At 74.3% G+C, this 55,821-nt stretch carries 59 protein-coding genes, 1 tRNA gene, 2 pseudogenes and 1 riboswitch (2 of these 63 cut by a window edge); of the genes and pseudogenes, 23 read left to right on the plus strand and 39 right to left on the minus strand.

All coding sequences use genetic code 11. From position 1 onward, the window contains the following. Window positions 1-923, plus strand: the 3' portion of a protein-coding gene (locus SM577_RS23780; protein WP_474588007.1) for a beta-N-acetylhexosaminidase. The gene continues 673 nt to the left of window position 1, outside the view; 923 of the gene's 1,596 nt are visible here — the last part of the coding sequence; its start codon lies off the left edge, out of view; it ends in the stop codon at window positions 921-923. A 52-nt stretch (window positions 924-975) separates the two neighbouring features. On the opposite strand, the gene SM577_RS23785 is transcribed toward SM577_RS23780, so the two are convergent. Continuing rightward, window positions 976-1,431 carry an Lrp/AsnC family transcriptional regulator gene (locus tag SM577_RS23785; RefSeq protein ID WP_302922630.1) on the minus strand — a complete coding sequence of 152 codons (456 nt, stop codon included), beginning with the start codon at window positions 1,429-1,431 and terminating at the stop codon, window positions 976-978. Window positions 1,432-1,524: 93 nt separating this feature from the next. Here SM577_RS23785 and SM577_RS23790 point away from each other — a divergent pair, with 93 nt between their 5' ends. From SM577_RS23790 to SM577_RS23805, 4 genes are all read left to right on the plus strand, one after another. After that, on the plus strand, window positions 1,525-2,376 hold the full coding sequence (locus SM577_RS23790; RefSeq protein ID WP_474588008.1) for an LLM class flavin-dependent oxidoreductase: 852 nt from the start codon (window positions 1,525-1,527) through the stop codon (window positions 2,374-2,376). Then, a complete protein-coding gene (locus SM577_RS23795) occupies window positions 2,373-2,822 on the plus strand; it encodes a nucleoside deaminase (protein WP_302922628.1) in 450 nt (149 codons plus the stop codon). The genes SM577_RS23790 and SM577_RS23795 overlap by 4 nt, the downstream gene beginning before the upstream one ends. Window positions 2,823-2,930: 108 nt before the next feature. Further along, window positions 2,931-4,070, plus strand: a complete 1,140-nt coding sequence (locus SM577_RS23800) for a sensor histidine kinase (protein ID WP_302922627.1) — start codon at window positions 2,931-2,933, stop codon at window positions 4,068-4,070. Then, on the plus strand, window positions 4,067-4,729 hold the full coding sequence (locus tag SM577_RS23805; RefSeq protein WP_302922626.1) for a response regulator transcription factor: 663 nt from the start codon (window positions 4,067-4,069) through the stop codon (window positions 4,727-4,729). The genes SM577_RS23800 and SM577_RS23805 overlap by 4 nt, the downstream gene beginning before the upstream one ends. 87 nt (window positions 4,730-4,816) lie before the next feature. Here the strand turns inward: SM577_RS23805 and SM577_RS23810 are convergent, their stop codons facing one another. Beyond that, on the minus strand, window positions 4,817-5,233 hold the full coding sequence (locus SM577_RS23810) for a DUF6223 family protein (RefSeq protein ID WP_474588009.1): 417 nt from the start codon (window positions 5,231-5,233) through the stop codon (window positions 4,817-4,819). A 429-nt stretch (window positions 5,234-5,662) separates the two neighbouring features. After that, the gene (locus tag SM577_RS23815; RefSeq protein WP_474588010.1) at window positions 5,663-6,202 is read right to left on the minus strand and encodes a DUF1062 domain-containing protein; all 540 of its coding nucleotides are present in this window, start codon (window positions 6,200-6,202) and stop codon (window positions 5,663-5,665) included. Window positions 6,203-6,660: 458 nt separating this feature from the next. Here SM577_RS23815 and SM577_RS23820 point away from each other — a divergent pair, with 458 nt between their 5' ends. Then, a complete protein-coding gene (locus SM577_RS23820; protein ID WP_302922623.1) occupies window positions 6,661-7,434 on the plus strand; it encodes a maleylpyruvate isomerase family mycothiol-dependent enzyme in 774 nt (257 codons plus the stop codon). A gap of 583 nt (window positions 7,435-8,017) precedes the next feature. Here SM577_RS23820 and SM577_RS23825 read toward each other — a convergent pair. Further along, window positions 8,018-8,554 (minus strand): AAA family ATPase, encoded by a 537-nt coding sequence (locus SM577_RS23825; protein ID WP_474588011.1) that lies wholly within the window; start codon window positions 8,552-8,554, stop codon window positions 8,018-8,020. A gap of 54 nt (window positions 8,555-8,608) precedes the next feature. Between SM577_RS23825 and SM577_RS23830 the strand changes: the two genes are divergently transcribed. Beyond that, window positions 8,609-9,613, plus strand: coding sequence for a tyrosine-type recombinase/integrase (locus SM577_RS23830; RefSeq protein WP_474588012.1), 1,005 nt, complete (start codon window positions 8,609-8,611; stop codon window positions 9,611-9,613). Then, window positions 9,610-10,626, plus strand: a complete 1,017-nt coding sequence (locus SM577_RS23835; RefSeq protein ID WP_302922620.1) for a hypothetical protein — start codon at window positions 9,610-9,612, stop codon at window positions 10,624-10,626. Before SM577_RS23830 ends, SM577_RS23835 begins: the two co-directional genes overlap by 4 nt. A gap of 1 nt (window position 10,627) precedes the next feature. Here the strand turns inward: SM577_RS23835 and SM577_RS23840 are convergent, their stop codons facing one another. The 3 genes and pseudogenes from SM577_RS23840 to SM577_RS23850 all read right to left on the minus strand — a co-directional run bounded on the left by SM577_RS23840 (window position 10,628) and on the right by SM577_RS23850 (window position 14,190). Next, on the minus strand, window positions 10,628-11,047 hold the full coding sequence (locus tag SM577_RS23840) for a fasciclin domain-containing protein (protein WP_474588030.1): 420 nt from the start codon (window positions 11,045-11,047) through the stop codon (window positions 10,628-10,630). 1,438 nt (window positions 11,048-12,485) lie between these two features. Next, window positions 12,486-13,340 (minus strand): annotated as a pseudogene (locus SM577_RS23845) (M14 family zinc carboxypeptidase); the annotation flags it as partial. A gap of 70 nt (window positions 13,341-13,410) precedes the next feature. Continuing rightward, window positions 13,411-14,190 (minus strand): endonuclease/exonuclease/phosphatase family protein, encoded by a 780-nt coding sequence (locus tag SM577_RS23850; protein ID WP_302922617.1) that lies wholly within the window; start codon window positions 14,188-14,190, stop codon window positions 13,411-13,413. Between the two features lie 246 nt (window positions 14,191-14,436). On the opposite strand from SM577_RS23850, the gene SM577_RS23855 reads away from it, so the two are divergent. The 3 genes from SM577_RS23855 to SM577_RS23865 all read left to right on the plus strand — a co-directional run bounded on the left by SM577_RS23855 (window position 14,437) and on the right by SM577_RS23865 (window position 17,852). Next, window positions 14,437-15,210, plus strand: coding sequence for a sulfite exporter TauE/SafE family protein (locus SM577_RS23855; RefSeq protein WP_302922616.1), 774 nt, complete (start codon window positions 14,437-14,439; stop codon window positions 15,208-15,210). Window positions 15,211-15,252: 42 nt separating this feature from the next. Beyond that, entirely contained in the window at window positions 15,253-16,029 is a 777-nt protein-coding gene (locus SM577_RS23860) for a GNAT family N-acetyltransferase (protein ID WP_474588013.1), read from the plus strand. Between the two features lie 245 nt (window positions 16,030-16,274). Beyond that, window positions 16,275-17,852, plus strand: coding sequence for a VWA domain-containing protein (locus SM577_RS23865; RefSeq protein WP_474588014.1), 1,578 nt, complete (start codon window positions 16,275-16,277; stop codon window positions 17,850-17,852). A gap of 53 nt (window positions 17,853-17,905) precedes the next feature. On the opposite strand, the gene def is transcribed toward SM577_RS23865, so the two are convergent. Continuing rightward, window positions 17,906-18,415 (minus strand): peptide deformylase, encoded by a 510-nt coding sequence (gene def / locus SM577_RS23870; RefSeq protein WP_302922613.1) that lies wholly within the window; start codon window positions 18,413-18,415, stop codon window positions 17,906-17,908. Window positions 18,416-18,425: 10 nt separating this feature from the next. Then, the gene (locus SM577_RS23875) at window positions 18,426-19,214 is read right to left on the minus strand and encodes a TetR/AcrR family transcriptional regulator (protein ID WP_302922612.1); all 789 of its coding nucleotides are present in this window, start codon (window positions 19,212-19,214) and stop codon (window positions 18,426-18,428) included. Between the two features lie 80 nt (window positions 19,215-19,294). Here SM577_RS23875 and SM577_RS23880 point away from each other — a divergent pair, with 80 nt between their 5' ends. Then, complete coding sequence (locus SM577_RS23880) at window positions 19,295-20,254, plus strand: ATP-binding cassette domain-containing protein (protein WP_302922611.1); 960 nt, start codon at window positions 19,295-19,297, stop codon at window positions 20,252-20,254. Next, window positions 20,251-21,063, plus strand: coding sequence for an ABC transporter permease (locus SM577_RS23885; RefSeq protein WP_302922610.1), 813 nt, complete (start codon window positions 20,251-20,253; stop codon window positions 21,061-21,063). The genes SM577_RS23880 and SM577_RS23885 overlap by 4 nt, the downstream gene beginning before the upstream one ends. A 119-nt stretch (window positions 21,064-21,182) precedes the next feature. On the opposite strand, the gene SM577_RS23890 is transcribed toward SM577_RS23885, so the two are convergent. Continuing rightward, on the minus strand, window positions 21,183-21,665 hold the full coding sequence (locus SM577_RS23890) for a MarR family winged helix-turn-helix transcriptional regulator (protein ID WP_302922609.1): 483 nt from the start codon (window positions 21,663-21,665) through the stop codon (window positions 21,183-21,185). Between the two features lie 42 nt (window positions 21,666-21,707). Here SM577_RS23890 and pip point away from each other — a divergent pair, with 42 nt between their 5' ends. Further along, window positions 21,708-22,658: a prolyl aminopeptidase gene (gene pip / locus SM577_RS23895; protein ID WP_474588015.1), complete on the plus strand. Its 951-nt coding sequence runs from the start codon at window positions 21,708-21,710 to the stop codon at window positions 22,656-22,658. Between the two features lie 98 nt (window positions 22,659-22,756). On the opposite strand, the gene SM577_RS23900 is transcribed toward pip, so the two are convergent. Next, on the minus strand, window positions 22,757-23,344 hold the full coding sequence (locus SM577_RS23900; protein WP_474588016.1) for a YdeI/OmpD-associated family protein: 588 nt from the start codon (window positions 23,342-23,344) through the stop codon (window positions 22,757-22,759). 172 nt (window positions 23,345-23,516) lie between these two features. Then, window positions 23,517-24,737, minus strand: a complete 1,221-nt coding sequence (locus tag SM577_RS23905) for a chorismate-binding protein (RefSeq protein WP_474588017.1) — start codon at window positions 24,735-24,737, stop codon at window positions 23,517-23,519. Between the two features lie 96 nt (window positions 24,738-24,833). Here SM577_RS23905 and SM577_RS23910 point away from each other — a divergent pair, with 96 nt between their 5' ends. Next, window positions 24,834-25,034: a DUF5999 family protein gene (locus tag SM577_RS23910; RefSeq protein ID WP_088993863.1), complete on the plus strand. Its 201-nt coding sequence runs from the start codon at window positions 24,834-24,836 to the stop codon at window positions 25,032-25,034. 124 nt (window positions 25,035-25,158) lie between these two features. Here the strand turns inward: SM577_RS23910 and gcvP are convergent, their stop codons facing one another. Beyond that, window positions 25,159-27,978 carry an aminomethyl-transferring glycine dehydrogenase gene (gene gcvP / locus SM577_RS23915; protein ID WP_474588018.1) on the minus strand — a complete coding sequence of 940 codons (2,820 nt, stop codon included), beginning with the start codon at window positions 27,976-27,978 and terminating at the stop codon, window positions 25,159-25,161. Window positions 27,979-28,052: 74 nt separating this feature from the next. Further along, window positions 28,053-28,150, minus strand: a riboswitch (glycine riboswitch). 99 nt (window positions 28,151-28,249) lie between these two features. On the opposite strand from gcvP, the gene SM577_RS23920 reads away from it, so the two are divergent. Beyond that, window positions 28,250-28,606 (plus strand): YybH family protein, encoded by a 357-nt coding sequence (locus SM577_RS23920; RefSeq protein ID WP_302922604.1) that lies wholly within the window; start codon window positions 28,250-28,252, stop codon window positions 28,604-28,606. Window positions 28,607-28,706: 100 nt separating this feature from the next. On the opposite strand, the gene SM577_RS23925 is transcribed toward SM577_RS23920, so the two are convergent. Next, window positions 28,707-29,636: an NAD-dependent protein deacetylase gene (locus tag SM577_RS23925; RefSeq protein ID WP_474588019.1), complete on the minus strand. Its 930-nt coding sequence runs from the start codon at window positions 29,634-29,636 to the stop codon at window positions 28,707-28,709. Window positions 29,637-29,739: 103 nt separating this feature from the next. On the opposite strand from SM577_RS23925, the gene SM577_RS23930 reads away from it, so the two are divergent. Further along, the gene (locus SM577_RS23930; RefSeq protein ID WP_474588020.1) at window positions 29,740-30,399 is read left to right on the plus strand and encodes an NAD(P)H-binding protein; all 660 of its coding nucleotides are present in this window, start codon (window positions 29,740-29,742) and stop codon (window positions 30,397-30,399) included. A 91-nt stretch (window positions 30,400-30,490) separates the two neighbouring features. On the opposite strand, the gene SM577_RS23935 is transcribed toward SM577_RS23930, so the two are convergent. After that, window positions 30,491-31,270 carry a TetR/AcrR family transcriptional regulator gene (locus SM577_RS23935; RefSeq protein WP_474579741.1) on the minus strand — a complete coding sequence of 260 codons (780 nt, stop codon included), beginning with the start codon at window positions 31,268-31,270 and terminating at the stop codon, window positions 30,491-30,493. Between the two features lie 52 nt (window positions 31,271-31,322). On the opposite strand from SM577_RS23935, the gene SM577_RS23940 reads away from it, so the two are divergent. Both SM577_RS23940 and SM577_RS23945 read left to right on the plus strand, forming a co-directional pair. Further along, window positions 31,323-32,300 carry an ATP-binding cassette domain-containing protein gene (locus SM577_RS23940; RefSeq protein ID WP_474588031.1) on the plus strand — a complete coding sequence of 326 codons (978 nt, stop codon included), beginning with the start codon at window positions 31,323-31,325 and terminating at the stop codon, window positions 32,298-32,300. Then, a complete protein-coding gene (locus tag SM577_RS23945; protein ID WP_474588021.1) occupies window positions 32,297-33,118 on the plus strand; it encodes an ABC transporter permease in 822 nt (273 codons plus the stop codon). Before SM577_RS23940 ends, SM577_RS23945 begins: the two co-directional genes overlap by 4 nt. Before the next feature lie 76 nt (window positions 33,119-33,194). Here SM577_RS23945 and SM577_RS23950 read toward each other — a convergent pair whose 3' ends face one another. The 15 genes from SM577_RS23950 to SM577_RS24020 all read right to left on the minus strand — a co-directional run bounded on the left by SM577_RS23950 (window position 33,195) and on the right by SM577_RS24020 (window position 45,325). After that, window positions 33,195-33,881, minus strand: coding sequence for a DivIVA domain-containing protein (locus tag SM577_RS23950; protein WP_474579739.1), 687 nt, complete (start codon window positions 33,879-33,881; stop codon window positions 33,195-33,197). Window positions 33,882-34,041: 160 nt separating this feature from the next. Next, window positions 34,042-35,220 (minus strand): globin domain-containing protein, encoded by a 1,179-nt coding sequence (locus SM577_RS23955; RefSeq protein WP_302922598.1) that lies wholly within the window; start codon window positions 35,218-35,220, stop codon window positions 34,042-34,044. Window positions 35,221-35,222: 2 nt separating this feature from the next. Then, window positions 35,223-35,621 carry a group I truncated hemoglobin gene (locus SM577_RS23960; RefSeq protein ID WP_302922597.1) on the minus strand — a complete coding sequence of 133 codons (399 nt, stop codon included), beginning with the start codon at window positions 35,619-35,621 and terminating at the stop codon, window positions 35,223-35,225. 623 nt (window positions 35,622-36,244) lie between these two features. Further along, window positions 36,245-36,841, minus strand: coding sequence for a MerR family transcriptional regulator (locus SM577_RS23965; protein ID WP_474579738.1), 597 nt, complete (start codon window positions 36,839-36,841; stop codon window positions 36,245-36,247). 206 nt (window positions 36,842-37,047) lie between these two features. Next, the gene (locus SM577_RS23970) at window positions 37,048-37,512 is read right to left on the minus strand and encodes a bifunctional nuclease family protein (protein ID WP_088962140.1); all 465 of its coding nucleotides are present in this window, start codon (window positions 37,510-37,512) and stop codon (window positions 37,048-37,050) included. A gap of 173 nt (window positions 37,513-37,685) precedes the next feature. Continuing rightward, window positions 37,686-38,387, minus strand: coding sequence for a transcriptional regulator FtsR (ftsR, locus tag SM577_RS23975; RefSeq protein ID WP_474588032.1), 702 nt, complete (start codon window positions 38,385-38,387; stop codon window positions 37,686-37,688). A gap of 50 nt (window positions 38,388-38,437) precedes the next feature. Further along, window positions 38,438-38,890: an oxoglutarate dehydrogenase inhibitor Odhl gene (gene odhI / locus SM577_RS23980; RefSeq protein WP_030503922.1), complete on the minus strand. Its 453-nt coding sequence runs from the start codon at window positions 38,888-38,890 to the stop codon at window positions 38,438-38,440. 214 nt (window positions 38,891-39,104) lie between these two features. Beyond that, window positions 39,105-39,485, minus strand: a complete 381-nt coding sequence (gcvH, locus tag SM577_RS23985; RefSeq protein WP_302922595.1) for a glycine cleavage system protein GcvH — start codon at window positions 39,483-39,485, stop codon at window positions 39,105-39,107. 56 nt (window positions 39,486-39,541) lie between these two features. Then, entirely contained in the window at window positions 39,542-40,549 is a 1,008-nt protein-coding gene (locus SM577_RS23990; RefSeq protein WP_474588022.1) for a DUF881 domain-containing protein, read from the minus strand. An 11-nt stretch (window positions 40,550-40,560) separates the two neighbouring features. Beyond that, entirely contained in the window at window positions 40,561-40,893 is a 333-nt protein-coding gene (locus SM577_RS23995) for a small basic family protein (protein WP_007460356.1), read from the minus strand. Next, the gene (locus tag SM577_RS24000) at window positions 40,890-41,819 is read right to left on the minus strand and encodes a DUF881 domain-containing protein (RefSeq protein WP_474588023.1); all 930 of its coding nucleotides are present in this window, start codon (window positions 41,817-41,819) and stop codon (window positions 40,890-40,892) included. The genes SM577_RS23995 and SM577_RS24000 overlap by 4 nt, the downstream gene beginning before the upstream one ends. Then, a complete protein-coding gene (gene clsA, locus SM577_RS24005) occupies window positions 41,816-42,454 on the minus strand; it encodes a cardiolipin synthase ClsA (protein ID WP_302922592.1) in 639 nt (212 codons plus the stop codon). Before clsA ends, SM577_RS24000 begins: the two co-directional genes overlap by 4 nt. A gap of 292 nt (window positions 42,455-42,746) precedes the next feature. Continuing rightward, window positions 42,747-43,214 (minus strand): MarR family transcriptional regulator, encoded by a 468-nt coding sequence (locus tag SM577_RS24010; RefSeq protein ID WP_302922591.1) that lies wholly within the window; start codon window positions 43,212-43,214, stop codon window positions 42,747-42,749. Between the two features lie 55 nt (window positions 43,215-43,269). Continuing rightward, on the minus strand, window positions 43,270-44,448 hold the full coding sequence (locus SM577_RS24015) for a PP2C family protein-serine/threonine phosphatase (protein WP_302922590.1): 1,179 nt from the start codon (window positions 44,446-44,448) through the stop codon (window positions 43,270-43,272). A 130-nt stretch (window positions 44,449-44,578) separates the two neighbouring features. Beyond that, window positions 44,579-45,325 carry an SAM-dependent methyltransferase gene (locus tag SM577_RS24020; protein WP_474579736.1) on the minus strand — a complete coding sequence of 249 codons (747 nt, stop codon included), beginning with the start codon at window positions 45,323-45,325 and terminating at the stop codon, window positions 44,579-44,581. Window positions 45,326-45,444: 119 nt separating this feature from the next. Here SM577_RS24020 and SM577_RS24025 point away from each other — a divergent pair, with 119 nt between their 5' ends. From SM577_RS24025 to SM577_RS24035, 3 genes are all read left to right on the plus strand, one after another. Then, on the plus strand, window positions 45,445-46,326 hold the full coding sequence (locus SM577_RS24025) for a universal stress protein (protein ID WP_302922588.1): 882 nt from the start codon (window positions 45,445-45,447) through the stop codon (window positions 46,324-46,326). A 121-nt stretch (window positions 46,327-46,447) separates the two neighbouring features. Then, entirely contained in the window at window positions 46,448-46,660 is a 213-nt protein-coding gene (locus SM577_RS24030) for a phosphatidylethanolamine-binding protein (RefSeq protein WP_302922587.1), read from the plus strand. After that, window positions 46,657-47,130 (plus strand): hypothetical protein, encoded by a 474-nt coding sequence (locus SM577_RS24035; protein ID WP_302922586.1) that lies wholly within the window; start codon window positions 46,657-46,659, stop codon window positions 47,128-47,130. Before SM577_RS24030 ends, SM577_RS24035 begins: the two co-directional genes overlap by 4 nt. 1 nt (window position 47,131) lies before the next feature. On the opposite strand, the gene SM577_RS24040 is transcribed toward SM577_RS24035, so the two are convergent. Further along, the gene (locus SM577_RS24040) at window positions 47,132-47,338 is read right to left on the minus strand and encodes a hypothetical protein (RefSeq protein ID WP_302922585.1); all 207 of its coding nucleotides are present in this window, start codon (window positions 47,336-47,338) and stop codon (window positions 47,132-47,134) included. Between the two features lie 131 nt (window positions 47,339-47,469). Here SM577_RS24040 and SM577_RS24045 point away from each other — a divergent pair, with 131 nt between their 5' ends. Further along, window positions 47,470-48,123, plus strand: coding sequence for a hypothetical protein (locus SM577_RS24045; RefSeq protein ID WP_302922584.1), 654 nt, complete (start codon window positions 47,470-47,472; stop codon window positions 48,121-48,123). A 6-nt stretch (window positions 48,124-48,129) separates the two neighbouring features. Here SM577_RS24045 and SM577_RS24050 read toward each other — a convergent pair whose 3' ends face one another. The 8 genes and pseudogenes from SM577_RS24050 to fdh form a co-directional block, all read right to left on the minus strand. Beyond that, complete coding sequence (locus SM577_RS24050; protein ID WP_474588024.1) at window positions 48,130-48,300, minus strand: hypothetical protein; 171 nt, start codon at window positions 48,298-48,300, stop codon at window positions 48,130-48,132. A gap of 89 nt (window positions 48,301-48,389) precedes the next feature. Beyond that, on the minus strand, window positions 48,390-48,587 hold the full coding sequence (locus SM577_RS24055; protein WP_474588025.1) for a hypothetical protein: 198 nt from the start codon (window positions 48,585-48,587) through the stop codon (window positions 48,390-48,392). A 55-nt stretch (window positions 48,588-48,642) separates the two neighbouring features. Continuing rightward, a complete protein-coding gene (gene selB, locus SM577_RS24060; protein ID WP_474588026.1) occupies window positions 48,643-50,403 on the minus strand; it encodes a selenocysteine-specific translation elongation factor in 1,761 nt (586 codons plus the stop codon). 3 nt (window positions 50,404-50,406) lie between these two features. Beyond that, on the minus strand, window positions 50,407-51,714 hold the full coding sequence (selA, locus tag SM577_RS24065) for an L-seryl-tRNA(Sec) selenium transferase (protein WP_474588027.1): 1,308 nt from the start codon (window positions 51,712-51,714) through the stop codon (window positions 50,407-50,409). A 17-nt stretch (window positions 51,715-51,731) separates the two neighbouring features. Then, window positions 51,732-51,827 (minus strand) — tRNA-Sec (locus SM577_RS24070). Between the two features lie 45 nt (window positions 51,828-51,872). Then, on the minus strand, window positions 51,873-53,042 hold the full coding sequence (gene nrfD, locus SM577_RS24075) for an NrfD/PsrC family molybdoenzyme membrane anchor subunit (RefSeq protein WP_474579735.1): 1,170 nt from the start codon (window positions 53,040-53,042) through the stop codon (window positions 51,873-51,875). Further along, window positions 53,039-54,118, minus strand: a complete 1,080-nt coding sequence (locus SM577_RS24080) for a 4Fe-4S dicluster domain-containing protein (protein ID WP_302922580.1) — start codon at window positions 54,116-54,118, stop codon at window positions 53,039-53,041. The genes nrfD and SM577_RS24080 overlap by 4 nt, the downstream gene beginning before the upstream one ends. A 32-nt stretch (window positions 54,119-54,150) precedes the next feature. After that, a pseudogene (gene fdh, locus SM577_RS24085) lies at window positions 54,151-55,821 on the minus strand (formate dehydrogenase) (its annotated part continues 1,602 nt past the right edge of the window); the annotation flags it as partial.

Below are 55,821 nucleotides of genomic sequence, written 5' to 3' on the forward strand. Positions count from 1 at the left end.
AGATCGACTCCTGGCCGAAGCTCACCACCGTCGGCGGCGGCCCCGGCACCGGCGTCGACGGCGTCGGACCCGGCTACCTCACCAAGGCCGACTACAAGGCCGTCGTCGCCTACGCCGCCGCGCGGCACATCACCATCGTCCCCGAGATCGACATGCCCGGGCACACCAACGCCGCCCAGTCCACCTACGCCGAACTCAACTGCGACGGCGTCGCCCCGCCGCCGCGCACCGACATCGCGGTCGGCTACAGCTCCCTGTGCATCCACGACGAACTGACCTACCGCTTCGTCGAGGACGTCATCCGCGAGGTCGCCGCCATCACCCCCGGTCCCTTCCTGCACATCGGCGGCGACGAGGCCCACGCCACCACCGACGAGGACTACCGCACCTTCATGCAGCGGGTACTGCCCCTTGTCGCCAAGTACGGCAAACGCGCCTCCGGCTGGAACGAGATCACCCAGGTCGACCCGCCGACCGACGTCGTCGCACAGTTCTGGGGGACCGGCACCACCAACGCCGACCTCGCCGAGGCCGCCGCCCGCGGCAACAGGGTCGTCATGTCCCCGGCGAACAAGGCCTACCTCGACATGAAGTACGACCGCACCACCCGCCTCGGACTGTCCTGGGCCGCCTACATCGAGGTACGCGACGCGTACGACTGGGACCCGGCGCAACGGGTGACCGGCGTGGGGGAGCAGGCCGTCCTCGGCGTCGAGGCCCCACTCTGGTCCGAGACCCTGCGCACCCTCGACGACATCGAGTACATGGCCTTCCCACGGCTACCCGCCATCGCCGAACTCGGCTGGTCCACCGCCGCCAGCCACGACTGGGAATCGTTCCGCACCCGGCTCGGCGCCCAGGCACCCCGCTGGCGCCTGCAACAGGTCGACTTCTACCCGTCCCCGCAGGTGCCGTGGCGCTGACCCACCGACCCCGCGGGTCCGGACCGCACCCGGCCCGGACCCGCGGGCACCATCACGACCCCGGCCGGCCCACCGGACCACGGTAGGGCAGCGTCTGGCTGTAGACGATGTTGGTGGTCGTGCTGCCGAACCGGGCCAGCTCGTTGACCAACTCCTCCAGGTGCACCATCGACGTGGCGGCCACCTTGAGCGAATAGCAGTCCTCGCCGGTGGTACGCAGGCACTCCAGGATCTCCACGCGCTCCCCGAGCAGCCGGTGCAGCGGCTCGTGCCGGCTGCCGGGATACTTCAGACGCACCACGGCGAGCACCGGATAGCCGACCTTCACCAGGTCGACGTCGGCCCGGTAACCGGCGATGACCCCTGCCGCCTCCAACCGCTTCACCCGTTCGGTCGTCGCCGAGGCACTCAGGTTCACCCGTCGCCCCAACTCGGTGAGCGGCACCCGCCCGTCCCGCTGCAGCTCCCTCAGGATCGCCCAGTCCGTCGCGTCGAGACTCTCGGCCATCCGGGAAAACTACCGGCAGATCCACTACAGAAACGCCCACCCCCCGGCCGAACTCTGTTCAACCAGCCCGGCACCGCCGAATAGCCTGAACCCGTGAAGATCGGCGTCAACGTCCCCAACTTCGGGCCCGGCACCAACCCCGACGTGCTGCGCCGCTGGGCGCAGACGGTGGAGGGCCTCGGCTTCGACCTGCTGATGGTCTCCGACCACATCGCCGTGACCGCCGACGTCGCCGAGCAGTACCCCGCACCCTTCTACGAACCCTTCACCACCCTCGCCTGGCTGGCCGGCGTCACCGACCGGGTCCGGCTCGGCACCACCGTCCTCGTCGCCCCGTACCGGCACCCGCTGCTCACCGCCCGCATGGCCGCCAACCTCCGGCAACTCAGCGGCGGCCGACTCGTCCTCGGCGTCGGCGTCGGCTGGGCCCGCCAGGAGTTCGCCGCCCTCGGCATCCCGTTCCAGCGCCGCGGCCGGCTCACCGACGACCACCTCTCGGCGATCCGCGACGCCTGGGCCGACGACACCGACTACCGCGGCGGGCCGATACCCATCTGGATCGGCGGCAACAGCGACGCGGGCCTGACCCGGGCCGTCCGCTTCGGCGCCGCCTGGCATCCACTGCGCATCACCCTGCCCTGGCTGCGCGAGGCGACGCGGCGACTGACGGCCGTAGCCGACCAGCAGCGGCGACCCGTCCCCACCCTGGCACCCCGCATCGCGCTACGACTGACCACGACACCGGTCACCGGCCCCCAACGCCTCGCCGGCGAGGGCACCATCGCACAGATCGTCGACGACCTCGACCAGCTGCGCCTCCTCGGCGCCGACACGGTCGTGCTCGACCCCTTCAACGGCGACCCGGACGAGACCCACCGGCCACGGACCGCCTGGCAGGCGCTCGCCACCGTGGCCGCCCACTGGGACCAGACCCACCACCGATGAACGGAGCAACAGTGCACCCCGACGACGACCGTCACCTCCGCAGAGCCATCGCCCTCGCCGACGCGGCACGGCAGGCGGGCAACCCGCCGTTCGGATCCCTGCTGGTGGGTCCGGACGGCACGGTGATCGCCGAAGACCGCAACACCTCCATCACCGACAACGACATCACCGCCCACCCCGAACTGAAGCTGGCCCGGTGGGCGGCCGCGAACCTGACCCCCGAGGTGGCGGCGGGCACCACCATGTACACCAGCTGCCAGCCCTGCGGCATGTGCACCGGCGCGCTCGAACGCTCCGGCCTCGGCCGCGTCGTGTTCGCCCTGGCCACCACCCAGCTCGACAGCCTCAAGTCGCCCAGCTTCACCGCCGGCCCGCGGCCCGTACCCCAGCACGGCCCCGCACTGTTCGACGAGGCCCGCAAACCGGTCGAGGGCTACTACCGCTGACCCACCACCCGCGACGAGAACCGCGCGGCCCGCCGACCCGGGCCCGCCACCGCTGGCACCGACACCGCGGCCTTCTCCGCCCCGACCCGACGGTCTAGGCTTCGGCCCATGTCGAGCTGGCGATGGCACGGCCGGGCCACCACCACCGCCCTGCCGCTCGCCGTCGGCCTGGTCGCCCTCGTCGGCCTGCTCGCGCAGTCCCGCGGCATCGACACCACCGCCGACGCGCTCGCCCTGCTCGCCGTACTGGCCGGCACCGCCGCGCTGTACCCGCGCCGCCGCCACCCGGTGGCGGTGGGCGTCGTGGCCCTGGCCGCCGTCAGCGCGTACGGGGCGCTGCTGCACCGCCCCGGCCCGATCATGCTGGTCTTCGTCGTCGCCCTCTACACCGTCGTCGACGAAGGCCACCTCGCGGCCGCCATCGGCCTCGGCGTCGCCTCCGTGCTCGCCTTCGCCGCCGCCGACAGCTACGACAGCAGCACCGCCAACGGAGCCACCCTGCTGCACGCCGGATGGCTCGTCGCGGTCATCGTCGGCGTCACCCGCAACCGCCGCGCCTACCTCGCCGAGGCACAGGCCCGGGCGCTCGCCGCCGAACAACGCACGGCGGAGGAAGCCCGCCGCCGCGCCACCGAGGAACGACTGCGCATCGCCCGCGACCTGCACGACGTGCTCGGCCACCACCTCTCACTGATCAACGTGCAGGCCAGCGCCGCCCTGCACCGGCCCGACCCGGCCCGCTCCGCGCAGGCCCTCACCGCCATCAAACAGGCCAGCAAGGAGACCCTGCGCGAGCTGCGCACCGCCCTGGGCATCCTGCGCCAGGACGGCGAGGCACCCACCCGACCCGCGCCCGGCCTGCACCGCCTCGACGAGCTGGTCACCACCGCCGGCCGTTCCGGCCTCGCCGTCCGCACCGAGCTGACCGAGCCCCGGCCGCTGCCGCCAGAGGTCGACCTGGCCGCGTACCGGATCCTGCAGGAGGCCCTCACCAACGTGACCCGGCACGCCGGCGCCACCACCGCCGTGATCCGCGTCCGCCCCGACCACGACGACCTGCTGGTCGAAGTCGACGACGACGGCACCGGCACACCCGGCCCGCCCGGCAACGGCATCCTCGGCATGAGCGAGCGAGCCCGCGCCCTCGGCGGCTCGCTCACCACCGGCCCCGGCCCGCACGGCGGCTTCCAGGTCCGCGCCCGCCTGCCGCTGCGCCCCGACCCGATACTCAGCGGAGCGAACCCGTGATCCAGGTGCTGCTCGCCGACGACCAGACCCTGGTCCGCGCCGGCTTCCGGTCCATCCTCGACGGCGAGGATGGCATCCAGGTGGTCGGCGAAGCCGCCGACGGCGCCGAAGCGGTGCGGCTCGCCCGCCAACTCCGCCCCGACGTCGTCCTCATGGACATCCGGATGCCCGGCCTCGACGGCCTGGCCGCCACCCGGGAGATCACCGCCAGCTCACCGGTGCGCGTCATCATCCTGACCACCTTCGACCTGGACGACTACGTCTACGGCGCGCTGCGCGCCGGCGCGAGCGGCTTCCTGGTCAAGGACACCGAACCGGCCGAACTGATCCACGGGGTGCGGGTGGTGGCCCGCGGCGACGCGCTGATCGCACCGGCGATCACCCGCCGGCTGATCGCCGAGTTCACCGCCCGGGCCACGCACCCCGACCCCGGCCCCCGGCTGAACGCGCTCACCGAGCGGGAACGCGAGGTGCTGACGCTGGTCGCCGCCGGCCTGTCCAACGACGAGATCGCCGCACGTCTCGTGCTCAGCCCGGCCACCGCCAAGACACACGTCAGCCGGATCATGACCAAGACCCAGGTCCGCGACCGGGCCCAACTGGTGATCCTCGCCTACGAGTCCGGCCTGACCGTCCCCGGCTGGCTCACCCGCTCCTGACCCGGCCGAACCACGCCAGCGCCGACCCGGCTGAACCCCGTCGACGGGCGCCGACCCGGCCCGTGCGCCGGGTCGGCGCCCCTTCGGTCAGCCGGCGCGGCGGGAGCGGGCCAGCGCCAGCCCACCGAGGACGACCGCGACCAACCCGACCAGCAGGGCCAGGTAGGCCCCACCCCGCCCGTTGCCGGTGCCGATGCCACTGTCCGACGTAGCCACCACCAGCCCACCGAGGGCGATACCCAGCAGACCCGCCACCAGGCTCACGCGGGCGCCGAGCCGACCGGCGCCGAGCCGACCCGCCGGGCGGGCCAGCGCCAACCCGCCGACGATCGCGCCGGCCAGCCCCAGCACGGCGGCCACGCTTGCGCCCAGCCGCCCGGCACTCATGGTGTAGACATCGGCCGCGACCGGCTGGGTCGAGGCGTGCGCGGCCGCCGGCGCGGCGAACCCCACACCCCCGACCAGGGCGGCGGTGGCGGCGGTGAGCAGGTGACGGACGGACATCGGGGTGATCCCTTCGTTGCATGACCGGTACAGGCGGCAGCGTATGGACCAGCCGGGCCCGGAGTCGTCATGCCGGAGTTGCCGAAACGCCTACCACCCCGGTTGTACGCACCCCGCCCGCCACACCACCGGGGTTGTCTCCGGCGAGGGGCGGCATCGACCATCGTCGAAGCCCTTCCCGAAGCGCCTCCGCGGGAAGACCGGGGACCGATGCAGGAGCATCGATCCGCAGGCCGTATACGCAGCGTCACGAATCCCACCTCCACACCGCGCGCGAGGTGGTGCTCCTGGCAGTTCACCGCCGCGCTGCTGGCCCGGGAACTGCCCTGGTGCACACCGCCCTCGGTGACGGGGGACAGGGGAGACCCCGGTGGGCCGGGCGACAGGGGTGCGGCCGGGCGGGCACCTGGCCCGCCCGGCCGCTGCCGGTTAGTCGCCGGCCATCACGGTGAACGTGAATCCGGCGCTCGTCCGACGGCTCAGCGGAACGTCGCACTTGACCCGACGCCGTACGTCGTTCCTGCTGAGGCCGAGCCCGTGCGCGATGAGCCGCTCGGGGCGCACCGGCACCGGATCCTCGAAGGCGACCTCCACCCGGACCGGCCACGCCTCGTCGCGCCACGTCGACGGGATGTCCAGCCGCCAGGCGTCCGTCCAGTCCAGGGTGAAGCGGTTGCGCCGGGCGAGCAGGGGATCCAGCAGCCTGGCGGCCACCAGGGCCGGATCGTTGACGTGGTAGCCGTGGAGCTCGGCCGGATCGAAGGAGGTGACCGGCGCCCGCTCACGCACGGTGAGCTTGCTCGTCCGGTCGCAGGACACGCAGCGGACCAGCAGCCACACGTCCAGCAGGTTGCCGTTGGCGTTGACCCGGAACCTGCCGTCGCCGGTGGTGGCCGACCCGGACCGGCAGTCCACGCAGCGCAGCGACAGCAGCGGCAGCCTGGTCCGACGAACGACCCAGGGCAGCACGGTATGAGGTTGTGAAGACATGAACTCTCTAGACCTGATCTCTCGAGACCCGACACGAGGCCGATTACGCGCGGCCTCGAACGCTGCATGACCGGGCGCACGAGGGCAGCCCGGCGGAACCGACGGGAGCGTCGGCTACCGGTGAGCGGAAGAAGGTGTCAGGTCTAGAGAGCAGGCGGGGTCACGCGGTTATGTCCTCTGTCTTCACGGCGACGGGCCGTCGGCAACCTACGGGAGCGCGCGGGGAACGCTCAACCGTTTTCCGAGTTGGTAGCGGGCCTGGTGGTTGCGCTGGTGCTCTTGGCTCAGATGGTAGGTCCGTAGCGGTCGAAGTCGCCGTTGGCGAGCAGTGCGCGGAGTTCAGGACGGCTTCGGCGCCGGCGCTCCGCCCGGCCGTCGACGCGTTCGTCCGACAAATTCGCTACCCGGCGGCCGGAGCGCAGTGCTAGACAACCGACGTGCAAAACATCTTGGAGTTCCCCGAGGTCCTGCGGCTGATCGAAGACCGCTCGGCCGCGTTCCGCGCCGCGATCGCGTCCGCCCCCGACCTTGACGTTCAGGTCCCGACCTGCCCGGACTGGACGCTGCGCGAACTGGCGCAGCACCTCGGCGACGGCCGTCGCCGCCAGGCCGCCATCGTCGCGGCGGGCCCGGGCGCTGAGCCCCCGGCTAGGACGGACCCGAAGGGCGCCCCGACCGCCCCCCGCGACCGCGAAGCCCTGGACGCCTGGCTCGCCGAGTCGACCGCACTCATGCTCGACGCGATGCGCGAGGCCGGCCCGGACCGCGGCTGCTGGACCTGGTGGGGCCGCTCGCAGGCCCCGGAGACCAGCGGAGCCGTGGCCCGGCACCAGATCCAGGAGATCGCCGTCCACACCTACGACGCCCAGCTCACCCAGGGGGCCGCACAGCCGCTGCCGACGGACGTCGCGGTCGAGGGCGTCGACGAGTTCCTGACGACCGTCGCGGCGACGACCGTCCCCTGGCCGTTCAAGCCGGCGACCATCGACCTGCACACGACCGAGGGCCGCTCCTGGCGCCTGACCCTCAACGCCGACGGCGTCCGCTGCGACGACCTCGCCGCCGACGCGGAACCGGGCGACATGGCGATGCGAGGCACCGCGAGCGAAATGGTCCTCTACTTCTACGATCGCGTCCCGCTCGACGGCCTGGAGACCACCGGCGACACCGAGCCGATGGAGCAGCTCGCAGACTGGGACCCGAACGCGTAAAGCGCGCACTTGTGACGTATCTGTCGGTTGTGCGCGCGCTCCTGGGCGCGCCACTGGGCCGGGGGTTGCGGACATCGCGCGGCTGCGGGCAGGTTGCGGGCCTGCTGTTCAAGGGCGAAAGGCGCACCTGCGGGCGGCTCGCGCTCGACTGGGGACGGTGCGCGGCGGGTGCAGATTGCTGGGACCGGCCTGGTAGATCAAGCAGCGAGTCGGTAGCGGGCCCGGTGGTTGCGCTGGTGTTCTTTTCGAGGTGGGAGTGTCCGGTAACGGTCGAAGTCGCCGTTGGCGAGCGGGGCGCGGAGTCTCAGGACGGCTTGGCGCCGGCCAGTGAGCCGTTCGGCGGGGCGGTGACGTAGACGACGGGGGTGCGGTCGCCGCCGGGATAGCGGGCCCGGCCTCGCAGTTCGTGCAACCGGCCCAGCTGTTTGATCGCGGTGGTCTTGCCGGTCGCCGCGGCGCATCAGCTCAGGACGGTTGAGAACAAACATCGGCGCCGCTGACCCGGGTGAAGTTCCAGGTCATCCGCCTACCGGCAGCGATTCGATAATGTACATTATGTCAAGTAACCGGATCCGGGCCCCCCTCACCGGGGCGGTCCCAGGTACGCCGCCACCGCTGCGGCGCGTCGCTCGACCGGGCCGGGTGGGACGTCGACCAGGTGGTAGCCGTGCTCCGCGTACACCCGCTCGTGCACGCGGGCGAACTCCAGCGCCTCGGTGTAGCTGATCCGGCGGGCCGCCGTCGGCATGACGAAACCCAGTGGCCGCACCAGGAACACCTGGCGCTGGTAGATCCCCTCCCGGGCCGCCCGCTCGACCTCCGCCGCCAGCACCTCGCCGACCGGCCGGCGCAGGAACCGGGCCAGCGCGAGCGTGCACAGTGGTGAGCGGTCGTACACCTGCACCGGGCCGCGTGCCCCGGTCTGGCGCGCCCGCTGGAGCCGGGTGACGGCCTCGACGAAGTCCGGCTCCGCCCACGGCTCGGCCACGCCCCGGGCCTGCCCCGCCGCGATCACGTCGGTGGCCGCCTCGGCGACGACCGGATATCCCCGCCGGCGCAGTTCCTCGGCGATGCTGGTCTTGCCCGCTCCCGGAGCGCCGGTCAGCACGTACCGTCGCATCCGCGCCCTCCCCTGACCTGTCGACGAACGCGAAAATCATGCATAATATCCCTTATGCATGACAAACAGGACGAATCGGTGCAACAGCTGATCGAGGAGTTCCTGACCGCCCGGGCCACCCGCAAGCCGTCCCCGCACACGCTCGAGGCGTACCGGCGGGACCTGCGCACCGTCGCGGCCCTGGCCGGCGAGCTGGTCACCCCTCCCCTCCCCCTGGACGCTTTGGGCATCAGCGCCCTCACTCCCCGGCTGATGCGCGCGGCGTTCGCCCGGTACGCCGCCCCGCGCGCGGCGGCGTCGGTGCACCGGGCCTGGTCCACCTGGAACAGTTTCTTCTCCTTCCTGGTCGCCGACGGGGTGGTGGGCGGCAACCCGATGCCGGCGGTGGACCGGCCCAGGGCGCCGCTCCCCCGGCCCAAGCCGCTGCGCGGGGCGGACACTCCGGAGCAGTTGTTGACCGCGGTGGCCCGCGAGCACGCCCGGCAGCGTGACCCGTGGCCGGAGCGGGACGTGGCGGTGCTGGCGTTGGCGCTCTGCGCGGGGTTGCGCCTGTCGGAGCTGCTGGCGCTGCGGGTGGGCTCGCTGGCGGGCCGGCCCGGTGAGCGGCGCGTCGACGTGGCGGGCAAGGGCGGGCGGCCGCGGGTGGTGCCGATCGAACCGGAGCTGGACGGGGTGCTGGTGGCCTACCTGGACAGCCGGGCCCGGCGGTTCGGGGCGCGCACGGTGCGGCCGGACGCGCCGCTGCTGGTGGACCGCCGCGGCGCGCCGCTGCGCCGGGGCGGGCTGCAGTACCTGGTGGAGTCATGTTACCGGCGGGCGGGCATCACCGACCGGGTGCCGCCGGGGGCCCGGTTGCACGCGCTGCGGCACACCTTCGCGACCCGGTTGGCCGAGGACGGCGCGAGCGCCGCGGAGATCATGCGGTTGCTGGGGCACGCGTCGTTGGCGTCGTCGCAGGCGTACATCGAGGTGACGGCCGGTCAGCAGCGGGACGCGGTGCGGGCCAACCGCACCAACCGGGTGTTGGCGGGGCTGGTGCGCGGGGAGCTGCCGCGGTGAGGGTGGGCGCGGCGCGCGCGGTGGCGGCCCGGTGGGTGCGGGAGTACGCGGCGCGGGAGCCGGGTGTGCGGGGCGCGTTGCTCAGTGGTTCGACGGTGGGCATGCCCGCGGACGCGGTGCTGCCGCCGTGGTCGGACGTGGACGTGCTGGTGGTGCGGGACGCGCCGGCCGGGAAGCTGGGCAAGTTCCGCTGGGGCGGGGTGTTGCTGGAGGTGACGTTCCTGACCTGGGCGGAGCTGGGTGCGCCGGAGGAGGTGCTGGGGTCGTTCGTGTTCGCCGGGTGTGTGCGGGCGGGCGCGGTGCTGGCGGATCCGACGGGGCGGTTGGCGGCGGCGCACCGGCGGGTGGCGGCGGAGTTCGCCGAGCCGCGGTGGGTGCGGCGGCGGTGTGCCGGGGTGCGGGAGCGCGTCGAGCGGGGGTTGCGGGAGCTGGACGCCGCGGCGCCGTTGCACGAGCAGGTGACGGCGTGGCTGTTTCCGACGTCGTTGACGGCGGTGCTGCCGCTGGTGGCGGGGTTGGTCGAGCCGACGGTGCGGCGGCGTTACGTGCGGGCGGCGCAGCTGCTGGCCGCATGTGGGCTGGCGGGGCGCTATCCGGGTCTGTTGGCGCTGTTGGACGGTGGCGGGGTGGGTCCGGCGCGGGTGCGGGAGCATCTGGCCGGGTTGGCGCGCACGTTCGACGTGGCGGCCGAGGTGGCGCGGACGCCGTTCTTCTTCAGTGCCGACATCACGCCGGCGGCGCGGGTGGTGGCGGTGGACGGCAGCGCGGCGTTGGTGGCGGCGGGGTGGCATCGGGAGGCGATGTTCTGGATCCTGGCGACGTACGCCCGGTGTCACGCGATCCTGGCGGCGGACGCGCCGGAGTGGGGTGCGCGGTTGCTGCCGTTGTTCGAGGCGGCGTTGGCGGATCTGGGGGTGGCGTCGGCGGCGGATCGGCGGCGGCGGGCGGACGCGGTGCTGGCGTACCTGCCCGGGTTGTGGGAGACGGCGGAGCTGGTGCTGGCGCGGCGGTGACTCAGTGGGCGCGGTGGCCGGTGCCGTCGGCGGTGGTGGGCAGGGGGCCGAGGACGGTGTCGACGATGTGGATGCGGGCGCGGGTGGCCTGGTAGTCGGCGCAGACGGCGTCGGCCTTGCCGCCGAAGCGGGTGGTCGGGCCGGTGCGGGTGACGGTGAGGGTGGTGCCGTCGAGGGTGCGGGTGGTGCCGGCGGCGGCGAGTTCGTCGACGGTGTGGGCGCCGGCGATGAGGTGCGCGGTGACGAGGGTGCGCAGTTTCTGGTGGTCCCGGGTCATCAGGGTGTCCCAGGTGTCGTCGGAGAACTTGGCGGCGAAGGCGTCGTCGGTGGGCGCGAGGATGGTGATCCCGCCGGTGGTGTCGAGGCCGGTGAGGGCGCCGCTGGTGCGTAGCGCCGCCTCGAAGGTGGTGAGGGTGGGCATCCAGGTCAGGGCCGCCTCGGCGGGTTGGCCGGCGAGGAAGGTGGGGTTGCCGGGTTCGCTGCCGGTGGGTAGGGCGGCGCAGAGCGGGCCGGTGACCGCGACGGCGGTGGCCGGGGCCGGTGCGGGGCGGGCGCTGTCGTCGGCGGTGCAGGCGGTGGCGGCGAGCAGCAGGGCCGCGGCGGCGAGGGCGGGTGCGGTGCGGGGGTGCGGCACGGCGGCCTCCACGGGGTGTGGTGGTGCCGGCGAGCAGCGGCGTGTCGGCGCCGGTGGTGTTGCGGGCCAGGTCGACCGGGCCGGTGACGGTGACGTCGATCAGGGAGATCGCGTCGGTGGTGCCGGTGATCCGGACGGGGCCGGTGACGGTGCTGTCGGCGAGCAGGACGCCGGCGGCGCCGGTGGCGGTGACCGGGCCGGTGATGGTGCTGCCGGTGGCGACGAGGGTGGCGCCGGGGCGGACGGTGACCGGGCCGGTGACGGTGGCGCCGGCCAGGCAGGCGAAGCCGGTGACGGTCAGTGGTCCGGTTCGCTTGCCGGTGAGGGTCGGGTAGACGCGTTCGCCGTCGGTGAGGTTCTCCACGCCCTGGGCGTCGAGCAGCAGCGGGATGAGGCCGCGTTCGGGTTGGTTGAGGGGTACGTAGTAGCTGTCGCCGGTCTTGACGACCTTCCAGCCGTGGGCGGCGAGGCGTTGGGCGACGGTGGTGCCGGTGCCGCCGGGTCCGTCGGTGCGGGCGCCGTGGTACTGCTCCTCGGTGAGCCGGTAGGCGCACGGTGGGTTGTCGAGGATGAGGTCGGGTCGGGGGGCGTCCAGCGGTGGTGGGCTGTCGCCGGGGTGCGGTGCCGGGTGGGCGGGGATGGGTCGGGAGCCGCGGAAGACCAGCCGGCCGGTGTTGGCGGCCTGGCCGGTGATGGCCTGGGCGCGGGCGGTGGTGATGTCGGCCAGTTGGGCGCGGTGGTAGTCGAGGAACTGGTGGAACGTCCACAGCGCCGAGTAGGTCTTGCGGCGCCGGTTGTTGGCGGTGTTGCCCTCGTCGGGTCGGGTCTGGCCGCCGGAGCTGCGCAGTTCGAGCAGGCTGTTGACGACGTTCTTCAGGCCGAGGGTGTTGCGCAGGATGGTTTCCTCGCTGAGGCCGACGTTGCCGCCGCCTTCGCAGCCGTAGGGGCAGGCCCACCAGCCGGCCTGGGCGCCCTCGCGGTACATGTGCCCTTCGATCATGTCCTGGGACTCGTCGAAGATGGACTGGGCGACGTTCTGGTGGCGGGGCGGCAGCATGGGCAGGTCGCCGGCGCGGGAGTTGCCGTACTCGTGGCCGTCGTAGCCGGCGACGGGCCGGTAGTCGCGGATCATGGCGACGTACGCGGCGGTCTCGGGTTGGCGGATGAGCGAGTAGTCGCGGTTGAGGTCCTGGCCGGTGGAGTTGCCGCGGGTGTTGGCGGCGCGGCCGTCACCGTTGATGGTGGGCACGATCAGGACGGTGGTGTGGCTGAGCAGGTCGGTGACGCGCTGGTCGGTGCTGAAGGCGAGTTGCCGGGCCATGATGAGGCAGGCTTCGCGGTCGCCGGGTTCGTTGCCGTGGACGTTGCAGTTGATGGCGACCGGTGCGGTGGCGGCGACGGCGGCCGGGGTGGCCGGTGGGGTCGGGTATCCGATGACGAACATGTTGATCGGCCGGTCGCGGACGGTGCGGCCGATCTCGACGACGCGGACCCGGTCGCTGAGTTGGTCGATGGCGGCGGTGTAGGCGTACTCGTCGGTGTCGCTGGTGTACTGGGCGGCGCGGGTGGTCTCCCACTGGGTGCGCAGCTGTTCGCCGGGGGTGTCGGGGTTGCCCCAGGGTGCGGTGGTGGTGCCGGCGACGGGCTCGGACCAGGGCTGTTCGGTGGTGCCGATGCGGGCGCGGACCCGCCAGCGGAACCGGTCGCCGGGGTGGAAGCCGGCGTCGGCGAAGGTGGGTGAGGTCTGGTTGATCTGCCGGTTGGGGCGCCAGATGCCGACGATGGTGGGCGGGCCGGTGGGGGTGTCGGTGGCGTCGACGGCGGTGCGTTCGATCTGGTAGTCGGTGGCGTCGGGGACCGGCTGCCAGGCGAGGGTGGCGTATCCGTCGGCCTGGTCGACGGTGAGGTCGGTGACCTGGTGGGGTGCGGGGGTGTCCTGCTGTCGGGCGCTGGCCGGGGTGGCGACGAGGCTGACGGCGAGGAGCGTGGACAGTGCGATGAGGATGTTTCGGCGTCTCACGTGGCCTCCATGGCGAGGACTGGTTGACCGTGACGCGGTTTGGACCAGCATGATCGGCATGGATCACTGACGCAATGAGCTTGAGGAATTCTTGTGGTAAGGGGTCGTGCCCGAGTTGCCGCTGACCGGTTCAGCCGAGGTCGACCAGCAGGGGGCGGTGGTCGGAGATGGTGGACAGTGGGGTGTGCACGCCGGTGACCGGTGGTAGCTGGTCGATGCCCTGCCGGTCGGCGAGGACGTGGTCGAGTTGCACCCGGGGTTGCCCGGCGGGGTAGGTGGGGCGGCGGCCCAGGGGTCGCCAGCCGGAGACGAGGCGGGCGGCCCAGGCGGGCAGGTTCAGGTCGCCGAGCAGGATGCGGGGGGCGGGCAGGGTGCGCAGGGCGCGGACGACCTGGCGCAGCTGGTGGGCGTTCCAGCCGGGGACGAAGGACAGGTGGGTGGCGGCGACGGTGAGCGGGCCGTGGGGGGTGTCGAGGATCGCGGCGAGCAGCACGCGGGGTTCGTCGTGGAGCAGGACGAGCCCACCGCCGGGGCCGGGGACGTAGACCGGTGAGCGGACCGGCGCGGGGCGCAGCCGGGTGACCCGCCAGCCGCGTACCGGGTGGCGGCTGACCAGTCCGATGCCGTAGCAGGGTTCGCCGTGCCCGTCGTCGTCGTGGGTGAGGGGGCGGAACGTCTCGCCGGGGGTGCCGACGACGGCGGCGGCGAAGCGGTGTTCGGGGGCGTCGAGGGCGCGGGCGGCGATGGCGGTGAGGTCGAGTTTGCCGCTGCGGCTCTGGTCGCGGTCGACCTCCTGCAGGGCGAGGATGTCGGCGTCCAGGGCGGTGACGGCGGCGGTGAGGCGGTCGGGGTCGACCAGGCCGTCGGTGAGGGAACGGCCGTGCAGCAGGTTGAACGTGGCCAGGCGCACGTTTGCACCCTACGATGCCGTGGCACAGTTGCCCGGTGCTCAGGGTGTTGCTGTGTTCGGCGCTGGTGTTCGTGGCGGTCGGCGCGGTGGGTGTCTGGCTGCGCCGCCGGCGCGGCCGCTGAGGTGCTCTCTCCCGCCCCGATGTCGGCCGGCCGGTTCGCGCCGCGTCGGGCGGGGTGTCGGTGCTGGTGAGGCTGGCCACAGACGGTCTCGTCGCCGGGGTGCCGGTGGGAAGAATGGCGGCCCGTGGACCCCGTATCGCTGACCACCCTGCTCGCCGCGGCCGCCATGGCCGGCTGGGTCGACGCGGTGGTGGGCGGCGGCGGTCTGCTGCTGTTGCCGGCGCTGCTGGTGGGGGCGCCGGGGGTGCCGGTGGCCACCGCGCTGGGCACGAACAAGCTGGCGGCGATCGCGGGGACCACGACCGCGGCGGTGACGTACGCGCGGCGTACCAAGCTCGACTGGGCGGTGGCCGGGCCGGCGGCCGGGTTGGCGGTGCTCTGCGCCGGGCTGGGCGCGGCGCTGGCCGGCAGCGTGCCGGGGTCGGCGTACCGGCCGGTGGTGCTGGTGGTGCTGGTGTCGGTGGCGGTGTTCGTGTTGCTGCGGCCCCGGCTCGGGGTGGTGGCGGCACCGCAGCGGCGCACCCCGAAGCGGGTGGTGGCGGCGGTGGCGGTGGCCGGCGTGGGCATCGCCCTGTACGACGGGCTGATCGGCCCGGGCACCGGCACGTTCCTGGTGCTGGCGTTCACCGCGCTGATCGGCGCGGACTTCGTGCACGGCTCGGCGATGGCGAAGGTGGTCAACGCCGGCACGAACCTGGGCGCGCTGGTGGTGTTCGCGGCGACCGGGCACGTGTGGTGGCTGCTGGGCGCGGGCATGGCGGTGTGCAACATCGCCGGGGCGGTGCTGGGGGCGCGGATGGCGTTGCGCCGCGGCGCCGGGTTCGTGCGGCTGGTGCTGCTGGTGGTGGTGCTGGCGCTGGTCGGCAAGCTCGGCTACGACCAGTGGCTGGCCGGCTGACCGGCCGGCGGGCCCCGGCACCCGGTGTGTGATCATCGGCGGGTGCCGGTGCGCGCGGAACACGACCGGGCCGTCCTGGCGCGACTGCTGGGCCGGGATCCGGTGCTGCACGCCTACCAGTTGGGCGACCTGGACGACTTCTTCTGGCCGTACACCTCGTGGTTCCGCCGCGGCGACGAGGTGGCGTTGCTGTACCACGGCGCCGACCCGCCCACCCTGCTGGCGTTCGCCGCGCCGGCCCGGGTGCCGGCGCTGGCGGCGCTGCTGCGCGAGCTGGCGCCGGTGCTGCCGGCCCGGCTGTACGCGCACCTGTCCCCCGGTCTAGAGCCGGCGCTGGCCGGCGGGTTCACCCTCGGCGCGGCCGGCGGGCACCACAAGATGGCGCTGACCGACCCGGCCCGGCTGACCACGGTGACCCCGGCCGGGGTGGTGCTGCACGCCGGTGACCTGCCGGCGCTGCGCCGGCTCTACGCGGCCGCCTACCCGGGCAACTGGTTCGACCCGCGGATGCTGGACACCGGCCAGCATGTGGGGGTGCGCGACGGCGACGAGCTGGTGGCGGTGGCCGGGGTGCACGTGTACTCCCCCGCCTACCGGGTCGCGGCGCTGGGCAACGTCACCACCCATCCGCTGGTCCGCGGCCGGGGCCTGGCCGGGGCGGCGGTGGCCGCCCTGTGCGGGCGGCTGCGCGGCCAGGTCGATCACGTCACGTTGAACGTCAAGGCCGACAACACGGCCGCGCTGCGGCTCTACGACCGGCTCGGCTTCACCCGCGTCGCCGACTACGGCGAGTACACGCTGACCGCCCGGCTGTCCTGACCAACCGTTGTCGGTCGATGACGGACCGTCCGGTCGGGGCGGGCGGGCCGGCCGGCGGTGCGGACCGGACGACCGGCCCAACCGTGACGCGAAACCCTCTCCGGCGGCACGTCCGGCGCTGATGCGAGGTCGGAAACCCGACGCTGACCTGGGCTTGTGTCGGACCGGCGGAAGCCGGCGGCAGCCCTAGCGTCGGGCGGCAGAGGCCGCGCGATCCGGGCGCGGCGGAGCTGAGGGAGCAACGCATGGCAACAGCAGCAGGACCGCGGCGACGATCACGCTGGGTGATCGTGGCGGCCGGTGTGACGGCCGCGGTGACCGGGTTGGCGACCCCCGCGCTGGCCGCGCCCGGGGTGAGCCCGGCAACCGTCGACCGCGACGCCGACCCGGGCACGTCGATCCCGGTGGCGAAGGTGGTCTCCACCCCGCCGATCCCGCCGAAGCCCGACGTGGTGCTGCTGGTCGACACGACCGGCAGCATGGGCGGGGCGATCGCCAACGTCCGCACCAACCTGCAACAGGTCATCACCGACGTGCGCACGGCGCAGCCCGGCGCGCACTTCGCGGTGGCCTCCTACCGCGACACCGGCGACGGCGCCGAACTGTTCCGGGTCCGGCAGGACCTCACCGACGACGCCACCGCGCTGCAGGACGCGGTGGACGGGCTCGCCGCCGGCGGCGGCGGGGACACCCCGGAGGCGTGGGTGAACGCCCTGGTAGAGGTCTCCGAAGGGGCGATCGGTTACCGGACGGGCAGCAGCCGGATCGTGGTGCTGATCGGAGACGCGCCCAGCCACGACCCGAGCAACGGGCGCACCGCCGCGCAGGCGGCCGCGGCGTTGCAGGCCGACGAGGCCCGGCTGCTGGCGGTGAACGTCTCCGGCGGCGGTGGCGGCCTGGACGCCACCGGGCAGGCCAGCGCGCTGGTCGCGGCCACCGGCGGCCAGCTGGTGGGCAGCTCCCCCGACACGGTGACCGCGGCGATCCTCGCCGGCCTGCGCGACCTCGACGTCACGGTCACCCCGACGGTGACCGGCTGCGACCCGGGGCTGTCGGTGGGCTTCGACGCGCCGTCGCGGACCCAGCAGTCCGGCACCGACGTGCCGTTCGCGGAGACCGTCACGGTGGCGGCCGACGCCGCCCAGGGCGCGGTGCTGCACTGCACGGTGCAGTTCCTGCTCAACGGCCTCTCCGGCGGGCCGGCGTTCACCCAGCGGATCGCCGTGCGGGTCAACGACGTCACCCCGCCGGTGGTGGTCGTCGACGACCGTACGGTGGAGGCGACCAGCCCGGCCGGCGCGGTGATCGACTACCCGGCCTCGGCCACCGACAACGTCGACGGGCCGCTGACCCCGACCTGCGCGCCGCCGCCGGGGGCCACGTTCCCGCTCGGCGCCACCACTGTCACCTGCACCGCCACCGACGCGGCCGGCAACACCGGCAGCGACACCGCGGTGATGCGGGTGGTCGACACCACCGCGCCGGCGACGGGGTGCGTGCCGACCAACAACCCCGGCGGCGACAACACCCCCGGCTCGGACAACCCGGACGGCTTCTACCAGCTGACCTCCACCGACATCGTGGACACCGCGGTGGAGGTGTTCATCGGCGACGCCGCGGACCCGACGGTGCGGTTCGGCCCGTTCCCGGCCGGCACGAAGATCAAGCTGGTGCAGGCGCCGGGCGCGCATTCGCGGGTCAAGGACGGCACCGGCGACATCGACTACAAGGTGACGTTGCGCGGTGACGCGGTCATCACCGGTGTCGACGACGCCGGCAACACCTCGACAGCGGTGTGCCTGGTGGCGCCTCCGCCGAAGTGACCGGCCGCGGGGGCGGTCGGCTGGCCGCCCCCGCACCCGTCACCGGACGCGGGTCAGCCGCGCCGGGTGGGCGAGTCGAACTGGCCGGCGCGGATCTCCCGCAGCGCCCGGCGGCGGACGTCACCGCGCAGGGTGTCGACGTAGAGCCGGCCGGTCAGGTGGTCGGTCTCGTGTTGCAGGGCGCGGGCCAGGAACCCGCTCCCGGAGATGGTCAGCGGCTCGCCGTGCTGGTCGAAACCGTGCGCGGTGGCGTGCAGCGCCCGCCGGGTCGGGAAGTAGAGCCCGGGGATGGACAGGCAGCCCTCGTCGTCGTCCTGGGTTTCCTCGGACAGCTCCAGGGTCGGGTTGACCAGGTGGCCGCGGTGGCCGTCGGCGTCGTAGACGAACACCTGGGCGCTGACCCCGATCTGGTTGGCCGCCACGCCGGCGCGTCCGGGCGCGCCGAGCAGGGTGTCCATCAGGTCGCTGACCAGGGCGCGCAGTTCGGCGTCGAAGCTGGTCACCGGCTCGCACGGGGTGCGCAGCACCGGGTCGCCGATGATCCGGATGGGCCGCATCGTCATGCCGGCAAGATTATCCGGCGGCCGGCGGGGCGCCACCGCCCGGGCGGTCGCGGATCAGCACCTCGATGCCGTCGAGGATGCGGTGCAGCCCGAACTCGAAGGCGCGCGCCGGGTCGCCGGCGGCCTGGTACTCCTCGCCGGCGGCGGCGCCGACCCGCGCGGCGACCGGGAAGCGGCGCGGGTCCATCGCCTTCTCCAGGTACGGGGCGTGCGCCTGCCACCACTGGTCCTCGGTCATCCCGGTGCGCTCGGCGGCCTGGGCGGCCTCCACCGCGCCGCGTACCGCGCCGTGCACGAACCCGGAGATCAGCGTGACCACGGCGTCCATCTCCAGGTCGGTCAGGCCGATGCCGTCGACGGCGCGCAGCTCGTACTCGTAGCGGGCGATCACGTTGGGGCCCAGCGGTGGGCGGGTGGTGGCGACCTGCAGCAGCCAGGGGTGGCGCAGGTACAGCGCCCGGGTCTCCCGGGCGATCTGTTCGAGCCGGCCCCGCCACCCGCCGGGCACGTCCTCGGGGCGGGCGGTCTCGCCGTAGACGGTGTCGAGCATGACGTCGAGCAGTTCGCCCTTGCCCGGCACGTACGTGTAGAGGCTCATGGTGCCCACCCCGAGGCGCTCGGCGACCCGGCGCATGGACAGCGCGGCGAGCCCCTCGGTGTCGGCGACCTCGATCGCGGCCCGGACGATCCGGTCGACGCTCAGGTCGGGCCGCCCCTTGCGGCTGACCCGTTCCCGGGTGCGCCACAGCAGGGCGAGGCTGCGGGCCGGGTCGCCGGTGCCGCTGTACTCCGTCGTCACCCCCGGCACTTTACCGTCGCCTGTACCGTACGTCGTACGGTACGCTGTACGGCGCGCCGATTCGGGAGACGGGAGCGCTGATGCACATCGACACACCGGCCATCGAGGCCGACGGGCTGCGCAAGCGGTACGGCGACACCGAGGCCCTGGCCGGGCTGGACCTGGCGGTGCCGGCCGGGCAGGTCTGCGCCCTGCTCGGCCCCAACGGGGCGGGCAAGACCACCGCGGTGCGGATCCTCACCACCCTGCTGCGACCCGACGCCGGCCGGGCCCGGGTCGCCGGGCACGACGTGGCGCGCCACCCCGACCGGGTGCGCGCCGCGATCGGCCTGGTCGGGCAGCACGCCGCGGTCGACGAGGTGCTCAGCGGCCGGCAGAACCTCGTCCTCTTCGGCCGGCTGCACCACCTGCCGGCGCGCGCCGCCCGGGCCCGCGCCGACGAACTGCTCGACCGCTTCGGCCTGGCCGACACCGGCACCCGGCCGGTCTCCGGCTACTCCGGTGGCATGCGCCGCCGGCTCGACCTGGCCGCCAGCCTGGTCCTCGCCCCCGGCGTGCTCTTCCTCGACGAGCCCACCACCGGGCTCGACCCGCGCGGGCGCAGCGAGGTGTGGGACGCCGTACGCGACCTCGTCGCCGAGGGCACCACCGTGCTGCTGACCACCCAGTACCTGGAGGAGGCCGACCAGCTCGCCGACAGCATCCGGGTGATCGACGGCGGCCGGGTGGTCGCCGCCGGCACCCCCGACCAGCTCAAGAACGACCTCGGCGGCGACCGGCTCGACGTGGTGTGCGACCGCGCCGCCGACCTCGACCGGGCCGCCGCCCTGGTCGCCGCCGCCACCTGCGCCACCCCGAGCGTCGACCCGGCCGCGCTGCGGATCAGCGTCCCGGTCGGCGACCGGGTAGCCGCGCTGGCCGCCGTGCTGCGCGCGCTGGACGGCGTCGGCGTCGCCGACGTGGCCGTGCGCCGCCCCACCCTCGACGAGGTGTTCCTGCGCCTCACCGACACCTCGACCACCCGGAAGGTGACCGTATGAGCAGCCTCACCCTCGCCCCGCACCGGCTGCGCTGGGCGGTCACCGACAGCGCCGTGCTCACCGGCCGGGCGCTGCGGCACTGGGCCCGCCAACCCGGGCAGCTGGTCGTCGGGCTGCTCTTCCCCGTGCTGCTGGTGCTGATGTTCGGCTACCTGTTCGGCGGGGCGATGTCGGTGCCCGGCGGCGGCGACTACCGCGAGTTCCTGCTGCCCGGCCTGTTCGCCATGACGATGGCCTTCGGCATCGAGGCCACCTACGCGGCGGTGGCCACCGACACCGCCCGCGGGGTCACCGACCGGTTCCGGTCGCTGCCGATGGCCCCGTCGGCGGTGGTGACCGGCCGGGCCGCCGCCGACCTGCTGCACTCCGCCGCCGGCCTGGCGGTGATGCTCGGCTGCGGCTGGCTGGTCGGCTGGCAGTGGCGCAACGGCCTCGCCCCCGCGCTGGCCGCGGTCGGGCTGCTCCTGCTGCTGCGGGTCGCGCTGATCTGGGTCGGCATCTACCTGGCGCTGCTGCTGCGCCGGCCCGAGTCGGTGGTGGCGTTGCAGATCCTGGTCTGGCCGGTCGGGTTCACCTCCAACGCGTACGTGCCGCCGGAGACGATGCCGGGCTGGCTGGCCGCGCTGGCCGAGTGGAACCCGCTGTCGGCGACGGTGGCGGCCGGCCGGGAACTGTTCGGCAATCCCGGCTGGGGCGGTGAGTCGTTCGCCGCGCAGCACGCCGTCGCCCTCGCCGTGGTCTGGCCGTTGCTGCTGATCGCGGTGTTCCTGCCGCTGTCGGTGCGCCGCTACCGGCGGCTGAGCCGCTGACCGGCCGCCGTGGGGGTGCCACCGACGCCGGTGGCGCCCCCGCGGTCGTCCCCGGCGTCGGTGGCGGCCGGCCAGGTCGGGCATCGGGCGGCCGGCGCCGCAGGCCCGGTCGACGCAGGTCAGCGCGGTGGGGGCAGGCCGGCGTCGGCGATGCGCCGGCGCAGGGGCCGGCGGTCCACCGCGGCGAGCACCGCGCGCAGCAGGTCGGCCAGTGGCACCGGCAGTTCGGCGTCCAGGTCGCGCAGCGCAGCGGTGGTGGCCGCCCACTCGGCCTCGATGACCGGCAGCAGCTCGCGGGCCCGGTCGGTCAGGTGCACGATCCGGTGCCGGGCGTCCGCGCCGGGGGCCAGCTCGACCAGGCCGGCCCGGGCCATCTGCGCCACGGTCTGGCTGGCCGCCGAGTGGGTGACCCCGACCCGGCGGGCCAGGTCCCGGATGGGCAGCGGCCCGTCGGCGACCAGCACCCGCAGCGGCGGGGAGAACCGGGGCCGGTAGTCGGCCAGGCCCCGCTCGGCGTAGACGGCGGCCACGTCGCCGTCGAGCACCTCCAGGACGTGCCGCAGCAGCGTCCCCACCGCCTCCCGGTCCGGCAGTTCCGTCACCCCGCTAATGTAACAGCGCTGTTGTATCTGAGGGAGGACGGGATGTACGAAGCGGTGGAGCCGTACGCGCACGGGCTGCTCGACGTGGGCGACGGCCAGCTCGTGTACTGGGAGACCTGCGGCAACCCGGAGGGCAAGCCGGCGGTGGTGCTGCACGGCGGCCCCGGCTCCGGCGCCACGCCGGGCTGGCGGCGCTACTTCGACCCGGCCCGCTACCGGGTGGTCCTGTTCGACCAGCGTGGCTGCGGCCGCAGCCGCCCGCACGCCGCCGACCCGGCGGTCGACCTGTCCGTCAACACCACCGACCACCTGATCGCCGACATCGAGCGGCTGCGCGCGCACCTGGGCGTGGACCGCTGGCTGGTGCTCGGCGCGTCCTGGGGCTCCACCCTCGGCCTGGCCTACGCCCAGCGCCACCCGGAGCGGGTCAGCGAGCTGGTGCTGTTCAGCGTGGTCACCACCAGCCGCCGGGAGGTCGAGTGGATCACCCGGGAGATGGGGCGGATCTTCCCGGCCGAGTGGGTCCGCTTCCGCGACGGGGTGCCCCCGGCCGACCGCGACGGCGACCTCGCCGACGCGTACGCCCGGCTGCTGGCCGACGCGGACCCGGCGGTGCGCGAGCGGGCCGCCCGGGACTGGTGCGCCTGGGAGGACACCCACGTCGGCACCGTCCCCGGCCACCGCCCCGACCCCCGCTACGCCGACCCGGTGTTCCGGATGGCCTTCGCGCGGCTGGTCACCCACTACTGGCGGCACGCCGCCTTCCTGCCCGACGGCCAGCTGCTGGGCGAGGCGGGCCGGCTCGCCGGCATCCCCGGGGTGCTGCTGCACGGCCGGCTCGACGTCAGCAGCCCGCCCGAGATCCCCTGGCGGCTGGCGCAGGCGTGGCCGGACGCCCGCCTGGAGCTGCTGGACGCCGCCGGGCACGGCGCCGGCCACGGCATCGGCGCCCGGGTGCTGGCCGCGCTGGACGGGTTCGCCGACCGCCGCTGAACGCCGCACACCCGGGTGCTCGGCGCCCCGGCCTCCGGTGGACTGAGACCCGCGCGGCGCCCGTGCCGGCCGGACGGGCGCGGGACCGCGGGCGGGTCTCAGTCGTCGAGGGTGCGCCGCTGCGGGTGGATCGTCTCGCCGCGGGCGAGCATGTCGACGAACTGGGCGATCCGCCGGGCCCGGGTGTCGGCGCGCTTGGCGCTGCCGACCCGGTACAGGACGGCGTACCGGTTCTGGGCGGTGAGGATGTCGAACATCGCCCGTGCCCGGGGCTGCGCGGCCAGCGCGGCGGCCAGGTCGTCGGGCACCTGGGCGCTGGCCTGCCCCGGGTAGGCCGCGTCCCACCGGCCGTCGGCCCGGGCGCGCTCGACCTCGGCCATCCCGGCCGGACGCATCCGCCCTTCGTCGATCAGCCGGGTGGCGAGGTCGACGTTGCGCGCCGACCACGGGCTGCGGGCCCGCCGCGGGGTGAACCGTATCCGGTAGGTGTGCTCGTCGCGGCGCCCGGCCTGGCCGTCGATCCAGCCGTGGCAGAGCGCCTCCTCGAGCGCCTGGTCGTAGCTGAGGCTGGTCGGTCGCGTCGTGCCCTGCCGGGCGAGCACCAGCCACACCGCCGCCACGTTGTCGTGGTGCGCGGCCAGCCACTCCTGCCACGCAGCGGCGTCGGCCACCACCAACTCCGCCACCCGATCTCCTGCCCCCACCCCGACCTCCTCACCCACAACCGCACCCTCGACACCCTCCGTTGATCATGAGGTTGGCCGTGCGGGAACGGACATTCCACCCCGCCAACCTCATGATCAACGCGAATGGCGACCCGGCGGCCACCGTACCGGGGGGCACCGACAGGGAAGGGGGTCAGCGGGCGGCGAGGGTGGCGCGGACGGGGGCGGTCTTGGCGGCCGCCTCGGCGACCTCGGCGTCCGGGTCGCTGTCCCAGGTGATGCCGCCGCCGGCCCAGACGTGCACCCGGTCGCCGTCGGCGGCGGCGGTGCGGATGGTCAGCCCCAGGTCGATCCGGCCCGGCGCGACCCAGCCGAGCGCGCCCATGCTGGCGCCCCGGCCGACCGGCTCCAGGGCGGCGATCCGGTCCAGCGCGGCGAGCTTCGGCGCGCCGGTGACCGACCCGCCGGGGCAGACCGCGCGCAGCAGGTCGGCCAGGCCGAGCCCGTCGGCCACCGCCGCGGAGACGGTGGACTCGGCCTGCCACAGGTCGCACCAGCGGCGCACGGCGAACAGCTCGTCCACCCGGACGGTGCCGGTGCGGGCGACCCGGGCCAGGTCGTTGCGTTCCAGGTCGACGATCATCACGTGTTCGGCGCGTTCCTTGGCCGAGGCGAGCAGTTCGGCGCGGCCGGCGGCGGTGGCCGGGCGGGTGCCCTTGATCGGGCGGGTGACCAGCCGGCCGTCGGCCAGCTCGACCAGGGTCTCCGGGGAGGCGCAGCCGATCGCCCAGCCGGCGCCGGCGAGGGTGCCGCCGTAGCGGGCGCCGGGCAGCGCGCCGAGGCGGGCCAGCGCCGGCAGCGGGTCGCCGGCGTACCGGGCGGCGGCGTGGCCGACCACGTTGACCTGGTAGACGTCGCCGCGACCGATGGCCGCGCGCACGGCGCGCACCGCGTCGGCGTGCTGGCCGGGCGTCCAGCTCTCCGCCCAGTCGCCGAGCCACCAGCCGGCCGGCGGCGGCGCGGGCGCCGGCGGCGTCGGGGTGTGGCCGTAGACGACCACGGCGACCTCCGGCAGGTCGGCCGGGTTGGCGGCGCCGGGCGGGCCGCCGGCCAGCAGCGCGCCGGCGGCGGCGGAGACGTAGAGCGCGGCCCCGCACGCCCCGGTCGGGTCGTGCCGGGCGGCCGGGCGGGCCAGGTCGTGCAGCGGCACGCCGTGGGCGGCGAGGAACTCCTCGGCGCGGGCGGCCGGGTCGCCGCCGTCGGCGGGCCGCCACTCCCACCGGGCGCGTTCGACCAGCGTACGGCGGCAGCCGGCGGGCGCCGCCGGCACATCGATCAGCCTCTCGCTTGGGAGCGTTTCCACGCCGTCCGGCCCAATCCGCCTCGTCCGTTCAGTGGATTTCCCGTCGACCACGCGCACATCTGCTCGATGTTGGCCACTTTCGCTTGGTACTGTGCGTCACTGGTCATGTGAACCATGACACAGTGCCCCCACAGTCCGGAGAACCCGATGTGCCAGCACCAACCCACCTGCCCCTCCGCCGAGGCGACCGACCGGGAGGCCGCCCGGGTCATCGCCTGCTTCCCTGAGCAGGGCTGGAGCCTGCTCTGCAACGGTGTCATCGTCTTCGAGGACACCGGTGAACTGCTCCCCGACGGCCGCACCATCGCCCCGCACCGCGGGCCCGCCCGGCACGCCCTTGTCGCCTGACCTGTCACGCTCCGTCACGTAACTCTTCGCGTCGGCCCAGGCTAGTCCCCCGGTCGGGACACTCGCCGGCAGGTCGGCGTACCCGCCGGGGCGGCACCCATGACCGCCCCGGCGTCCCGCGACGTCAGCTCTCGAACGCCTCCGGTGAGGGGCACGAGCAGACCAGGTTCCGGTCGCCGTACGCGCCGTCGATCCGCCGCACCGGCGGCCAGTACTTCCCGACCCGGTCCACCCCGCCCGGGTACGCGCCCACCGACCGCGGGTACGGGTGCGGCCAGTTGTCGCCGCTGACCATCGCCGCGGTGTGCGGCGCGTTCGCCAGGGGGTTGTCGCCGGCCGGCCACTCCCCCGCACCCACCTTGTCGATCTCCGCCCGGATGGCGATCATCGCGTCGCAGAACCGGTCCAGCTCGGCCAGGTCCTCGCTCTCCGTCGGCTCCACCATCAGCGTCCCCGCCACCGGGAACGACATGGTCGGGGCGTGGAAGCCGTAGTCGATCAGCCGCTTCGCCACGTCGTCCACGCTCACCCCGGTCGCCCTGGTCAGCGGCCGCAGGTCGAGGATGCACTCGTGCGCCACCAGGCCCTTGTTGCCGGCGTACAGCACCGGGTAGTGGGCGCGCAGCCGCGCCGCCACGTAGTTCGCCGCGAGCACCGCCACCCCGGTGGCCCGGGTCAGCCCGGCCGCGCCCATCATCCGCAGGTACGCCCACGGGATCGGCAGGATCCCCGCCGACCCGTACTTCGCCGCCGAGATGGCCGGCCGGCCGTCGACGTGGCCGCCCAGCGGGTCGCCGGGCAGGAACGGCGCCAGGTGCGCCCGCACCGCCACCGGGCCGACCCCCGGCCCGCCGCCGCCGTGCGGGATGCAGAACGTCTTGTGCAGGTTCAGGTGCGACACGTCCGCCCCGAACCGGCCCGGCTTGGCGAACCCGACCAGCGCGTTGAGGTTCGCGCCGTCGACGTACACCTGCCCGCCGGCCTCGTGGACCTTCGCGCACAGCTGCGCGATGCCGGTCTCGTACACCCCGTGCGTCGACGGGTACGTCACCATGATCGCGGCGAGCGCGTCCCGGTGCTTGTCGATCTTCGCGTCGAGGTCGACCAGGTCGACGTTGCCGTCGGCGTCGCAGCCGACCACCACCACCCGCATGCCGGCCATCACCGCGCTGGCGGCGTTGGTGCCGTGCGCCGACGACGGGATCAGGCACACGTCCCGGTGCCCCTCACCCCGCGAGGCGTGGTACGAGCGGATGGCCAGCAGCCCGGCCAGCTCACCCTGGGAACCGGCGTTGGGCTGCACGCTGACCGCGTCGTAGCCGGTCACCTCGGCCAGCCAGCCCTCCAGCTGGGCGATCATCTCCCGGTAGCCGGCGGTCTGCTCCGCCGGCGCGAACGGGTGGATGTGGGCGAACTCCGCCCAGCTCACCGGCTCCATCTCGGTGGTCGCGTTGAGCTTCATCGTGCACGAGCCGAGCGGGATCATGCCCCGGTCCAGGGCGTAGTCGAAGTCCGAGAGCCGCCGCAGGTAGCGCAGCATCGCCGTCTCGGAGTGGTGGCTGCGGAACACCGGGTGGGTGAGGAAGTCCGAGGTGCGGGCCAGCGTCGCCGGCAACGCCGGGTCGCCGGCGCCGGCGAAGGCGGGCACGCCGAACGCCGCCCACACCGCCTCCAGGTGCGCCACCGTGGTGGTCTCGTCGCAGGCGATGCCCACCCGGTCGGCGTCGACCAGCCGCAGGTTCACCCGCCGCTCGGCCGCGGCGGCGACCACCTCGGCCGCGCGGCCGGGCACCGTCGCGGTGACGGTGTCGAAGAACGCGACGTCCGCGACGTCCACCCCGCCGGCGCGCAGCCCGGCCGCGAGCCGCGCCGCCATCTCGTGGGTACGCCGGGCGATGGCCCGCAGCCCGTCCGGGCCGTGGTAGACGGCGTACATGCCGGCCATCACGGCGAGCAGCACCTGCGCGGTGCAGATGTTGCTGGTCGCCTTCTCCCGCCGGATGTGCTGCTCGCGGGTCTGCAACGCCAGCCGGTACGCGGGGTTGCCGTCGGCGTCACGGGACACCCCGACCAGCCGGCCGGGCAGCATCCGCTCCAGCCCGGAGCGGACCGCCAGGTAGCCGGCGTGCGGGCCGCCGAAACCCATCGGCACGCCGAAGCGCTGGGTGGTGCCGGCGGCGATGTCGGCGCCGATCTCCCCCGGCGGGCGCAGCAGGGTCAACGCCAGCAGGTCCGCCGCCACGGTGACCAGCGCCCCGGCGGCGTGCGCCGCCTCGACCAGGGCGGCCTGGTCGCGGACCGCCCCGGACGCGCCCGGGTACTGCAGGTGCAGACCGAAGAACTCGCCCGGCAGCTCGTCGGCGGCCACGTCCAGCACCCGCACCTCGATGCCGAGCGGCTCGGCCCGGCTGGCGATCACCGCGATGGTCTGCGGCAGGGTGTCGGCGTCGACCACGTACACCGGGCTCTTGCTCTTCGACGCCCGGCGGGCCAGGGTCATCGCCTCGGCCGCGGCGGTGCCCTCGTCGAGCATCGAGGCGTTGGCGGTGGCCAGGCCGGTCAGGTCGGTCACCATGGTCTGGAAGTTCAGCAACGCCTCCAGCCGGCCCTGGCTGATCTCCGGCTGGTACGGCGTGTACGCCGTGTACCAGGCCGGGTCCTCCAGCACGTTGCGGCGGATCACCGCCGGGGTGTGCGTGCCGTGGTAGCCCAGGCCGATCATGGACACGGCGACGGTGTTGCGGGCCGCCAGGGCGCGCAGCTCGGCGATCGCCTGCTGCTCGGTGGCCGGCGCCGGCAGGTCGAGGGTGCCGTGCCAGCGGATCACCTCCGGGATGGCGGCGTCCATCAACTCGTCGATCGAGCCGTATCCGACCGTTTCCAGCATCCGGCGCTCGTCGTCCGGATCGGGGCCGATGTGGCGGGCGGCGAACTGCTCTGTCATGGGGTGCGCTCCCGGGAGGCGAGGTCGACGGGTCGGCCTCCCCCTGAGTCGCGCCCGCGCAGCGCTCCACAGTGCCTGCCCCCGCGGTCCTTTTGCCTGAGAGGTTCCGGGGAGGATATGCCCCTTCGGCGCCGCCCGTGCTGCTGTGGGCGGTCTCTCCCGCGTGGGTGGTACCGGCGAAGGTCAACGCTACCAGCGTCGGTGTTTCGGGCCGATGTCGTACCCCCGTCCCCGATCATGGAGGTAGTCGCGCACACCGCAGGAGGTGCCCATGACCGAGCCGGCGACCAGTCCGGACGACCTGGGGCGATTCTTCGTCGCCCGCGCCAACGCCCGCGACGTCGAGGGTCTCGTCGCCCTCTACGAGCCCGACGGGGTGTTCGCCACCCCCGCCGGACCCGCGGCCGGCGCCGACCAGATCCGGGCCGCGTTCGAGCAGATGCTCGCCGACGGCCCCACCTTCACCCCCGGCCAGCCGCAGCCCACCCTGTACGCCGGGGAGCTGGCGTTGACCTCCACCCGCCTCGATGACGGCTCGGTCACCGCGGAGGTGGCCCGCCGCCAGCCCGACGGCACCTGGCGCTGGGTGCTCGACCAGCCCCGCTTCGTCGCGCCACCGGCCACCTGACCGGCGTGCCGGCCTCGATCAGTTCCCGCCCGCCGCCTGGCCCGGGCGACCGCGAGGCCGGTCGTGCGCCGCAGCCGCCCGACGGGCGGGTGCGCGAGGGCTAGCCGGCTGCCGCCGCGCCGACGGGCCCGGCCACCGGCCGGGCGCCCTCCGGGTCGGCGGGCCCGGCGGCCGGGCGGGAGCTGCCCGGGTCGGCGGGCAGGTCGCCGACGGTCCGGTCGGCCAGTGCGGGCAGCAGCCGGCCCAGCGGCGCGTCCACGGTCAGCGCCGCGTACCCGTCACCGCGGGTCTCCCCCTGGTTGACGATCACCACCGGGATGCCCAGCTTGGCGGCGCGCAGCACGAACCGCCGCCCGGACATCACCGTCAACGACGAGCCCAGCACCAGCAGCAGCCGGGCCCGGTGCACCAGGTCGAAGCAGTGCGCCACCCGCGGCGCCGGCACCGTCTCGCCGAAGAACACCACGTCGGGCTTCAGCGTGCCGGTGCCGCAGAAGGTGCAGTCCACCACCCGGAACCGGGCCACCTCGGCGTCGGGGAGCTCCACGTCGCCGTCCGGGTTGACCGCGTCGACCCGGGCGTCGAAGCCGGGGTTCGCCTCCCGCAGCCGCCGGTCCAGCTCCTCCCGGGAGGTCTGGTTGCCGCAGTCGAGGCAGACCACCTCGTCGAGGCGGCCGTGCAGCTCCACCACCGGCGCGCTGCCGGCGGCGGTGTGCAGCCCGTCGACGTTCTGGGTGATGACCGCCTCGACCAGGCCGGCGCGCTGCAACCGGGCCACCGCCCGGTGCCCGTCGTTCGGGGCCGCCCGGGCGATGGTCCGCCACCCCAGGTGGCTGCGCGCCCAGTAGCGCCGCCGCGCCTCGACGTCGCGGGTGAACGTCTGGTACGTCATCGGGGTGTGCCGGCGGGCCGCGCCGCTGGGCCCCCGGTAGTCCGGGATGCCCGACTCGGTGGACAGTCCCGCCCCGCTGAGCACCACGACACCACCGGCGCCCACCAGCTCGGCCAGCGCGTCGATCGTCTCGGTCACCCGTCCATGCTGCACCCACCCGCACCCCGGCGACCACCCGCGGCGCGTCAGCGGGCGAGCCGGCCGACCCGCGCGGGCGGGGCGGGCCGGCTAGGTTGCAGGTATGCGCGTCGTCATCGCCGGAGGACACGGCAAGATCGCCCGGCTGCTGCTGCGGGAACTCACCGGCCGGGGCGACACCGCCGTCGGTCTGATCCGCAACCCCGACCACGCCGCCGCGCTGAGCGCCGCCGGTGCCCACCCGGTCGTGGCCGACCTGGAGCACCTCGGGGTCGACGAGCTCGCCGGGCACCTCGATGGCGCCGACGCGGTGGTCTTCGCCGCCGGCGCCGGCCCGGGCAGCGGCGCCGCCCGCAAGGACACCGTCGACCGGGCCGCCGCCGTGCTGCTCGCCGACGCCGCCCAGCGCGCCGGCGTCCGTCGCTATCTGCTGGTCTCCTCGATGGGGGTGGAGGGCGAACCGCGCCCCGGCACCGACGAGGTGTTCGCCGCGTACCTGCGGGCGAAGAAGGCCGCCGAGGACGACGTCACCGGCCGGGACCTCGACTGGACGGTGCTGCGGCCGGGCCGGCTCACCGACGACCCGCCGACCGGGCGGATCACCCTTCAGCGGCGGGCGCCCCGCGGCGCGGTCACCCGGACCGACGTCGCGCGGGTGCTGGTCGCCCTGCTCTACGCCCCGGCGACCGCCGGCATGATCCTGGAACTCGTCGGCGGGGACACCCCGATCGGCGAGGCGGTCGCCGCCGTCACCGCATCCTGACCCCGTCGCCGGCCCGACCCGGGTCGCAGCGGCGCCGACACCCCCAGCCGGGAAGCTGCTGGGTCGCGCCTGACGCCCCGCCGCTGGTCGACTAGGAGCCTGCCCCTGGCCCGTCCCGCTCGTCGCGCCCCGCTCGGTGCGCCGCAGGCTCGGCCGTGGACGGCAGGGCCAGGGCGATGCAGTCCAGGACGCGCCGGAGCCCGTACCGGAACTGCTCGTCGCGGCTCAGGTGCGGCTGGCGCGCCTCCATCACGATCTTGGTGAAGATCGGGTACTCCCCGCTCTTCACCAGCCGGTCGACGTACGGGTAGCTGCGCGCCATCCACTCCGACTCGCTGAGCCCGCTGCGGCGGAACTCCTCGGCCGAGCTGATCTCCTCGCGGACGGTGCCCTCGACGTAGCCGTTCAGCATGCCCACGAGGCTGAGGTTCTCGTCGATGGAGACGAAGGGGTCGAGCACTCCCATCAGCCGTTCGATCAGGAGCAGCTGGTTGGGGCCGAAGCTGGGCAGTGACCGCTGCACGCCGGCGATCCACGGGTGTCTCAGCCACATGGCGCGCAGCCCGTCGGCGTAGCGGGTCAGGTCGGCGCGCCAGTCACCCGAGGGCAGGCCCGTGACGTCGATCTCGCCCATCAGCCGGTCGGCCATCAGCGCGACCAGATCGTCGCGGCTCGGGACGTACCGGTAGAGGGACATCGCGCCGGCGCCGATCTCGGCGGCGATCCGCCGCATGGTGGCGGCCTCCAGCCCTTCGGCGTCGGCGATCCGGACGGCCGCCTCGGTGATCTGCGCGCGACTGTAGACCGGCTTCGGCCCGCGGGCGGGGCGCTCGGGCCGCATCCAGATGTTCACGTACTCCGCGTCGGTCACCTCTCGCCCCTCCAGTTGCGTACATCGTACCCAGTAATCTAGCCTGGCCGCCATAACCGCGTACAACGTACCCAGTGGAGGGCTCGTGACCGATCCGATCGTGGTCGCCGAAGGGCTGCACAAGTCGTACGGCTCGACCCACGCCCTGCGCGGCCTGGACCTGACCGTCCCGAAGGGAACTGTCTGCGGCCTGCTCGGGCCCAACGGCGCGGGAAAGACCACAGCGGTACGCATCCTGGCGACCCTGTCCGAGCCCGACGCCGGGCACGCCCGCGTCGCCGGACACGACGTCGTGCGCGAGGCGGGCGAGGTACGCAAGCGGATCGGCCTCGCGGGCCAGTACGCCGCCGTGGACGAGAAGCTCACCGGCCGCGCCAACCTGCGCATGTTCGCGCGCCTCTGCCACCTGTCCCGGCGCGAGGCGCACCGGCGCGCCGACGAGCTGCTCGAACGCTTCGGTCTGGTGGACGCCGCCGATCGGCGGGTCAGCGGCTACTCCGGGGGCATGCGGCGCCGCCTCGACCTGGTCACCAGCCTCATCCTGCGCCCCGAGGTGCTCTTCCTCGACGAGCCGACCACCGGCCTGGACCCGCGCAGCCGCGGCGAGATCTGGGACAACGTCCGCGAGCTGGTGGCGCAGGGCAGCACCGTGCTGCTCACCACGCAGTACCTGGACGAGGCCGACCAGCTCGCCGACGACATCGCCGTCGTCGACCACGGACAGGTGATCGCCACGGGCACACCCGACGAGCTGAAGGCCACCATCGGCGACCGCCTCGACGTCGTCCTCGACGACCCCGCCGCCCTGCGCCCGGCGGTGACCGTGCTGAAAGCCCTGGCCGGGACCGATCCCACGACCAGCGGCGCCGACCGGCTCAGCGTCGCCCTCCCCGGTCGCGGCCTCCGGCTCGCCGAGATCGTCCGCGAGCTCGACCGCGCCGGCGTCGCCGCGGCCGACGTACGGCTGCGCCGCCCCACCCTCGACGAGGTGTTCCTGCGCCTCACGGACCGCAAGGAGCTGGTCCGATGACCGACCTCGCCCCGACGCTGGGCCACCGCCTGCGGTGGACGTTCACCGACGGGCTGACCCTGGTCGGCCGCGAACTCGGACGGCTGCGACACGATCCCGGCGAACTCGTCGCGGCGCTGCTCTTCCCGGCCGTCATGGTGGTGCTGTTCGGGTACGTCTTCGGCAGCGCGATCCAGGTGCCCGACGGCGGCGACTACCGCGAGTACCTCATGCCCGGCCTGTTCGCGATGGTGACCTTCGGCGCGGTCATGGGAGTGATGACGCGCACGGCCACCGACGCCTCCCGCGGGGTGATGGACCGGTTCCGCTCCATGCCGATGGCGCGCTCCGCGGTGCCGTTCGGGCAGACCGGCGCCGACCTGCTGACCGGCCTGCTGATGCTGGCCGTCATGGTGGGCGCGGGCCTGCTGGTGGGCTGGCAGCCGCATCGCGGCCTGATCCCCACCGCCCAGGCGTTCCTGCTGATGATCGTCCTGCGGTACGCGCTGAGCTGGGTGGGCGTCTGGCTGGGCCGGGCGGTGAAGAACGACCAGGTCGCCGACGCGATGGTGCCGCTGTTCCTGCCGTTCACGATGCTGTCGAACGCGTTCGTCCCGACCGACGGCATGCCCGGCTGGCTGCGCCTGCTGGCCGACTGGAACCCGGTGAGCGCGCTCACCGCCGCCGCACGGGAACTGTTCGGCAACCCGGGCGCCCCGCCCGCGCACGTGGCCTGGCCGCTGGCGCACCCGGTGACCGCCGTCCTGCTCTGGTCGGCCGCGCTACTGGTGATCTTCGTCCCGCTGTCGCTGCTCGCCTACCTGCGCAACGGACGCTGACCACCCCTCTGGCACCGGCACACCACGGGTTCACCGCGGCGGTGGCCGGCCCGCCGCGGGCGGGCCGGCCACCGGCTCAGCGCTGCTGGTGCCGGGGCAGGGCACCCTGCCCGGCGCCGGCGCGCACCGCCGTACCGGCCTGACCGACCAGCCGGTCCATGGTGCGGGCCAGGTGCTCGCTGCCGTCGTCCAGGTGCCGCGCCGCGGCCTGCATGTGGGAGATCATCATCTCGCCGTAGATGCGCAGCGCCTCCCGGGTGGCGACCCCGTCGTCGAAGCTCGACCCGGCCGCCGAGCGGTAGTCCTGCACCGCCCGCTCGGCCTCCTGCTTCGCCTCCTCCGCCGCCGCCTGCACGTAACTCTCGTACTGCACCCGGGCGTACTCGGCGACCCGCCGCGCGTAGTCGTGCGCCTGCGCGATGATCTGCTCGGCCTCCCGCTGCGCCGCCGAGAGCAGGTTCACCTCCTTCGCCGCCGGCAGCTTCGCCTCCGCCCCGGCACTCGGGATCACCCCGTGCCGGTGCAGCTCCACCCGGTCGGTGAGCCGCTCGTTCTCCGCCCGCAGGGTGGCGATCTGCGCGGAGAGCAGGTCCAGCTCGTCGGCCACCTGCATCCGGAACCGGTCCACGTCGGCCTGGTCGTAGCCGCGCCGGGTGAACGACGCGGACCCGAACTCCCACCGACGCACCCGGTCGGCCGTCATCCGTACCTGCACACCGCCGGAGACCTGCACACCGTCATACCGGCCGATCGGAGTCGTCAACGGAACCGCCTTTCGTTCGCGGCTGCGGGGCTCGCAAGCTCACTCCTCGCGCTCACCGTGCCAACTTCCGTTCGCGCTGCGGGGCTCGCAAGCTCACTCCTCGCGCTCACCGTGCCGCCTTCCGTTCGCGCTGCGGGGCTCGCAAGCTCACTCCTCGCGCTCACCGGGAACCCCCGGAACTGTCAGGGGTGGACACCTGATCCACCGCGGTGCGCCACGCCGGGCCGTACCAGTGCTTGCCCAGCCCTTCGTGGTGCAACTGACCGGCGTGGTAGCCGGCCCGGGTCAGCGCCGCCGTCGAGTACGACACCATCTCGTCGGAACCGCACACGTACACGTGCCGGGACCGCCAGTCACCGTCGGCCAGCGCCCGGTCCACCGCGTGCACGAACTCCCCCGGCCGGTGCAGGTCCGTGCCCACCACGTAGGTCACGGTCAGCCACGGGTACGACGACGCCAGCTTGTCGATCGCGTCGTTGTCGTAGAACTCGGTGCGCGAGCGGGCCCCCACGTACAGGTCGACCTTGCGCCGCGAACCCTCCGCCGCGACCTGCTCCACCAGCGCCTTCACCGGCGCCCAGCCGGTGCCGCTGGCCAGCAGCAGCAGATCCGCGGAGCCGGCCGACCACAACGTCAGCCGGTCACCCACCGGTGCGGCCAGGTGGATCTGGTCACCCACCGCGCACCCGTACACCAGCCGCGACGACACCGCCCCGCCGGGCGCCGCCCGGACGTGCAGCTCCAGGGTGCCGTCGGCGCGCGGCGCGTTCGCCGGCGAGTAGTACCGCCACGACCGCACCGACGGGTGGGACACCCCGATCGACTGACCCGGCGTGAACGGCAACAGGTACTGCGGACGCAGCGTCAACACCGCCACGTCGAACGCCCGCCGCTCGTGCCCGACGATCTCCGCCACCCACCACGGCGGGTTGACCGCCTCGGCGGCCTGCGCGGCCTCGATCATCACCTGCGACACCAGCCCGTACGCGCCGGCCCAGTCCTGGGCCAGCTCGTCGGTCCACTGCTCGCCGAGGAAGTGCTGCAACGTCGCCAGCAGCGCCTCCCCGACCGCCGGGTAGTGCTCCGCGCGCACCGCGAACTTGCGGTGGTCGGCGCCGAGATCCTGCAGGAACCCGACCAGCCGGTCCACCTGGTCCACGTTGGACACGATGTGCCCCAGCGCGGTCACCAACCGGTCACGCTGCCCGGCCATGTTCGTCGGGAACATCTGCCGGGTCTCCGGGTGGGCCAGGAACAGCGTGGAATAGAAATAGAGCGGCACCTGGTCGCCGTGCGCGGCGACCAGGGACCAGCTCTGCTTGAGCCGGGCCGCGTCCACGCTCAGGCGCTCGCCGAGGTCCCGCTGAACACCACCTGGTCCTGCACCTGCGCCAGCACCGCCTGCACGTCGGCGATGATGTCGCCCGGCACGCCCAGCTCGGTCAGCGTCACGACCAGGTGCTCACCCACCTTGACGTAGTGCTCCACCGGGATCCGCAACGGCTGGTGCGCCTCGGCCAGGCCCCGCCCGGCGTACTCGTTCGGGCCGCCCAGCACCACGGTCAGCATCAACGCCAGATGCCGGCGCTGCGACGGCATGTCCACATCGGTGAAGTAGCCGGCCAGTTCCGGGTCGGCCAGCACCCGGTCGTAGAACAGGTCGACGGCGGCCTTCACCGAGTTGGCGCCACCGATGCGCTCGTAGTGGGAGGCGGGAGCGGTTTCTTCCGTAACCGTCACGGTCGTTCCTTCCGACGTGGAGGGGGGCGCGCGAGGGTGGCGCGTAGGGGCAACGGTCGGCCGGCGCGAGCAGCGCCTACGCAGGCGACACCCGAACCGGGGCGACCGCGTGAGGGACCATAGCGCGTCGCGTCGCCGCGGTCATCGCCCCCCTATCGGATTCCCGACACCCTCCACTACCCACCGTCACAATCGGACCGGACCGGCCCTCCACACCAGGCAACCGGCAGCACACCCAGAGTCACCGTCGATATGGCCGCAGTCATCGGCCGAACCCGCCACGGACCGGCGGCAACGGCCCCGCACCCGCCGCTGACCACCGCAGACACCCCGACAACCGATCGCCTGACCTGCGTCACCCGTCCCGGCAACCCGACCTCAGCCGCAGAGACGATCACCACACACCGAACGGCCAACCACCGCCGACACCACCGGCGCCCACACACAGCGTCACCACGAAATATGCAACAAGCCTCGGCGCGTCGCGGGCACCGTACGTCACAGACCCCGCGCCCGACCGCCGGGACCCCGCCACCGCGCGGTCAGCAGCACCCCCGACCGGCCCGGACGCTCCGCCGGCCGGAACCCTGGCGCGTCAGCGCCAGCTGGCCACCACGGACCGCTCAGCCGGCCCGCCGGCGCGCCCGCCGCGCCGCCAACTCGTCACCCACCGAATCCGGCGCCCCAGCCGGCGCATCCTGACCCGGCGTGGCCGCCGCCGGCTCAGCCGGCAGGTGCGACAACGAACCCTGGATCTCCTTGAACGCCCCACCGATCGCGATGCCGAACACGCCCTGGCCACCCTGCAACAGGTCGACCACCTCCTCCGGCGACCGGCACTCGTACACCGTCGTCCCATCGGAGATCAACGTGATGCCCGCCAGGTCCTCCACCCCACGCGAGCGCAACGCCTCGATCGCCTTACGGATGTTCTGCAACGACACCCCGGCGTCCAGCAGCCGCTTCACGACCTTCAGGACCACCAGGTCCCGGAACGAGTACAACCGCTGCGTACCCGAACCCGAGGCGTCCCGCACACTCGGCACCACCAGCCCGGTACGCGCCCAGTAGTCCAACTGGCGGTAGCTGATCCCCACCGCGTGGCAGGCCGTCACCCCCCGGTAGCCCACCGAACCGTCACCGTCCGTCGCCACCCCCGGCGGCGCCACACCCGGCTCGTCCAGTTCCGTACCCGGATCGGGATCTCGCGGCTCGTGCATCCGGACAACCTCCCCGCCAGTGCGGTGACACGTCGTTTCCGGGACGTGCACCCCTCGACACGGCAACCCTATAGCCGCCTTCAGGGGTTACCGCGCAGGAACCGTCGCGACACGCCGCGCAGCCACGGGAAAGATCACCCACACCGCCGGGGCGTCACCCACAGTGACCCCGGCCGACATCACACCAGCCGCCCACCGGCGGCCGGTCAACCCGCGAAATCCTCCGGACGCACCTGCTCCAGGAACTCGCGGAACTTCTCCACCTCGTCCTCCTGCTCGTCCGGGATCACGATCCCCGCCTCACTGAGGACCTGCTCGGCACAACGAATGGGCGCACCCACCCGCAACGCCAACGCGATGGAATCGCTCGGCCGCGCCGACACCCGCACCCCGTCACCGATCAACAGATCGGCGTAGAAGACGTTCTCCTTCAACTCGGTGATCTCCACCGCCCGCAACGGCGCCTTCAACGCCGCCAACACGTCCCGCAGAAGATCATGAGTCAACGGCCGGGCCGGCTTGACCCCCTGCTGCTCGTAGGCGATCGCCGTCGCCTCTACCGCGCCGATCCAAATCGGCAAGTAGCGGTCCCCCTCGACCTCCCTGAGCAGGACGATCGGCTGGTTACTGGGCAGCTCCACCCGAACCCCGACCACGCTCAGCTCGCGCACCGCCGCCTCCGTGTCGTTGTCACCTACGCCGCACCGCGCCCTTCCCTGCACGGTACACGGACCGCGACACGGCCGTCCCACGCGCAATCCGCACCACGCCCGCGCCAGAAAGGGGTTACCCCGGCAAGCCTACGACACGCTTCCCGGGACAGATCTTTCCGCACACCCGCCGGTCACCGGCCCAACGTCGACCGCAACCCCACCCGCACCAACGCCGCGTGCAACTGCTGCGACAACGCCACCAACTCCCGCGCCGTCTCCGCCGCCCGCGCCCGCGCCGCCGGATCACTCTGCCGCGCCAACGGCGCCACCAACTGCGCGAACAGACCGACCTCCCGATCCGCCGCCGTCCGGTAACCCCGCAAATGCCGCGGCTGGAACCCGTACGCCGACAGACCCGCCACCGCCCGCGCGATGATCAACGCATCCGCGTCGTACCAACCCGGCGGATCCGACACCACCAACCCGAGCCGCTCCAGCTCCGCCAGCGTCGACTCGTCGATCCCGCTGCGCGCCACCAGATCGGCCCGACCGAGCCGCACCTGCGACGACTCGGCCGAATCCGCCGACTCCCGCCCCGGCACCTCGCCACCAGGACCCACCGCCACCAACGTCGGCCGCTGCCGACCCGGCGCCTCCCCGGTCGCGTCCCACTGCGCCAACTGCTCACGGATCACCCGCAACGGCAGGTACTGGTCCCGCTGCGCGGTCAGCACGAACCGCAACCGCGCCACATCGTCCCAGCTGAACTTCCGGTAACCCGACGCCGTACGCTGCGGCTCCACCAGACCCTCGGCCTCGAGGAACCGCAACTTCGAAATCGTGACGTCCGGAAAATCCACCCGCAACTGCGCCAGCACCTCACCGATGCTCATCAACGGTTGCGCACGCGCCGCACCCGGCGACGTCGAGGCCGCAGGCTCGTTCACCCCCGGCCGGCCTCCCCCTCCGGGCGCGGACCGGCGATGAACACCACCCGGAACTTGCCGATCTGCACCTCGTCACCATTGCTCAAGGTGGCCGCCTCGACCCGCTCCCGGTTCACGTACGTGCCGTTCAGGCTGCCCACGTCCCGCACCGTGAACGTCCCACCATCCCGGTGGAACTCCGCGTGCCGCCGCGACACCGTCACGTCGTCCAGGAAGATGTCACTGTCCGGATGCCGGCCACTGGTCGTCACATCGTGATCCAACAGGAACCGGGCACCCGCGTTCGGACCCCGCCGGACCACCAGCAGCGCCATCCCCGGCGGCAACGAACCGGACATCCGGCTCGGCACCACATCGGTGTCCGGCCCCTCCAGCACTTCGTCGAGCGAGCCGAGATTGAGCGTCGAAGTGACGTCGAGTGGGGGGAACTCGTCGTCTGGGCGCGTCATGGGACCACCTCACGGATCTGTTCGGTCGGCGTCGGGTGATGGCGGGTCTGGCCGCCGGGCCAATGAACACCCGGCGGCTGGCTCCCCGTGCCCGGAAAGGCGATTCCGCGACGCTCAACTATTGGGTTCTCGGTCGACTGGGCGAGCCTAGCCAGCGCCGAAATGCAGGGCAACCGGACGCGCGGACTCGACAGGCGCACCGGCTCGGGCACACTCAGCTCTCGGTGAGCTCGCGATACGCGCCCGCGGACAGCAGCCCGTCGACCGCCGCCGGATCGTCCGGGGTGATCTCCACCAACCAACCCGCACCGTACGGGTCAGTGTTGATCACCTCAGGGGTGTCGCCGAGCGCCTCGTTGCGCGCCGCCACCGTACCGCTGATCGGGGCGTAGATCTCCGACACGCTCTTGGTCGACTCGATCTCACCCAACGACTCACCAGCGGCCACCGCCGTGCCCGCCTCGGGCAGCTGGACATACACGATGTCACCCAGCGCGTCCTGCGCGAAATGGGTGATGCCGACCCGGACAGTGCCGCCGTCGCCACCGGAGACCCACTCGTGCTCAGCGGTGTAACGCAGATCCTCAGGAATCACCAGACGCGTCCCTCATCCATCGGTGCACCGGGCGCACCCGGTGCCGGCCGCGCCGGTCAGGAGACCGGACGGGCGTGTTCCAGCTTGATCGGCGCGTGCAGCGCCGAAACCTCGGCAGCCTCACGATCCTCAACGATCACGTTACCGCCGTCGCCGGCAACCGACGCCACCACCCCACCAGGAATGTTCAACGCCGTCCGCATCGTCGCCGGATCACCGATCACCGTGATCGTGTACGGACCCGTCAACCGCCGCCCGTCCACGATCAACGACCCGTCCTCGTCCAGGAAGTACGTCGACGCGATGATCCGCACCGCCGCCTGATCCCCACCCGAGATCTGCATCGCCTCCGCGCCCGCGCCCCGCAACTCCTGCACCGCGTCCAGCACCCGCGACGCCGAGATCGGCTTACCGCCCGCGACGAACCGCACCGACAACCCCGGCCCCGTCGCCGGCAACGTCCCCGCCAGGATCCCCAACTCGTCAGCCCGCCGGGTCGCCTCCTCCAACGCCGCCTGACGCCCCTGCTCACCCGACTGCAACTGCCGCTGGCTCTCCTCCAACGACTCGATGTCCTGCCGCAACCGGTTCGTCCGCGAATCCAGGTCGTACAGGATCCGGACCAGGTCCTCCTGCCGGGTCGCCGCCAACGTCGGATCCGTCGACGTCGTCTTCAACTGCACCACCAGGGTGAAGCCCAGCAACGCCAACAGCACAGCGATCATCACCCCGGCCGAGCTCAGCCGCGCCCGCACCGACCGCACCGGCCCGGCTACCGCCCCCGCCGCGTCCGCCGCCGACCCGCCGGCGCTCCCGTCCGGCCCCTCGGCGGCCGCGGCACTCGCCCGGCTCAGGTCCACCGTCGCCGCCTCGCCGGCGCCGGCCGACTCCTCCTCCACCGGCGGCGCGTCCTGCCGCTCCGGCGGCCGCGGCGCCAACGGGCTCAACTCGTCCGGATCCGGCGCGTCCGGCCGCGGATCCGGCTCCCCCGCCGGCCCCGACGGGCGCGGCGGACCCGCCGGCTGCGGCCAGCCGGTCCCCGTCTCGGTGTGCTCGTCGCTCATCGCCTGTAAACCTACGCCCGGAACAGGTGCCGGCGGATCGCCGCGACGTTTCCGAAGATCCGCACCCCCAGCACGACCACCACACCGGTGGACAACTGACCACCCACGCCCAACTGGTCACCCAGGTACACGATCAGGCCCGCCACCAGCACGTTCGAGATGAACGACACCACGAACTGCTTGTCGTCGAAGATCCGGTCGAGCTTCGCCCGCACCCCGCCGAACACCGCGTCCAGCGCCGCCACCACCGCGATCGGCAGGTACGGCTGCAACGCCGCGGGCACCGTGGGATCGAGCCACACCCCGAGCACCACCCCGGCGAGCAACGCCAGCACCGCGATCATCGACCACCTCCGGAGGGGCTGGGGGACGTCCGGGAACCGGACGGTTGGACACCGGTGGCCGACGGCGACGGCGTCGAACTCACCGAAGGCTCCGCGTAGCGTAGCTGCGGCTCCGGCGCCGCCGGCAGGGTGAGGTCGTCGACCTTGCGCACCCCGAACGACAACCCGGTCTTCTCGGCCACCTCACGCATCAACAACGCCGACCGGCTCTCGTCGAACCGGCGCTTCATCGACCCCGGACCGATCGCCGACACCTCGTACGGCCCGGTCACCGGCCGGAAGTCCACCAGGATCGCCTCCCCGGCCGAGCGGATCGTCGACGTCGCCGTCAACCGCTGACCGTTGATCGCGATCGCCTCCGCCCCGGCGCTCCACAGGTCGTTCGCCACCGCCTGCAGGTCGCTGTAGAGCACCCGCGGCGGCCCGGCGCCCGCCCCGGTGACCGCGTCCTGCTTGCCCGGCGCGTCCGCCAGCCGCACCACCACGCCGTCGCCGCGCACCCGACCCATCCCGGTGCCCGCCTCCAGGTCCCGCAGCCGGGCCGCCTGCGAGCCGCTCAGCGCCAGCTCGCGCTGCCGGGCCACCTCCTCGCGCAACCGGTCGGCCTGGACCGCCAGCCGGTCCGCCTCGGCCTGCCGCTCCTTGATCTGGGCGACCAACCCGGACCGCGCCTGGCTGCGCCCCGGCTCGTCGGCCAGGGTCTGCTTGTACGCCACCGCGAACAGGAACCCCAGCACCACGATGACCAGCAGGCTCACCGACCGGGCCGACCAGCCGCGCCACCCCGAGGGGCGCCCGCCCTCGCGCCGGCGCGCCGCCGCGTCCAGGTAACCGGGATCCAGCGGATTGCGGAACAACTCGGTGAGGAAGTCCGGGGCGTACACCCGCTCGGTGCGGCCCTGACCCTCGCGCGGCGTGCCGGTCACGCGCCCGCTCCCCCCGCCCGCACCGAGGTGACCAGGTGGCGCGCCTGCACCACGTAGAGGGCGCCGGCCACCCAGTAGAGCACCAGACCCCACCAGGCCAGGCCCCAGCCGACCGGGCCGGCGACCGCGGCCGCCCCCGGCACCGCCGAGGCCAGCAGCAGCACCGGGAACGCGGCCAGCAGCAGGAACGTGGCGGTCTTGCCGACGTAGTGCACCGGCGGCGGCCCGTACCCGTACCGGCGCAGCACCGCCAGCGAGCCGAGCAGCAGCAGCTCCCGGGCCAGCAGCGCGGCGGTGAACTGCCAGGGCACCACCTCGCGCGCGGTGAACCCGAGCAGCGTGGCGAGGATGTAGAGCCGGTCGGCGAGCGGGTCGAGCAGCTCGCCGAGGCGGCTCACCTGGCCCAGCCGGCGGGCGATCCAGCCGTCCACCCAGTCGGTGGTGCCGCCGATGGCCAGCACCACGATCGCGGCCACGTCGGCGCGGGCGACCAGCAGCAGGTAGAGGAAGAGCGGCACGCCGAGCAGCCGCACGAAGCTGATCAGGTTGGGCAGCGTGAGGACCCGGTCGCCCGGAGCCGGGTCGGTGCCGCCCGAGGCCCCCGGATGCGCTGCCCCAGCCGGCCGACGCGACACCGAACCTCCTCCGCGACGCGTCGCGGCCGCCCGGCCGAGGTCGGGCGCTGCGGGACGCGTGCTGTCGGGCCGGCGTGCGCCGGCACCCGCTGCGGTCCCGGGACGGGACCTCCCCTGATTCGGCCCGCGATCGTCGTGATCACGGGCCGGCTGAGTTGCGCTGCCACTATATCGGGCCCTCGCCGCCGGTCCGGGTGCCGCCGAGCCCGGCTCGGCGCGGCCTGTCGGCGCTGTGACCGGCCTCACGTCGCGTAGAGCGTCCTAGGATACTGGTAGCGGCCGGAAGGCGTCCTCAGGCGCTCCGGGCCGACGGATCCGCCGCCGGCTCGGCGGCGGACGCGGCGGCCTGACCGAAGGCGAGCAGGCCCAGCAGCAGCTCGTGCTGCACCCGGCCGGGCATCCGGTCCAGCACGCTCTGCACCGCCTGGTGCCGGCGCTCCGCCAGCTCGCGCAGCAACTCCTGTGCCGCCGCGGTCGGCACCAGCCGGACCTCCCGCCGGTCGCGGGGATCGGCCACCCGGCGCAGCAGCCCGATCGCCTCCAGCCGGTCGCAGAGCCGGCTCGCCGACGACGGCACGACGTCCAGCAGCTCGGCCAGCCGGTTGACGGTGGTCCGCGGCCGCCCGGCGATCAGCGAGAGCACCCGCAGCTGGGTCGGCGAGACGACCATCTGGTGCCGGGAGACGGCCGAGTCCAGCACGCCGACCAGCGCCTCGGCGGCCGCGTCGATCGCGGCGGCGAGATTCGGAGGTCGCTCCACCCGGTGTCCCCTGCGATCGTCCCGCTCGTGTTCGGCCTCGGTGCGGCGACGGCAGTCAGTCGCCGGCCCGGCCGCCGGAACCGCGCCAGTCCAGACAGACCACGACCGCGTCGTCGCGCAGATCGGTGTCCGCATGCCAGGCGTGCAGTTCGCGCATCACCGTACCAACTGCCTCCGCCGGTGGCTGCAGCCGCGTGGACCGCATCGCGCGCGCCATCGCCTTCTCCCCGTACGCCTCCCGGTCGGCCGGCGCGGCCGCCCACACGCCGTCGCTGACCACGAAGAGCCGGTCCCCCGGCACCAGGTCGAACTCCTGCAGGTCGTACCGGGCTTCGGCGAACATGCCCAACGGCAGCTGCTGCTCCAGGCCGATCGTGTCGACCGCGCCGCCGCGCAGCCGCAGCAGCCGCGGCGAACCGGCGTCCACCGCCCGCACCCGGCCGGTGACCGTGTCCAGCTCCATCAGCAGCGTCGCCACGTAGCGCCGGCCCCGGTGCTGGTAGAAGACCGTGTCGGAGGCGAGTTCGGCCTGCTCGGTCAGGCTCCCACCGGAGCGCCGGGCGTTGCGCAGAGCGTTCACGGTCACCGCGGTCAGCAGTGAGGCGGACAGCCCGATGCCGGATCCGTTGAGCACGGTGAGGGTCAGCCGGTCGCCGTCGAGCGACCAGTCGAAGTGGTCACCCCCCACCGTGTACGCCGGCTCCAACTGGCCGGCGAGCTGGAACGCGTCGTGGCTGACCCCGCGACCCGGCAGCAGCTCCCACTGCATCTCCGCGGCCATGCTGAGCCGCTCCCGCCGGCGGGCCCGCCGGTAGCGGTCGGTCTCCCGGTCCGCCGCGCGCAGCACCACCGCCAGCTCACCGGCGACGTCCCCGACCCGCTCCACAGTGGCCGGACCGGGCGCGGCGGGGAACTCGACCAGCAGCACCCCGAGCCGCTCCCCCCACACCGACAGCGGCAGGTAGAGCCGGCACCGGCCGTCCCCGGCGCCGTCGAGCACCGGCTGCTGACTGCTGAAGCAGCGCTGCGCCATACCCTGGCAGGACAGGAAACCGGCCTCGGGCAGGTCCGGGTCCAGCACCGGCCAGAGCCCGCTGATCCGGTAGTCGGCGAGGAACACGTCCGTGCGCGTCGCGCCCAGGGTGGACCGGATGGCCCGGTCGGCGGCCTCGGCCACCTGGTCGGGCGGGGACTCGCGCAGCGCACGTGACAACCCGCCGGGCGCGTCCAACATGGTTCTCCTCCGGCAACACTTGCTGTACGGCAAGCATCATACGGAGGTCGCCGGCACCGCGCCGCGCGGGCGGCCGCCATCGTGATCAACCCGTCCCCGGCGGCCCGGGACCGGCTGCTCGCCGCGCGGCTCAGTCCGCCGGGCGGACCGCCACCGCACCGTAGAAGGCGTCCGGCACGTCGGCCGGCGGGCCGTCCGGGCGCCACCGGGCGATCGGCACGATGCCGTCGGCGGTGGGCCGCCACCGGCCCAGCAGCGGCGCGAACGCCTCCGGCCGGCGCATCCGGAACGCCGGGCCCATCATCGCCAGGGCCTCCGGGTGGGCGGCCAGTTCGTCGGTGTCGAAGTCGATCGCGAGCCGGCTGCCCGGGGCGACGGCGCCGTACAGCTCGTCGAGGGTGCGGGCCAGCGTGTCGTCGTCGAGGAACGCGGCCAGCCCCAGGAAGACCACGCCGACCGGCCGCCTCCCCCACCCCGGCACGAACCGGTGCAGCTGCGCCGGGTCGACGGTGCCGATGTCGGTGGCGTCGCCGTAGCCGTAGCCGGCCCGGTCGCTGCCGGCCAGGATCCGCTGGCCGAGGCGGATGGTGACCGGATCCACATCGGTGTAGAGCACCGTCGCCTCCGTGGCCACCTCGTGCACGTTGCCCATGGTGGGCACCCCGGCGCCGAAGACCAGGAAGCTGTCCACCCCGTCGGCGACGATCGCCCGCACCGCCCGACCCAGGAAGGCACGCAACTCGCGGAAGATCGGCGCGCACGGCCCGTACGCCTGCTCGAAGGCACGCGCCGCGGCCACGTCCACCGGGAAGTGGTGCTCCCCGCCGAGCCAGTGGTCGATCATCCGTGCGGTGCTCGGCTGGTCGGGTTCAACCATCGATGACGCTCCCTCCCCGGTGGTCGTCGCCAGCGTACCGACCGGACGTCCTGGGCGGTATCGCCCCGCCGGCGGCTCACCGGCCGCGATACTGACCCGGAACCGGTGGGAGGTGGACGGTGAACTCGGCGAACGGCGCGGCCGTGGTGGTCGGCGTGGACGGCTCGCAGCCGGCGCTGCGGGCCGTACGGCTGGCGGCTGCCGAGGCCGACCGGCGGGACCGGCCGCTGCGGATCGTGCACGGCTTCATCTGGCCGCTGCTGCACGTGCCGGTGCAGCCCCCGGCCGGCGGGCCGCCCGGCAGCGGCCTGCGGCAGCAGGCCGAGCGGCTGGTCGCCGAGGCGGTGGCCGAGGCCGAGGCGGCGGTGCCCGGCCTGCGGGTCTCCGGCGAGATCATCGACGGGGAGGCCGCGGCGGTGCTGCTCGGCGAGTCGCCGGCCGCCGCGATGATCGTGCTCGGCGACCGGGGCCTGGGCGGCTTCTCCGCGCTGGTGGTCGGCTCGGTGGCGGTCCAGGTCGCCTCCTACGCCGACTGCCCGGTGCTGGTCGCCCGCGGCAGCGACCGCGCCGACGGGCCGGTGGTGGTGGGCGTGGACGGCTCCGAGACGTCCCGGCTCGCGGCGGAGTTCGCGGTCGAGGAGGCGTCGGTCCGCGGCGCCGAGGTGCTCGCCCTGCACGCCTACCGGCACCCGGTCTCCACCGGCCCGGGCGACATGCAGCCGCTGGTCTACGACGACACCGAGCTGCGCTCCGACGAGCAGCGGCTGGTCGCCGAGGTGACGTCCGGGCTCGCCGAACGCTGGCCCGACGTGCCGATCGCCCGGCGGACCGTCCGCGGCCGCCCGGCGGCCGTGCTCAACGACGCCTCCCGCCAGGCGCAGCTGGTGGTGGTCGGCCGGCAGGGGCGCGGCGAGTTCACCGGGTTGCTGCTGGGCTCGGTCAGCCAGGCGGTGCTGCACCACGCCGACTGCCCGGTCGCGGTGATCCGCGCGCCCCGCTGAGCCGGGTCAGCGCGCCGACCGAGCGGGGGCCGGCCGCCCCGGCGAGCCGGGGTTGGCCCGCCGGCAGGCGGGTAGACGCACCCGGTACGCCGACGGGCGACAGCGACCGGAGGAGGCAGTGATGCCAGGACCACGGCCGGGCAGCAACGCGTACGACAAGCAGCGGGCGCGCATCCGGAACGCGATCGACGATTCTGGACGCCGGGTGCCGGACCGCAAGGCCAACGAGGTGGCCAACCGGATCCTGCAGGACGACCGGGGACAGCGGGGCATCGTGCGCGGCGAGCGGACGTACGGGCCCAAGGGCGAACGCGAGCCCGGAGACCCCAAGTGAGGGGGACGAGCCTGGCCGACGGGGTGATCGTCGGGGCGGTCGGCAGCACCGCGCTGAACATCGTGAGCTACCTGGACATGGTGGTCCGGGGACGCCCGGCGAGCAGTACCCCCGAGGAGAGCGCCGGCCGGCTGGCCGGGGTGGCGCACGTCGACCTCGGGTCCGGGGACCGGGCGGCCAACCGCCGCTCGGGCCTCGGGCCGTTGCTCGGCTACGGCGCGGGGATCGCCGCCGCGGTCGGCTTCGCGCTGCTCACCCGCGGCCGGCGGCAGCCGCTGCCACTGGCCACCGGGGTGCTCGGCGGAGGCGTGATGACGCTCTCCGACGGCGGCATGACGATGCTCGGCGTGACCGACCCGCGCACCTGGCGCCGCTCGGACTGGATCGCCGACCTGGTGCCGCACCTGGCGTACGGGTTGACGGCCGCAGCCACCTGGAACCGGCTGCGGCCGCCCACCGGACGGGGCTGAGTCAGCCCCGCCCGTCGCTCTCGTCGTCGGCCACCGGCTCCCCCGCCGGGCCGTACGGCGAGATCTGTCCCTTCGGCACCGGGCGCCCGGTGTCCCCCTTGGACGAGCCCCGGTTCAGCGGGTGACCGGTCGGCTTCGGGCCCTTGCTGTACTGGCTGGTGGCGCCCTTGTCGTTGCGCCGGAGCTCCTCCTGCTGCGGGTTGACCACGATGTCTCCTTCCGCTGGACGGCACCCGGCGGCGCCGCGTCCGCCACGGGTTACCCGCCGCCGCAGGCGCCATGCCGCAGCCGGACCGGCCGGCGAGGGGTGACCCGCCGCCGGCCGGGTACCCCCGGCAGATGGGCGACGACCGGACCGTGGCGCGGGTCCTGCTGGATCGGCGGGGACGCACGTACGCCGAGGAGGCCGGCATCCGGCTGGCCGACCGGCCGGCCCCGCTCTACCAGCTGCTGGTGCTCGCCACGCTGCTGAGCACCCGGATCCGGGCCCAGGTGGCGGTGGCGGCGGCCCGGGAACTGTTCGCCGCCGGCTACCGCACCCCGCAGGCGATGGAGGCGGCCAGTTGGCAGGACCGGGTGGACGCGCTGGGCCGGGGCCACTACCGCCGCTACGACGAGCGGACCTCGACGATGCTGGGCACCGGGGCCCGGCTCTGCCTGGACCGCTGGCGCGGCGACCTGCGCCGGCTGCACCGGGAGGCCGACGGCGACCCGGCCGGGCTGCGCCGGCGGCTCACCGAGTTCCCCGGCATCGGCCCCACCGGGGCGGACATCTTCCTGCGCGAGGCCCAGACGGTCTGGCCCGACGTGCGCCCGTACGCCGACCGGCGCGCGCTGGCCGGGGCGAAGCGGCTCGGCCTGCCCGCCTCGCCGGACCGGCTGGCCGGGCTGGTCGGCTCGGCCGAGTTCGGCCGGCTCGCCTCGGCGCTGGTCCGGGTAGCGCTCGGCGAGGAGTCCGCCGGCGAGGTCAGCCGCACGGCCGCCGCCGGCTGACCGGCCTCACTTCGTCGGTGTGTTCCCCGGCTTGGTGAGGTGCCAGACCAGCAGGGCCGCCAGCAGGGCGAGCACCACCAGGCCGCCGGTGACCCCGCCGCCCTCCTCGGGACTGCGGCCGGTGGTGCCGAAGTAGACCACGGCGAGCCCGGCGAGCACCGTGAGAAAGGTACGCATTCCTCGGTCCTTCACGTATCGCACCGTACGGGTGGGAACAGTCGGTCAACGGGCTTTTCCGGAACAATCCCCCGTTCGGGCGTAGCGCCTCAGTCGACCTCCAGGTCGTCGAGCGAGATCTTGTGCGACATCAGCCAGCGGGCCAGCGCCGACATCCCGAACAGCCACAGCGGGGCGGACTCGGTGGTGCCGTTGGTGGCGAAGATGGCGAACCGCAGGTCGGGCGCGCGGTACGCCTCGATCCGCCACTTGCGCTGCCGGTCCCGCCAGATCGCTGAAGGGTCCATGTGGTAACGCTAGGTGACCGCCCCGCGCTCGTGGGGCGGCTTGCCGGTGGCCGGGTCAGCCCGCGGTGACCACGACCCGGGCGTCGTCGGGCAGCCGGCGGGTGACCCCGCGGCGGTCCAGCAGCTCCAGCAGCGGCACGGCGACCCGCCGGGTGGTGTCCAGCGCCTGCCGGGCCGCGCTGAGCGTGAACGGCTGCGGCAGCCCGGCCAGCACCCGCACCGCCGCGTCGGCGGCGCCGGGCAGCAGCACCACGTTCTCGGCCAGCCGCAGCAGCGCCCCGGCGCGCACCGCGGCGCCGATCTCGCGCGGACCGAGGCCGAGGCCGGCGAGGTCGGCGGCCTCCGGGGCGCGGAACGGCCGGTCGGCGTACTCGGCCCGGAGGCGGGCCACGGCGCGGGCCACCGGCTCGGGCAGCGCGTCGGCCGCGGACGCGGTCACCCGCCCGGCGCGCAGCCGCAGCGGCGGGCGCACCAGGGCCTCGACCAGCGCCCGGTCGGGCAGGCCGAGTCGCCGCCGGAGCAGCTCGACCGGCGCGCCGGGCTCCAGCGGGTGTTCCCGGCCGTGGCGGGTGACCTCCTCGCCGAGCCGGACGGCGAGCTGCCGCCAGTGCTCCGGGTCGGCCAGCCAGTCCCCGGCCACCGGCGGGACGGTGACCTCGACCCCGGTGCGGACCAGGTCGCTGACCCGGGCCAGCCGGCGACGGCGCAGCTCCCCGGCCAGGTCGGGGCGGCCGTCCAGGTCGGCCAGCAGGGCGGCGCGGGCGGCCGCGGCGCCCCGGCGGGCCAGCGGTGGGGGCGCCACGTCCAGCACGGTCACCCCGCCGGCGACGTGGTGGCGACCGGGGTCGCGCAGCAGCGCCCGGTCACCGACCAGCAGCGGCAGCGGGCGGGCCAGCCGCAGCCGGGCGGTGTCCGGGCCGAGCGGGCGGACCCGGGCCGGCACGGCGGCGGAGCCGACGTGCAGGGTGAGGGTGGCCGGCAGGTCGGCGACCGGGTCACCGGCGAGCCGCACGTCGAGCAGGTCGGTCAGCCGGAACCGGCCGGGGGTGAGCAGCGCGTCCCCGCGGGCCAGCCGGTCCCGCGGGACGCCGCGCAGGTTCACCGCCACCCGCGCCACCGCGTCGACCCGCGCCGTCGCGGCACCGAGGCGGTGCAGGCCGCGCACCCGCACCGGCTCGCCGGTGGTGGCCAGTTCCAGCTCGTCGTCGACGCGCAGCCGGCCGGCGCCGAGGGTGCCGGTGACCACCGTGCCGCTGCCCCGGACGGTGAAGCAGCGGTCCACCCAGAGCCGCACCGCCGCGTCCGTCGCCGGCGCGGGCAGCCGGGCGGCCAGCCGGTCCAGCGCCGCCCGCAGCTCGGGCAGGCCGGCGCCGGTGACCGCGCTGACCGCCACCGCCTCCACCGGGCCGAGCGAGGTCGCGGCCAGCTCCGCCCGGGCCCGGGCCAACGCCGGCCCCGGGTCGGCCAGGTCCGCGCGGGTCACCACCAGCAGGCCGTACGACACCCCGAGCGCGTCCAGCGCCGCCAGGTGCTCGGCGGACTGCGGCATCCAGCCCTCGTCGGCGGCCACCACGACCAGCGCGGCGGGCACCGGGCCGACCCCGGCGAGCATGTTCGGCACGAACCGCTCGTGCCCGGGCACGTCGACGAAGGCGACAGTCCCGCCGGACGGCAGCGTGGTCCAGGCGAACCCCAGGTCGATGGTCATGCCCCGGCGGCGCTCCTCGGCCCACCGGTCCGGTTCTATCCCGGTCAGCGCCCGCACCAGCGTCGACTTGCCGTGGTCCACGTGCCCGGCGGTGGCCACCACCCACATGGCTCAGCCGTCCCCCGGCACCCGCAGCACGGCGGCCCGCACCGCGTCGTCGGCGTCGGCCGGCACGCAGCGCAGGTCCAGCAGCAGCCGGCCGCGCACCACCCGGCCGAGCACCGGCGGTTCGCCGGTGCGCAGCGGCTCGGCGTACCGCTCGGGCAGGCTCAGCGCCCACGAGTCCAGCTCCACGCCGGGGGCGCCGCCGCCGCCGACCACCGCCGCGGCCGGCACCACCTCGGCCTTGCAGCCGTCGGCGGCGAGCCGGTCGCGCAACCGCTCGGTCCGCTCCCGCAGGCCGCCGGCGTCGGCGTGCAACGCCGCCCGGGTCGGGGTGGCCGGGTCGCCCACCGTGGCGGCCAGCGCGGCCAGGGTCAGCTTGTCCACCCGCAGCGCCCGGGCGAGCGGGTGCCGGCGCAGCCGCTCGACCAGGTCGGCCGCGCCGAGCAGCAGCCCCGCCTGCGGGCCGCCGAGCAGCTTGTCGCCGCTGGCGGTGACCAGCGCGGCGCCGGCGCGCAGGGTGCTCGCGGCGTCCGGTTCGGCGGGCAGCAGCGGGTCCGGGGCGAGCAGCCCGGAGCCGATGTCGGCCACCACCGGCACGCCGAGGGTGGCCAGCCGCCGCACCGGCACCGCCGAGGTGAAGCCGGTGACCTGGAAGTTGGACGGGTGCACCTTCAGCACGAACCCGGTGCGCGGGCCGATCGCGGCGGCGTAGTCGGCCAGCGTGGTGCGGTTGGTGGTGCCCACCTCGCGCAGCCGCGCGCCGGTGCTCTCCAGCAGGTCCGGCAGCCGGAACCCGTCGCCGATCTCCACCAGCTCGCCCCGGCTGACCACGATCTCGCCGCCGGATGCCAGCGCGGTGGCGGCCAGCACCAGCGCGGCGGCGCCGTTGTTGACCACGTGCACCGCGCCGGCGTCCGGCACGGCGGCCGCGAGGGCGTCCAGGGCGTCGCGGCCCCGCCGGGCCCGCCGGCCGGTGCGCAGGTCGAGTTCCACATCGGTGTGCCCGGCGGCGGCGAGCACCGCGGCGACCGCGGCCGGCGACAGCGCCGCCCGGCCGAGGTTGGTGTGCAGCACCACCCCGGTGGCGTTGAGCACCGACCGGGGCGCCGGCGCGGGCAGCGCGGCGAGTGCGGCCTCGCGTACCTCGTCGGGGGCGATCTCGCCGCGGCGGGCCCGCTCCTGCGCCCGGTGGACGGCGGCCTTGACCCGGTCCCGGCCCAGCGTGCCGGCGGCGGCGACCAGCGCGGGGTCGGCGAGCAGCGCGTCGGTGCGCGGCACCCGCCGGCGCGGATCGGCGCGGCCGTCCCCTGTCACGTGATCTCCCCGCTGCTTGGCGGAGACGGACGGGAATCGAACCCGCCTGGCCCGGGTCCCGGACCACACCGGTTTTGAAGACCGGGAGGGGCACCAGCCGCCTGAACGCCTCCACCGAGCATTTGACCACAGCGGTGGCGGGCCCGCGCGGGGAAGGGTCAGTCCTGCACCGCCGCCCGGCGGGCCAGCCGTTCGCGCTGCGGCACCACCGTGTACTTCGGATCCCGCGCCGAGGCGACGCCGCCGTGGAAGATGCCGAACCGGGTCGCCACCGACGCCGCCAGCAGCGCCGCGCCGGAGAGCGCGGAGACGGCCCGGCTGCGCCCGCCGAGCAGCGCGCCGGCCACCCCGGCGGCGGTCAGCACCCGCCCGGCCCGCAGCAGCCGCCCCGCCCGGCCGATCCGGTACGGCTCGCTGAGCAGCCCGAGCCGGGTCTCCACCCGGTGCGAGCCGTACAGCTCCAGCGCCGCGCCGGCGACCGCCATCCGCCGCGCCGGCCCGGTCTGCCCGAGCGGCGCGGCGAGCAGACCCACGCCGGCGCCGCTGGCCAGCGCGCTGCCCGCGAAGATCACCGGCAGTTCCGGGTACGCCTCGTGCCAGGACGGCACGGCCGTGTCGGCCAGCAGCACCCCGGTGTACGTGGCCAGGGCCGGCGCGGTGGCCGCGGCGGCCAGCCCGGCGGCGTGCCCGACCGGCGGCAGCACCCGCCGGGCCAGCCCCGGCAGGCCGTCCTCGGGCAGCCAGGGCGCCGCCTCGGCGACCGCCGCCACGCCGGCCGCCGGCCCGAACGCGGCGAGGATCCAGGTGCCCACCGACATCGGCGAGGTCGGTTTGGCCACCCGCAGCATGTGGTGGAACCGGGCCGGCCGCCCCAGGTCCCGGATCAGGAAGCCGGTGCTGGCCCCGACCGCCGCCAGCGCGGCGAGCCGCCCGGCCCGGCGCAGCCCCGGCCGGCCGGTGAACTGCCCGCCCGCGGCCAGCAGCGACGAACCGGCCGCCAGGCCGCCGGTGAACAGGTAGGCGGCGATGTCCCACTTCCACACCGGCGGCTTCAGCACCGGCCGCCCGTAGTAGGAGGTGAACTCGGCCGCCGGGACGGTCAGCTCCTCGCCGCCGCGCCCCCGCCGGCCGCCCCGGCGCCGCTGCGTCGGTGCCCCCGACGGCACGGGCGCCAGCCGGGCGGCCTGCGCGGCGGCGTCGCTGCGCGGCGCGTCCGGGCGGAAGCTGGTGGCGTGGCTCTCGCCGGCCGTGGGGTCAGGGCCGCCGGCGGTGCCGGCGAGCCGGTCGCGGAAGCGGCGGAACCGGTCGCCGACCGGGCGGTCACTCACGAGGAACCTCCGACGAACGCGGCGACGGCGGCCGCCGCCATGGCCAACGCGGCCAGGCCGGCCCGCTTCCACATCTTCGGCAGGTCGCGGGTGGTCACCACCGGGTCCGGCGGCAGCCCGTACACCTCCGGGTCGTCGAGCAGCAGGAAGAAGGCGCCGTCGCCGCCGACCCCGTCGGTCGGGTCGTGCCCGTACAGCCGCGCCTCCGGCACGCCCCGGTCGTGCAGGGTGGCCATCCGGGCGGCGGCCCGTTCGCGCAGCTCCTCCAGCGGGCCGTACTGGATGGACTCGGTCGGGCAGGCCTGCGCGCAGGCCGGTGTCTTCCCGACACCGATGCGGTCGTAGCAGAGCGTGCACTTCCACGCCCGGCCGTCGCCCTTGCGCTGGTCGATCACCCCGTAGGGGCAGGCGGAGATGCAGTAGCCGCAGCCGTTGCAGATGTCCTCCTGCACCACCACCGTGCCGAACTCGGTGCGGAACAGCGACCCGGTCGGGCAGACGTCCAGGCAGGCCGCGTGGGTGCAGTGCTTGCAGACGTCGGACATCATCAGCCAGCGGAAGTCGGTGCGCCCCTCGGCGCTGCCGGTCCGCCCCGGCGGCCCGTCCCCGGGCATGCCGAGGAACTGGGTCCCGGCCGCCGTCGGCGTGGCGTCGCTCGACGGGCCGGCGGCCATCCGGGCCGCGGCGTCGGGTGACCCGGGCGGCACCCCCGGGTCGGTGCCGGTGGGGTTGCCGCTGCCGGCGGCCACCGCCGCCGACGAGGCGCTCACCGAGCCGCCGGTCGGGTTTCCGGCGAACGGGGGCGTCCGGTGGCCGGCCGGGCGGGCCTGCTCGACGAAGGCGACGTGCCGCCACGAGTTGGCGGTCAGCGCGCCGGTGTTGTCGTACGACATGCCCAGCAGGTCCAGCCCGGAGCCGGGCACGTCGTTCCACTCCTTGCAGGCCACCTCGCACGCCTTGCAGCCGATGCAGACGCTGGTGTCGGTGAAGAAGCCCATCCGCGGCGGGGCGTCCGACCAGCCCGCGTCCGGGGCCGGGTCCAGCGGGCCGTAGTAGCTGTTCGGGCCGGGGCTCATCGCGACCCTCCCCCGTCCGGCCGGTGCTCGACGCCGGGGTGCGCGCCGGGGGTGACGGTGGGTGGGCGGGGACCGGGGTCGGCGCCCGGTTCCAGGCCGGCCCGGCGCCGGTAGTCGGCCACCAGGTCCAGCAGGGCCGGCCCGGTGGGGCGGCGGCCCGGTCGTACGTCGCAGGTACCGATCTTGCTCTCCTGGATCAGCACGTTCGGGTCGAGGGTGATCCCGAACAGGTCGTTGGCGGAGTCGCCGGTGACCAGCCCCTCACCGCCGAAGTGGTAGGGCAGCCACACCTGGTGGATGATCCGGCCGTCCACCCGCAGCGGGGTGAGCCGGTCGGTGACCAGCACCTTCGCCTCGATCACCGCCCGCCCGCTGACCAGGTGCGCCCAGCCCAGGTGGGCCAGCCCCACCTCGCCGGCCAGCTCCGGGGACACCTCCACGAACATCTCCGGCTGCAACTCGGCCAGCGGCCGGACGGTGCGGCTCATCCCGCCCGCGGTGTGGTGCTCGGTGAGCCGGCTGACCGTGAACACGTACGGGAACACCTGGCTGTGCTCCGCCGGCGGGCTGGGGTTCACCGAGTTCACCGGGTGCGTATAGACCTTGCGGGTCGGGTTGGCCTGCTGCCGGTAGAGCGGGTTGCGCACCGGCGACTCGGGCGGCTCGTAGTGCGTCGGCAACGGCCCGTCGATCAGCCCGCGCGGCACGTACAGCCAGCCCTTGCCGTCGCTCTGCATGACGAACGCGTCGTCGCCGGCGATCCCGGCCGGGCCGGAGGCGCCCTCCGGCGGCCGGTACGTCGGCGGTTTGGTCTTCTCGAAGTCCGGCACGTCGTAGCCGGTCCACTCGCCGGCCTCGGCGTCCCACCAGACGTACTTCTTCCGCTCGCTCCACGGCCGCCCCTGCGGGTCGGCGGAGGCGCGGTTGTAGAGGGTGCGCCGGTTCGCCGGCCACGCCCAGCCCCACTCGGCGGCCACCCAGTCCTGCTCGTGCCGGGACTTGCGGCGGGCGGCCTGGTTCACCCCGTCGGCGTACACCCCGGTGTAGATCCAGCAGCCCACGGCGGTGGAACCGTCGTCGCGGGCCTCGCTGAACGAGGCCAGCGGGCGGCCGGTCGCCACCTCGTACCCGTTGATCTCGCGCAGCACCGCCTCGGCGCTCGGCTCGGCCAGCGGACCGTGCGTGGGGTAGTCCCAGGCCAGGTCGAGCAGCGCCCGGTCGCGGGGGTGCGGGGAGCCGGCCAGCTTCTCCCGCAGCTTGCGCCCGAGGTGGTAGAAGAACCACAGCTCGGAGCGGCAGTCGCCCGGCGGCTCGACGGCCTTCTCCCGCCACTGCAGCAGCCGCTGGGTCTGGGTGAAGGTGCCCTCCTTCTCCACGTGCGACGCGGCCGGCAGGAAGAACACCTCGGTGCGGCACTCCTGCGGGACGATCTCACCGGTGGCCACCTCCGGGCTGTTCCGCCAGAACGTGGCACTTTCGATCATGAACAGGTCGCGGACCACCAGCCAGTCCAGGTTGGCCATGCCCAGCCGCTGCGCGCGACCGTGCGCCGAGCCCACCGCCGGGTTCTGACCGAGCAGGAAGTAGCCCTTCACCTTGCCGTCGATCATGTTCAGCACCTGCTGGTAGGTGCCGTGGTCGCCGGTCATCCGGGGCAGGTAGCCGTAGCAGAAGTCGTTCTCCGGCGTCGCCGCGTCCCCCCA

It is taken from the genome of Micromonospora desertarenae (assembly GCF_056150265.1).

Coding starts and splice junctions, on each gene's coding strand:
- SM577_RS23945 (WP_474588021.1), top strand. CDS start 32,297: ATGACCGACCTCGCCCCGACGCTGGGCCACCGCCTGCGGTGGACGTTC.
- SM577_RS23785 (WP_302922630.1), bottom strand. CDS start 1,431: ATGGCCGAGAGTCTCGACGCGACGGACTGGGCGATCCTGAGGGAGCTG.
- selB (WP_474588026.1), bottom strand. CDS start 50,403: ATGTGGGTGGTGGCCACCGCCGGGCACGTGGACCACGGCAAGTCGACG.
- SM577_RS24020 (WP_474579736.1), bottom strand. CDS start 45,325: ATGGTTGAACCCGACCAGCCGAGCACCGCACGGATGATCGACCACTGG.
- SM577_RS24045 (WP_302922584.1), top strand. CDS start 47,470: ATGGGCGACGACCGGACCGTGGCGCGGGTCCTGCTGGATCGGCGGGGA.
- pip (WP_474588015.1), top strand. CDS start 21,708: ATGTACGAAGCGGTGGAGCCGTACGCGCACGGGCTGCTCGACGTGGGC.
- SM577_RS23990 (WP_474588022.1), bottom strand. CDS start 40,549: ATGAGCGACGAGCACACCGAGACGGGGACCGGCTGGCCGCAGCCGGCG.
- SM577_RS23825 (WP_474588011.1), bottom strand. CDS start 8,554: ATGCGACGGTACGTGCTGACCGGCGCTCCGGGAGCGGGCAAGACCAGC.
- SM577_RS24030 (WP_302922587.1), top strand. CDS start 46,448: ATGCCAGGACCACGGCCGGGCAGCAACGCGTACGACAAGCAGCGGGCG.
- gcvP (WP_474588018.1), bottom strand. CDS start 27,978: ATGACAGAGCAGTTCGCCGCCCGCCACATCGGCCCCGATCCGGACGAC.
- SM577_RS23920 (WP_302922604.1), top strand. CDS start 28,250: ATGACCGAGCCGGCGACCAGTCCGGACGACCTGGGGCGATTCTTCGTC.
- SM577_RS23880 (WP_302922611.1), top strand. CDS start 19,295: ATGCACATCGACACACCGGCCATCGAGGCCGACGGGCTGCGCAAGCGG.
- SM577_RS23865 (WP_474588014.1), top strand. CDS start 16,275: ATGGCAACAGCAGCAGGACCGCGGCGACGATCACGCTGGGTGATCGTG.
- SM577_RS23965 (WP_474579738.1), bottom strand. CDS start 36,841: ATGCACGAGCCGCGAGATCCCGATCCGGGTACGGAACTGGACGAGCCG.
- SM577_RS23840 (WP_474588030.1), bottom strand. CDS start 11,047: ATGCCCACCCTCACCACCTTCGAGGCGGCGCTACGCACCAGCGGCGCC.
- odhI (WP_030503922.1), bottom strand. CDS start 38,890: ATGACGCGCCCAGACGACGAGTTCCCCCCACTCGACGTCACTTCGACG.
- SM577_RS24080 (WP_302922580.1), bottom strand. CDS start 54,118: ATGAGCCCCGGCCCGAACAGCTACTACGGCCCGCTGGACCCGGCCCCG.
- SM577_RS23795 (WP_302922628.1), top strand. CDS start 2,373: ATGAACGGAGCAACAGTGCACCCCGACGACGACCGTCACCTCCGCAGA.
- SM577_RS24015 (WP_302922590.1), bottom strand. CDS start 44,448: ATGTTGGACGCGCCCGGCGGGTTGTCACGTGCGCTGCGCGAGTCCCCG.
- ftsR (WP_474588032.1), bottom strand. CDS start 38,387: ATGAGCATCGGTGAGGTGCTGGCGCAGTTGCGGGTGGATTTTCCGGAC.
- SM577_RS23830 (WP_474588012.1), top strand. CDS start 8,609: ATGCATGACAAACAGGACGAATCGGTGCAACAGCTGATCGAGGAGTTC.
- SM577_RS23810 (WP_474588009.1), bottom strand. CDS start 5,233: ATGTCCGTCCGTCACCTGCTCACCGCCGCCACCGCCGCCCTGGTCGGG.
- SM577_RS24055 (WP_474588025.1), bottom strand. CDS start 48,587: ATGGACCCTTCAGCGATCTGGCGGGACCGGCAGCGCAAGTGGCGGATC.
- SM577_RS24050 (WP_474588024.1), bottom strand. CDS start 48,300: ATGCGTACCTTTCTCACGGTGCTCGCCGGGCTCGCCGTGGTCTACTTC.
- SM577_RS23930 (WP_474588020.1), top strand. CDS start 29,740: ATGCGCGTCGTCATCGCCGGAGGACACGGCAAGATCGCCCGGCTGCTG.
- SM577_RS23885 (WP_302922610.1), top strand. CDS start 20,251: ATGAGCAGCCTCACCCTCGCCCCGCACCGGCTGCGCTGGGCGGTCACC.
- SM577_RS23995 (WP_007460356.1), bottom strand. CDS start 40,893: ATGATCGCGGTGCTGGCGTTGCTCGCCGGGGTGGTGCTCGGGGTGTGG.
- SM577_RS23800 (WP_302922627.1), top strand. CDS start 2,931: ATGTCGAGCTGGCGATGGCACGGCCGGGCCACCACCACCGCCCTGCCG.
- def (WP_302922613.1), bottom strand. CDS start 18,415: ATGACGATGCGGCCCATCCGGATCATCGGCGACCCGGTGCTGCGCACC.
- SM577_RS23910 (WP_088993863.1), top strand. CDS start 24,834: ATGTGCCAGCACCAACCCACCTGCCCCTCCGCCGAGGCGACCGACCGG.